Origin of the sequence: Providencia sp. 2023EL-00965 (assembly GCF_033550225.1) — a bacterium.
In the GTDB taxonomy this organism is placed as follows: domain Bacteria; phylum Pseudomonadota; class Gammaproteobacteria; order Enterobacterales; family Enterobacteriaceae; genus Providencia; species Providencia manganoxydans.
The window spans coordinates 57,672-115,342 of sequence record NZ_JAWUEH010000016.1 but is presented as its reverse complement, the minus strand read 5'-3'; the positions used below and the strand labels follow the sequence as shown (position 1 = coordinate 115,342).

The 57,671-nt window shown below is 40.5% G+C and carries 49 protein-coding genes, 1 other RNA gene and 1 pseudogene (2 of these 51 cut by a window edge); 28 read left to right on the top strand and 23 right to left on the bottom strand.

Annotation, left to right across the window (positions count from 1 at the left end; all coding sequences use genetic code 11):
• From SC428_RS18245 to SC428_RS18235, 3 genes are all read left to right on the top strand, one after another.
• Positions 1-1,047, top strand: the 3' portion of a protein-coding gene (locus SC428_RS18245; RefSeq protein WP_318709472.1) for a restriction endonuclease subunit S. 429 nt of this gene lie to the left of the window's left edge; only the last 1,047 of its 1,476 coding nucleotides appear in the window; the start codon falls outside the window, past its left edge; its stop codon occupies positions 1,045-1,047.
• Positions 1,048-1,166: 119 nt separating this feature from the next.
• The gene (locus SC428_RS18240; protein ID WP_318709470.1) at positions 1,167-4,445 is read left to right on the top strand and encodes a type I restriction endonuclease subunit R; all 3,279 of its coding nucleotides are present in this window, start codon (positions 1,167-1,169) and stop codon (positions 4,443-4,445) included.
• Positions 4,446-4,514: 69 nt separating this feature from the next.
• On the top strand, positions 4,515-5,954 hold the full coding sequence (locus SC428_RS18235; RefSeq protein WP_318709468.1) for a DNA translocase FtsK: 1,440 nt from the start codon (positions 4,515-4,517) through the stop codon (positions 5,952-5,954).
• A gap of 118 nt (positions 5,955-6,072) precedes the next feature.
• Here SC428_RS18235 and SC428_RS18230 read toward each other — a convergent pair.
• From SC428_RS18230 to smpB, 3 genes and pseudogenes are all read right to left on the bottom strand, one after another.
• A pseudogene (locus SC428_RS18230) lies at positions 6,073-6,201 on the bottom strand (integrase); the annotation flags it as partial.
• 183 nt (positions 6,202-6,384) lie between these two features.
• Positions 6,385-6,748, bottom strand: a transfer-messenger RNA (tmRNA) gene (gene ssrA / locus SC428_RS18225).
• Positions 6,749-6,796: 48 nt separating this feature from the next.
• Positions 6,797-7,279: an SsrA-binding protein SmpB gene (gene smpB, locus SC428_RS18220; RefSeq protein ID WP_070930020.1), complete on the bottom strand. Its 483-nt coding sequence runs from the start codon at positions 7,277-7,279 to the stop codon at positions 6,797-6,799.
• A gap of 154 nt (positions 7,280-7,433) precedes the next feature.
• Between smpB and SC428_RS18215 the strand changes: the two genes are divergently transcribed.
• Together SC428_RS18215 and SC428_RS18210 are read left to right on the top strand one after the other, a co-directional pair.
• Positions 7,434-7,868, top strand: coding sequence for a type II toxin-antitoxin system RatA family toxin (locus tag SC428_RS18215; protein WP_217495512.1), 435 nt, complete (start codon positions 7,434-7,436; stop codon positions 7,866-7,868).
• Positions 7,861-8,154 (top strand): RnfH family protein, encoded by a 294-nt coding sequence (locus SC428_RS18210; protein ID WP_070930021.1) that lies wholly within the window; start codon positions 7,861-7,863, stop codon positions 8,152-8,154. Before SC428_RS18215 ends, SC428_RS18210 begins: the two co-directional genes overlap by 8 nt.
• A gap of 195 nt (positions 8,155-8,349) precedes the next feature.
• Here the strand turns inward: SC428_RS18210 and bamE are convergent, their stop codons facing one another.
• The 3 genes from bamE to nadK form a co-directional block, all read right to left on the bottom strand.
• Entirely contained in the window at positions 8,350-8,823 is a 474-nt protein-coding gene (gene bamE, locus SC428_RS18205; RefSeq protein ID WP_070930022.1) for an outer membrane protein assembly factor BamE, read from the bottom strand.
• A gap of 112 nt (positions 8,824-8,935) precedes the next feature.
• On the bottom strand, positions 8,936-10,597 hold the full coding sequence (gene recN / locus SC428_RS18200; RefSeq protein WP_283125691.1) for a DNA repair protein RecN: 1,662 nt from the start codon (positions 10,595-10,597) through the stop codon (positions 8,936-8,938).
• Positions 10,598-10,682: 85 nt separating this feature from the next.
• On the bottom strand, positions 10,683-11,582 hold the full coding sequence (gene nadK, locus SC428_RS18195; protein ID WP_070930087.1) for an NAD(+) kinase: 900 nt from the start codon (positions 11,580-11,582) through the stop codon (positions 10,683-10,685).
• Between the two features lie 101 nt (positions 11,583-11,683).
• Between nadK and grpE the strand changes: the two genes are divergently transcribed.
• Positions 11,684-12,268 carry a nucleotide exchange factor GrpE gene (grpE, locus tag SC428_RS18190; protein ID WP_140180259.1) on the top strand — a complete coding sequence of 195 codons (585 nt, stop codon included), beginning with the start codon at positions 11,684-11,686 and terminating at the stop codon, positions 12,266-12,268.
• A gap of 49 nt (positions 12,269-12,317) precedes the next feature.
• Here the strand turns inward: grpE and ung are convergent, their stop codons facing one another.
• Positions 12,318-12,998 (bottom strand): uracil-DNA glycosylase, encoded by a 681-nt coding sequence (ung, locus tag SC428_RS18185; RefSeq protein ID WP_070930025.1) that lies wholly within the window; start codon positions 12,996-12,998, stop codon positions 12,318-12,320.
• Between the two features lie 444 nt (positions 12,999-13,442).
• On the opposite strand from ung, the gene grcA reads away from it, so the two are divergent.
• Both grcA and SC428_RS18175 read left to right on the top strand, forming a co-directional pair.
• Positions 13,443-13,826: an autonomous glycyl radical cofactor GrcA gene (gene grcA / locus SC428_RS18180; RefSeq protein ID WP_070930026.1), complete on the top strand. Its 384-nt coding sequence runs from the start codon at positions 13,443-13,445 to the stop codon at positions 13,824-13,826.
• Positions 13,827-13,986: 160 nt separating this feature from the next.
• Entirely contained in the window at positions 13,987-15,441 is a 1,455-nt protein-coding gene (locus SC428_RS18175) for an ankyrin repeat domain-containing protein (protein WP_070930027.1), read from the top strand.
• Positions 15,442-15,467: 26 nt separating this feature from the next.
• Here the strand turns inward: SC428_RS18175 and srmB are convergent, their stop codons facing one another.
• From srmB to SC428_RS18155, 4 genes are all read right to left on the bottom strand, one after another.
• Positions 15,468-16,808 carry an ATP-dependent RNA helicase SrmB gene (gene srmB, locus SC428_RS18170; RefSeq protein WP_283125692.1) on the bottom strand — a complete coding sequence of 447 codons (1,341 nt, stop codon included), beginning with the start codon at positions 16,806-16,808 and terminating at the stop codon, positions 15,468-15,470.
• Between the two features lie 272 nt (positions 16,809-17,080).
• Positions 17,081-18,292, bottom strand: a complete 1,212-nt coding sequence (gltS, locus tag SC428_RS18165; RefSeq protein ID WP_140180265.1) for a sodium/glutamate symporter — start codon at positions 18,290-18,292, stop codon at positions 17,081-17,083.
• A gap of 133 nt (positions 18,293-18,425) precedes the next feature.
• Positions 18,426-19,343 (bottom strand): formimidoylglutamase, encoded by a 918-nt coding sequence (hutG, locus tag SC428_RS18160; protein ID WP_070930028.1) that lies wholly within the window; start codon positions 19,341-19,343, stop codon positions 18,426-18,428.
• Between the two features lie 2 nt (positions 19,344-19,345).
• Positions 19,346-20,077: an IclR family transcriptional regulator gene (locus tag SC428_RS18155; protein ID WP_318709459.1), complete on the bottom strand. Its 732-nt coding sequence runs from the start codon at positions 20,075-20,077 to the stop codon at positions 19,346-19,348.
• 155 nt (positions 20,078-20,232) lie between these two features.
• Here SC428_RS18155 and trmN point away from each other — a divergent pair, with 155 nt between their 5' ends.
• Entirely contained in the window at positions 20,233-20,970 is a 738-nt protein-coding gene (gene trmN / locus SC428_RS18150; protein ID WP_283125693.1) for a tRNA(1)(Val) (adenine(37)-N(6))-methyltransferase TrmN, read from the top strand.
• Between the two features lie 29 nt (positions 20,971-20,999).
• Here trmN and nadB read toward each other — a convergent pair whose 3' ends face one another.
• Entirely contained in the window at positions 21,000-22,601 is a 1,602-nt protein-coding gene (nadB, locus tag SC428_RS18145; RefSeq protein WP_318709457.1) for an L-aspartate oxidase, read from the bottom strand.
• A gap of 470 nt (positions 22,602-23,071) precedes the next feature.
• On the opposite strand from nadB, the gene rpoE reads away from it, so the two are divergent.
• From rpoE to acpS, 11 genes are all read left to right on the top strand, one after another.
• On the top strand, positions 23,072-23,650 hold the full coding sequence (rpoE, locus tag SC428_RS18140; RefSeq protein WP_070930032.1) for an RNA polymerase sigma factor RpoE: 579 nt from the start codon (positions 23,072-23,074) through the stop codon (positions 23,648-23,650).
• A 107-nt stretch (positions 23,651-23,757) separates the two neighbouring features.
• The gene (gene rseA / locus SC428_RS18135; RefSeq protein WP_070930033.1) at positions 23,758-24,381 is read left to right on the top strand and encodes an anti-sigma-E factor RseA; all 624 of its coding nucleotides are present in this window, start codon (positions 23,758-23,760) and stop codon (positions 24,379-24,381) included.
• Positions 24,381-25,325: a sigma-E factor regulatory protein RseB gene (gene rseB, locus SC428_RS18130; protein ID WP_070930034.1), complete on the top strand. Its 945-nt coding sequence runs from the start codon at positions 24,381-24,383 to the stop codon at positions 25,323-25,325. The genes rseA and rseB overlap by 1 nt, the downstream gene beginning before the upstream one ends.
• A gap of 9 nt (positions 25,326-25,334) precedes the next feature.
• The gene (gene rseC / locus SC428_RS18125) at positions 25,335-25,799 is read left to right on the top strand and encodes a SoxR-reducing system protein RseC (RefSeq protein WP_070930035.1); all 465 of its coding nucleotides are present in this window, start codon (positions 25,335-25,337) and stop codon (positions 25,797-25,799) included.
• 230 nt (positions 25,800-26,029) lie between these two features.
• The gene (gene lepA / locus SC428_RS18120; RefSeq protein ID WP_070930088.1) at positions 26,030-27,826 is read left to right on the top strand and encodes a translation elongation factor 4; all 1,797 of its coding nucleotides are present in this window, start codon (positions 26,030-26,032) and stop codon (positions 27,824-27,826) included.
• 17 nt (positions 27,827-27,843) lie between these two features.
• The gene (lepB, locus tag SC428_RS18115) at positions 27,844-28,815 is read left to right on the top strand and encodes a signal peptidase I (protein WP_070930036.1); all 972 of its coding nucleotides are present in this window, start codon (positions 27,844-27,846) and stop codon (positions 28,813-28,815) included.
• 375 nt (positions 28,816-29,190) lie between these two features.
• On the top strand, positions 29,191-29,871 hold the full coding sequence (gene rnc, locus SC428_RS18110) for a ribonuclease III (RefSeq protein ID WP_070930089.1): 681 nt from the start codon (positions 29,191-29,193) through the stop codon (positions 29,869-29,871).
• Positions 29,868-30,776 (top strand): GTPase Era, encoded by a 909-nt coding sequence (gene era / locus SC428_RS18105; RefSeq protein WP_070930037.1) that lies wholly within the window; start codon positions 29,868-29,870, stop codon positions 30,774-30,776. The genes rnc and era overlap by 4 nt, the downstream gene beginning before the upstream one ends.
• 13 nt (positions 30,777-30,789) lie before the next feature.
• Positions 30,790-31,518, top strand: coding sequence for a DNA repair protein RecO (gene recO / locus SC428_RS18100; RefSeq protein WP_070930038.1), 729 nt, complete (start codon positions 30,790-30,792; stop codon positions 31,516-31,518).
• Positions 31,519-31,737: 219 nt separating this feature from the next.
• Entirely contained in the window at positions 31,738-32,469 is a 732-nt protein-coding gene (gene pdxJ, locus SC428_RS18095) for a pyridoxine 5'-phosphate synthase (protein WP_070930039.1), read from the top strand.
• A complete protein-coding gene (gene acpS, locus SC428_RS18090) occupies positions 32,469-32,852 on the top strand; it encodes a holo-ACP synthase (RefSeq protein ID WP_070930040.1) in 384 nt (127 codons plus the stop codon). Before pdxJ ends, acpS begins: the two co-directional genes overlap by 1 nt.
• A 219-nt stretch (positions 32,853-33,071) precedes the next feature.
• Here the strand turns inward: acpS and SC428_RS18085 are convergent, their stop codons facing one another.
• The 3 genes from SC428_RS18085 to SC428_RS18075 form a co-directional block, all read right to left on the bottom strand.
• On the bottom strand, positions 33,072-33,332 hold the full coding sequence (locus SC428_RS18085; protein WP_070930041.1) for a YfhL family 4Fe-4S dicluster ferredoxin: 261 nt from the start codon (positions 33,330-33,332) through the stop codon (positions 33,072-33,074).
• Positions 33,333-33,482: 150 nt separating this feature from the next.
• Entirely contained in the window at positions 33,483-33,926 is a 444-nt protein-coding gene (locus SC428_RS18080; protein WP_140186447.1) for a hypothetical protein, read from the bottom strand.
• 115 nt (positions 33,927-34,041) lie between these two features.
• The gene (locus tag SC428_RS18075) at positions 34,042-34,509 is read right to left on the bottom strand and encodes an XRE family transcriptional regulator (protein WP_140180279.1); all 468 of its coding nucleotides are present in this window, start codon (positions 34,507-34,509) and stop codon (positions 34,042-34,044) included.
• Between the two features lie 199 nt (positions 34,510-34,708).
• Here SC428_RS18075 and leuE point away from each other — a divergent pair, with 199 nt between their 5' ends.
• A complete protein-coding gene (gene leuE / locus SC428_RS18070; RefSeq protein ID WP_272581205.1) occupies positions 34,709-35,356 on the top strand; it encodes a leucine efflux protein LeuE in 648 nt (215 codons plus the stop codon).
• A 168-nt stretch (positions 35,357-35,524) separates the two neighbouring features.
• Positions 35,525-36,028 (top strand): tRNA adenosine(34) deaminase TadA, encoded by a 504-nt coding sequence (gene tadA / locus SC428_RS18065; protein ID WP_140180284.1) that lies wholly within the window; start codon positions 35,525-35,527, stop codon positions 36,026-36,028.
• 31 nt (positions 36,029-36,059) lie between these two features.
• Here the strand turns inward: tadA and mltF are convergent, their stop codons facing one another.
• The gene (gene mltF, locus SC428_RS18060; RefSeq protein WP_318709448.1) at positions 36,060-37,733 is read right to left on the bottom strand and encodes a membrane-bound lytic murein transglycosylase MltF; all 1,674 of its coding nucleotides are present in this window, start codon (positions 37,731-37,733) and stop codon (positions 36,060-36,062) included.
• 373 nt (positions 37,734-38,106) lie between these two features.
• On the opposite strand from mltF, the gene purL reads away from it, so the two are divergent.
• A complete protein-coding gene (purL, locus tag SC428_RS18055; protein ID WP_318709482.1) occupies positions 38,107-41,994 on the top strand; it encodes a phosphoribosylformylglycinamidine synthase in 3,888 nt (1,295 codons plus the stop codon).
• A gap of 78 nt (positions 41,995-42,072) precedes the next feature.
• On the opposite strand, the gene fbpC is transcribed toward purL, so the two are convergent.
• The 7 genes from fbpC to SC428_RS18020 form a co-directional block, all read right to left on the bottom strand.
• Positions 42,073-43,113, bottom strand: coding sequence for a ferric ABC transporter ATP-binding protein (gene fbpC, locus SC428_RS18050; RefSeq protein ID WP_070930043.1), 1,041 nt, complete (start codon positions 43,111-43,113; stop codon positions 42,073-42,075).
• 16 nt (positions 43,114-43,129) lie between these two features.
• A complete protein-coding gene (locus SC428_RS18045; protein ID WP_140180287.1) occupies positions 43,130-45,208 on the bottom strand; it encodes an ABC transporter permease in 2,079 nt (692 codons plus the stop codon).
• A gap of 77 nt (positions 45,209-45,285) precedes the next feature.
• Positions 45,286-46,317 (bottom strand): ABC transporter substrate-binding protein, encoded by a 1,032-nt coding sequence (locus tag SC428_RS18040; RefSeq protein ID WP_070930045.1) that lies wholly within the window; start codon positions 46,315-46,317, stop codon positions 45,286-45,288.
• Positions 46,318-46,332: 15 nt separating this feature from the next.
• Positions 46,333-47,691, bottom strand: a complete 1,359-nt coding sequence (gene uhpC, locus SC428_RS18035) for an MFS transporter family glucose-6-phosphate receptor UhpC (RefSeq protein ID WP_410003656.1) — start codon at positions 47,689-47,691, stop codon at positions 46,333-46,335.
• A 71-nt stretch (positions 47,692-47,762) separates the two neighbouring features.
• Entirely contained in the window at positions 47,763-49,289 is a 1,527-nt protein-coding gene (locus SC428_RS18030; RefSeq protein ID WP_318709444.1) for an MASE1 domain-containing protein, read from the bottom strand.
• 6 nt (positions 49,290-49,295) lie between these two features.
• On the bottom strand, positions 49,296-49,922 hold the full coding sequence (locus SC428_RS18025) for a response regulator transcription factor (RefSeq protein ID WP_318709442.1): 627 nt from the start codon (positions 49,920-49,922) through the stop codon (positions 49,296-49,298).
• Between the two features lie 126 nt (positions 49,923-50,048).
• On the bottom strand, positions 50,049-51,074 hold the full coding sequence (locus SC428_RS18020) for a methyltransferase (protein ID WP_070930047.1): 1,026 nt from the start codon (positions 51,072-51,074) through the stop codon (positions 50,049-50,051).
• A 1,053-nt stretch (positions 51,075-52,127) separates the two neighbouring features.
• On the opposite strand from SC428_RS18020, the gene SC428_RS18015 reads away from it, so the two are divergent.
• From SC428_RS18015 to glnB, 5 genes are all read left to right on the top strand, one after another.
• Positions 52,128-53,567 carry a sensor histidine kinase gene (locus SC428_RS18015; protein WP_140180295.1) on the top strand — a complete coding sequence of 480 codons (1,440 nt, stop codon included), beginning with the start codon at positions 52,128-52,130 and terminating at the stop codon, positions 53,565-53,567.
• A 2-nt stretch (positions 53,568-53,569) separates the two neighbouring features.
• Positions 53,570-54,412, top strand: a complete 843-nt coding sequence (qseG, locus tag SC428_RS18010; RefSeq protein WP_081336057.1) for a two-component system QseEF-associated lipoprotein QseG — start codon at positions 53,570-53,572, stop codon at positions 54,410-54,412.
• A complete protein-coding gene (gene glrR, locus SC428_RS18005) occupies positions 54,409-55,749 on the top strand; it encodes a two-component system response regulator GlrR (RefSeq protein WP_140186432.1) in 1,341 nt (446 codons plus the stop codon). The genes qseG and glrR overlap by 4 nt, the downstream gene beginning before the upstream one ends.
• Before the next feature lie 90 nt (positions 55,750-55,839).
• Positions 55,840-57,462, top strand: a complete 1,623-nt coding sequence (locus tag SC428_RS18000) for an NAD+ synthase (RefSeq protein WP_283125702.1) — start codon at positions 55,840-55,842, stop codon at positions 57,460-57,462.
• Positions 57,463-57,474: 12 nt separating this feature from the next.
• Positions 57,475-57,671 carry the 5' portion of a nitrogen regulatory protein P-II gene (gene glnB, locus SC428_RS17995; RefSeq protein ID WP_004921424.1) on the top strand. The gene runs 142 nt beyond the window's last position, so only the first 197 of its 339 coding nucleotides appear in the window; the start codon lies at positions 57,475-57,477; the stop codon falls past the right edge of the window.

Here is a 57,671-nt window from a genome sequence, read left to right as displayed (position 1 = left end):
TTAACAAAAAGTATGATTGAGAATTTTGAAGTTCCAAAACCACCTCTTAGTGTTCAGGTTTTCATTGCAAATATACTTCAAAGCTTAGATGACAAAATAATGAAGAATCGTCAAATCAACCAAACTCTAGAGCAAATGGCGCAAACGCTATTTAAATCGTGGTTTGTGGACTTTGACCCTGTTATCGATAATGCACTGGATGCTGGCTTTTTTGCTCAAAACTTAGCCTTTTCTGATGAATTACGGCATCGAGTTGAATTGCGTAAAGCTGTACGAGAAAGTGATAATTTTAAACCATTATCAGAGGATATTCGTCAGTTATTTCCTGATGCTTTTGAAGAATATGCAGAGCCTGTATTAGGGCTTGGGGGATGGTTACCGAAAGGGTGGCGTTATGATTGCTTTGGTGAATTACTTTCAAGCACAATTGGAGGAGATTGGGGGAAAGATGCACAAGATGAAAAACATACAGTGCAATCGCGTATTGTTCGTGGTACGGACATACCTGATTTGAGTAATGGTCAATTAAGTGATGCACCATTACGGTGGGTAGAGCCAAAGAAATTAAAATCTCGGCAAATTGAGGTTGGTGATATTATCATCGAAGTATCGGGTGGTAGTCCTACACAGTCAACTGGTCGTTCGCTCTTTATAACTCAGTTGATGCTAGAGCGTTTAGGTGGTGTCGTTGAACCAGCAAGTTTTTGTCGTCGATTTGAGCCTAAGTCATATACATTAGGAGTGTTAGCTTCAATACATTTGAAAAAAATCTATTCTGATGGAAAAATGTGGGAATATCAGAATCAAAGTACGGGGATAGCTAACTTTCAGACCAAATTTTTCTTAGATGCTGAACAAGTATTAATACCATCTAATGAAGTTCTTGATACATTTACTAAAATAGTTCGGCCATTTATAGAAAAAAGCCAAAATAATGAACAAATAGAGTTAACCAACCTCCGAGACACTCTCCTCCCCAAATTAATCTCCGGCGAGCTGTCTCTTAGTGATATAAATACAGACATTCCAGAAGAAACCTTAATCTAATTTATTCGACCGCTTCACATTTTTCTTATTGTGAGGCGGTTTTTGTTATCGAATCAATTAAACTATCTTAATTAAAAAATCGATAAAACAATTTATAAAACAAATAAGAAACCACTGACATGAGCCATATCTTCACTGAAGCCAAACTGGAACAGGCGATAATTGAACTGCTAGGACAACATGCAAACAATACAGGGAAAACCTGCTATCCGCATTATCTTGGCAATACAATCCCACGCAAAGACAATAGCGACGTGTTGATAGTGGATGACTTACGTCAGTACCTTGCAAGGCAATATCAGGCGGATGGTATCACTGACAGTGAGATCACTACGATTATTCAGCAACTGCAAGCCTTGCCTGCCAGTGACCTCTATCAAAGCAACAAAACCTTTTGCCATTGGCTCAGTAACGGTTTCTTACTCAAGCGTGAAGACCGAAACCAAAAAGACCTGTATATCGAACTGATCGATACCCAAACCTTGCCAAACCAATTAGCGAAATTATTTGCAGGGGAAGTCGAGCTATCTGAGGCCGATAATAACCGCTATCGGCTAGTGAACCAATTTGAAATAGAAGGCCAAGCCCGAGACGGCGGGGTACAGCTGCGCATTCCTGATGCCATTTTATACGTCAATGGGCTACCGCTGGTGGTCTTCGAATTCAAATCGGCGGTGCGTGGGGAAGAGGCCACGCTATTTGATGCATGGACACAGCTTTGCGTGCGTTACCGTCGCGATATTCCGAAGCTGTTTGTTTATAACGCCTTGTGTATTCTCAGCGATGGCGTGAATAACAAAATGGGTAATTTATTCGCTCCTTATGAATTCTACTATGCATGGCGCAAAATCAACGGCAACGAATCAACGGAAAAACAAGGCATTAACGGCTTGTACACCTTGATTGAAGGATTATTTCATCCCGTTCGGCTATTGGACGTACTGAAAAACTTTGTTTTTTTCCCGGATATCAGTAAGCACGAAGTGAAAGTGTGTTGCCGCTATCCGCAGTATTATGCGGCCCGTAAGCTGTATTTCAACATCGAGAAAGAACGTAAACAAATTAGCGCAGGTGGTGAAAATATCGGCGGCAGTGGTAAAGGGGGCACCTACTTTGGCGCGACAGGCTGTGGTAAAAGCTACACCATGCAGTTTTTAGCTCGCTTATTGATGAAAAGCGTCGATTTTGCCAGCCCGACCATTATTTTAATTACTGACCGTACCGACCTTGATGAACAACTCGCCAAACAGTTTTGCAATGCAAAAGCTTTTATTGGCGATGAAATTATTGTGCCCGTCACCAGTCGCCAAGACTTGCGTGACAAGTTAGCAGGGCGTGCTAGTGGTGGGGTATTCCTCACCACGATTCATAAATTTACCGAAGACATTCAACTGCTTTCTGAGCGCAGTAATATTATCTGTATCTCAGATGAAGCTCACCGTAGCCAAATAAATCTCGACCAAAAAATCACTATCAACCAAGAAGACGGCACGGTTAAAAAGGTCTACGGCTTTGCCAAATATCTGCATGATTCACTGCCTAATGCCACTTATGTCGGCTTTACGGGGACGCCTATCGACGCCACCTTAGATGTCTTCGGGGAAACTATTGATAGCTATACCATGACCGAATCGGTGAATGATGAAATTACTGTGCGCATTGTGTACGAAGGGCGTGCGGCTAAAATCGCCCTTGATAACAGCAAATTGGAAGAAATCGAACGCTATTATCAAGAATGTGAAGCCCAAGGTACTAGCGAATATCAGATAGAAGAAAGCAAAAAAGCCACAGCGAATATGAACTCCATTTTAGGAGATCCTGACCGTATTGATGCGCTAGCGAAGGATTTTGCTCAACATTATGAAAAACGTGTAGAAGAAGGCTCTACCATCAAAGGCAAGGCAATGGTGGTTTGCGCTAGCCGTGACATTGCTTATGCGTTTTATCAGAGCCTGAGATTACAACGGCCTGAGTGGTTTGAAGCGAAACAGGCAATTGACGGTATGGAACTCACTGAGCAAGAGAAAAGCGAGTTAATGCGTTTGCCAATGGTTAACATGGTGATGACCCGTGGGAAAGATGACCATGAGGCGATGTATAATCTGTTGGGAACGAAAGACTACCGCCGAGAGTTAGATAAACAGTTTAAGAACCCGAAATCCAACTTCAAAATCGCTATCGTGGTAGACATGTGGCTGACTGGTTTTGACGTACCAGAGTTGGATTCTATCTATATCGACAAGCCGCTGCAAAAGCATAACCTTATTCAAACTATTTCCCGAGTCAATCGCCGTTTTGAAGGGAAAGAAAAAGGACTAGTTGTTGATTATATTGGTATTAAAAGCCGTATGAACATGGCGCTAGCCATGTATTCGAAAGCGGATAAGTCTAACTTCGAAGATGTTCAGCAATCCATTGTTGAAGTCCGTAACCACCTAAATTTGCTTTCACAGGTATTTCATCAATTCGATAGTCGTGATTACTTTTCAGGTTCGCCAACACTGCAATTAGACTGTCTTAATAGAGCGGCTGAGTTTGTCCTGCAAACTAAGAAAGTTGAACTGCGCTTTATGGGCTTAGTGAAGCGATTGAAAGCCGCTTATGATGTGTGTGTGGGCAGTGAAGATATCACCCAAGATGAACGTGAACATATCCATTTTTATTTGGCCGTACGCTCTATTGTCTATAAATTAACCAAAGGTGATGCCCCAGATACGGCGCAAATGAACCAAAAAGTACGCGAAATGATAGCAGAAGCCCTCAAAGCCGAAGGGGTAGAAGAGATCTTTACTTTGGGAGATGATAAAGCCGAAACCATCGATATTTTTGATGATGAATACATGGCGCGTATCAATAAAATCAAGTTGCCGAACACCAAAATGCAACTGCTGCAAAAGATGCTGCAAAAAGCCATTAGTGATTTCCAAAAGATCAATCAACTCCAAGGGATCAACTTCTCAAAGCGTTTTCAAGCCTTAGTCGAGCAATATAACCAACGAAAAGAAAATGATGTGCTCAATGGCGAAGAGTTCGACGATTTCACCGAACAAATGGCAACGATGATTTGTGACATCAAAGCCGAAATGATGTCATTTAAAGACATTGGTATCGATATGGAAGAGAAAGCCTTCCTCGATATTTTGTTGCATATGTGCCAGAAATACGATTTCACCTACGATGACGACAAAATGCTGGCGCTTGCAAAGGATATGAAGCTGATTGTAGATGACAGTACACAATACCCTGACTGGAGCAACCGAGAGGATATCAAGGCCAAATTAAAAGTTGATCTTATTTTATTATTGCACCGTTATGGTTTCCCTCCAGTGGCGAATGACGAGGTCTATAAAAGTGTGCTGGAACAAGCTGAGAACTTTAAGAAATATCAGTTGGTGTGATTGGTAATCGCTGAAATATCGAAGGTTACTCTAATTTACTGAATTAACACGCCTTGATGGGAGGAATTAATGGCACAACCGTTTATTCATACCTCTGAGCTTTGCTGGTCACCTCAAGAGCTAGAAGCTATGGCCCGTGCTATTGAATCTTGCTTTGTGCAATACCAAATAAGAGGTGAGGTTGTCGGTTATGACGAAGGCGCAACATTTGCACTCTTTAAAATCGAACTGGGTAGAGGGATAAAAGCATCTCAAGTAACAGTATTAGTGCCAGAATTGTGTCGTTCCTTGAGTGTCGTTGATATAAAAGTTATTGATTTTATTGCGGGTACACCTTATATCGGATTACGAGTCACTAACACATATCGTCGAGTAGTACCTTTTGTTGACTGCTTTAATTTATGGAGCGGAAACAATGGATTATCTTCCCTCTCTGTCATGTTAGGAGAAGATATTATAGGGGAGCCAGTTGGTTGGGATCTCGCTCAAATGCCGCATTTACTTATTGCTGGCGTGACACGCTCAGGCAAGTCAATGTTAATGCATTCCTTGATAATGAGCATTTTATACAGAAACTCGCCGGATAAAGTTCGCTTTGTGATGTTTGATACAAGCCAGCTTGAACTCAGTTTATACAACGATATACCCCACTTATTATTTCCTTCCGCTTCTGATTCCGTTGAATCAATAAAGCCATTAACGTTTTTGGTTAATGAGTTAAAGCGTAGACAAAAATTATTTGGAGCATTAAATCAACGTAATTTGAATGGATACAATAAGGTAATATCAAGTGCGAAAGAGTTAAGTAGGCCTATACCTGATCCTTTCTGGCGGCCTAATGAAAATTATAGTAAGCATCCTTATTTAGATAGTGAGCCTGAACTTGTTGTTTGTGTTGATGATTACGTTCAACTCATTGGCGAGTATAAACAAATAGGGGAAATGTTAGTTCTATTGAGCCAGCAAGGTCATGCGGTTGGTATTCATCTAATTCTAACGACTCGCAGCCCTTTATCCACCAGTATCGGTTCACAGCTTCGAATTAATATCCCTACGCGTATTGCTCTTTCTGTATCATCTAGGGCTGACTCTAATTTAATTCTTGCTCAGTATGGTGCAGAATCACTATTTGGTTTGGGGGATATGCTATTCGCATCACCGAGTTTATCTGAACCGACTAGGATCCAAGGTACTTATGTGAGTGATTCAGATATCAGGGATACAGTCGATTATTGTAAACGATGGGGAAGCGCGAGTTATCTTAATTTTTATGGGGATGCCCAGAATGGAGATGTGGCAGAGGAAGAACTTGACCCATTATTTGCTCAAGCAACTGAGTATGTTGTAGAAAAACAGCGCGTTTCTATTTCAGGGATCCAGCGGCAGTTCCGGATCGGTTATAACAGAGCCGCAATGATTGTAGAGCAGCTAGAATTACAAGGAATAGTTAGTGAACAAGACCACAATGGTAACCGTGAGGTATTAGCTCCGAGGTTGAGTAGCGAGTGATGGTTATGTCTTATAATAGGTGATCCTCTAAGATCTCCATAAGCATTAATATCGACTACGGCCTTATACTACGACAGCTCAGGGCTGTGTTGTTTTGAATTTTTTTGTTAACTAAATTAAATAGTTTACTGCCATTGGATTTAACCAATAGTTCTAATCCATCGCCATCATAGAGGACATAATCACTCTGTTTCGGCTTTGCTGCGTCGATCTCTTTTGCTGATAAGGGTTTGGTTTGTCTTGCCATTTTTGATGTTTCATTGTTTTTAGGCACCTCAAAAACTATAAAGGTTTGCGAGGTGCCTATCAAGGTGCCTAAGATGATTGGATTTAATTAGGTGACATCAGACTGCGCAGGACATAAAAAAGCCCGCAACTCATTGAGTTAGCAGGCTTTTCAGTCTTCTTTGGACGTCCTTAGAAGATAATTTGGTGGAGCTGGCGGGAGTTGAACCCGCGTCCGAAATTTCTACATCCTCGGTACTACATGCTTAGTCTAGTCTTTAATTTCATTTGCCAGCTGCGGACAGACACGCCACCAACAAACTATCCTGATTAAATTTAATGCTTCAACCCCAGGCAAGGCATCCACACGAGTTCTTTTGGGTTTGACCTCTCTTGATCCCCGTCCTAAGAACGGAGGCTAGGGAGAGAGGGCTCTAAGCAGGTTATTAAGCTGCTAGTGCGTAGTTTTCGTCGTTTGCGACTATTTTTTTGCGGCTTTTAACGAGGCCAACCGCCCCTCGGCATGCACCTTGGGTTTCGCAAATCCCGTCGAATCCAGAATCAGCCCCAAGTTGTTGAACGCAGTATAACAGAAAAATACTCTAAAAAGCTAGAACTTAGCGATTAGAATGTTTCATTATACGTGCTTTATCTAATTGCCACTCGCGATCTTTTATATCTGAGCGTTTATCGTGCGCTTTTTTACCTTTTGCAACGCCAATTTTGACTTTGCACCACGCATTTTTCCAGTATAAGGATAATGCAATGACTGTGTAGCCTTCACGGTTTACTCGGCCATAAAGGGTGTCGAGTTCTCGTTGGTTTAGTAACAGCTTTCTGCTACGAGTCGGATCACAGACAACATGAGACGATGCAACGTTTAACGGAGTAAAGTTGGCACCGAATAAGTATGCTTCACCGTCTCTAAGTAAGACATAGCTATCACCAATGTTTGCTTTACCAGCACGTAGTGATTTTACTTCCCAACCCTGTAAGGAGAGGCCAGCCTCGAACTCTTCTTCGATAGAATATTCGTGGCGAGCACGTTTGTTCATGGCAATTGTTGCCGAACCGGGTTTATAAGCTTTTTTCTTTGTCATAGTTTGGTCATTATACTGTAAGCTGTAGTGAAATAAATCTCTCAACGTTTAAAAATATGCCGATTGTGCATTTATTGTGCTCAATCTGTTTTGTTTTTTGTTTAACCAATCAATAGTGGTAATATATAGGCAGTTTTTGGGGATAGGAATCGATATGCCACAGATTAGTCGCTCTGCGTTAGTACCATTTAGTGCAGAACAAATGTATAAGCTCGTTAATGATGTTATTGCATATCCCAGTTTTTTACCGGGGTGTGTAGGTAGTCGTGTGATTAGTCATAGTGATGATGAAATGACTGCATCGGTTGAGGTTTCAAAAGCAGGTATTAGTAAGACCTTTGTCACAAAAAATGTGCTAGAGGATAATGCACGTATTCATATGCAGCTAGTTGAAGGGCCTTTTAGTAAGTTAACTGGTGGCTGGCGCTTCATTCCTTTAAGTGCAGATGCTTGTAAAATTGAGTTTCATCTTGATTTTGAATTTACTAATAAGCTCATTGAACTTGCATTTGGAAAAATCTTCAAAGAACTTGCTAATAATATGGTTCAAGCATTTACGCTCCGAGCAAAGGATATATACAGTGTCTGAGTTAAATGTCGAAGTCACTTATGCTTTACCTGAAAAGCAGTATTTATTGGCTGTAAAAATTAATGAAGGTGCAACAGTTGAGGATGCAATCATTGCTTCTGGTATTCTTGCATTGAGAGCCGATATCGATCTTAAAAAAAATAAGGTTGGTATCTTCAGTCGTCCGGTTAAGTTAAGTGATACTTTGAAAGAAGGGGATAGAGTTGAAATCTATCGGCCTTTGATTGCAGATCCTAAAGAATTGCGCCGTAAGCGAGCTGAAAAATCTAAAGATAATAAAAAATAATTATCTTTTTACGTATTTTTGAACCGAGAGTTTCTCGGTTTTTTTATTTGTGCTATTCAAAAATCGGCTAGTTAGAGAAAAGATTGATAAGTAAGTCGAGAGCTTTCAATTCGGGGAATAGCAGTAACTACCTGTTTTAAACAGGTAGTTACTCAACATGGTTAACAAGCTATAAAACAAATAACCTAAGTTATCTTAGTTAGTTAACCATTTTTGACTTGGTGTGGTTGGTTGCTGTTCAGTTGCAGGCTCGACAGCTTTCGGCTGACTTTCTGGCTCTGCTTCTACAGCTGGCTGGGTGTTTTCAGCTTCTTTTGCTTCCATTGCTTCTTGTGCAGAAAGATTTTTCTCATTTTTGATGTCAGTTAGTATACCGTTACGATCAAATGTGAGAGTTAATGTTTCTTGTTTAACCGGATCATGACCAAGTTCTTGGCGGAAAACATAGTACCAAGTTTGAGTACCAAACGGGTCGGTTAACATTGGTGTGCCCAAAGTATAAGCGACCTGTTGCTGAGTCATTCCTTTTTGGATCTTAGCAACATCTTTCGCTGTCAGGTAATTACCTTGGTTAATGTCAGGGTGATAGACCAAACGTTCCATCATTGAACAGCCCGATGACATTAATGCGAGTGATAGTGCAGCAGCAGTTAACAGTTTATAACGCATGGATATCTCATTCCTTTTGGAGTCAGAACATCAATGATAATCGACATTGATACAATTTAAAACCTTCCGTATTGACTCTAAGACCATATGAGAGCAAAAAAGTTGTCAAAATTTACGCTGCAAGCAATTCTTTTGCATTTGCTAACGTATTTTTAGTCACTTCACTTCCCGCTAGCAGGCGAGCGAGTTCTTGTAAACGTGCTTTTTTATCAAGCAATTGCATATGTGTTTCGGTTTCAACGCCATTGGTTTCTTTGCAGACATAAAAATGGTGATGACCACAACCTGCAACTTGAGGTAAGTGTGTGACACACATCACTTGGGTTGACTCACCAAGCTCACGAAGTAAACGACCCACAATTGCGGCTGTTGGTCCGCTAATACCAACATCAACTTCATCAAAGATCAGCGCTGGAGTATCCATTTTCTTCGCGGTGATAACTTGAATTGCTAGTGCAATACGTGATAACTCACCACCAGAGGCGACTTTAGCGAGCGCTTGGTGAGGTTGCCCTGGGTTTGTTGTTACATTAAATTCAACTTTGCTTGCACCATCTGGCTGTAAATGTTCAGGTGTAAATTTGACATCAATAGTGAAACGACCATGAGGCATAGAGAGTTGATGCATGCTGCTTGTTATAAGCTGGCTTAGCTCTTGTGCAAATTCAATACGCACCTGATGAAGCTCCTGTGCGCAGAGAATGGCTTGTTGATGGTCGCGTTGAACTTGTTCACTAAGGGCTTCACAATCTTCATTTTGATTGGCTATTTTTTCTTGCTCATCAAGAAGCTGTTGATAAAGCTCTGGCAATGCCTCTGGCATGATATGGTGTTTGCGAGCAAGATTAATTTGTTTCGATATGCGCTGTTCAAGTTCAAACAGTCGATTAGGATCTAACTCGTACTGATCACAATAGTGTCTGAGTTCATCACTTGCTTCACTGACTTGGATTGATGCTTCTTCCAACATATCTAATAAGTTTGAAAATTTATTATCTAAAGAAGCTAACTCAGCTAATTCATGTTTAGCCATATTAAGTAGACTCAAAATATTGGCATCATCATTATCAGACATGATCTGTACAGCATTTTGCCCAAGCGATAGAAACTGACCATAATTTGCGAGTTGTTTATATTCTTGCTCAATGGTTTCAAATTCACCTTGAACAGGTGAGAATTCGCTTAATTCTTTTAAATGATATTCAAGCAGTTGCTGGCGTGATTCGCGTTCTTGCATTTGTTTTTGAAACAGAGCAAGTTGCTGACAAGAGTCATGCCATTGCTGCCAAGCCTTTTTCATTTGTGTGAGTAAAAATTGCTGATTGGCATAGGCATCAAGAAGTGATTTTTGATGCGTATTATCGAGTAATTGCTGATGAGCATGTTGCCCATGAATTTGAATAAGCAGAGCTCCGAGTTCACGTAGTTGGGAAAGAGGAACAGCGGTTCCATTGATAAAACCTCGTGAGCGACCATCAAGTGTAATGGTTCTGCGTAATAGGCACTCATTATGATTGTCTAATTCATGGTCTATGAGCCATTTTGCTGCGCTATCAGCATCGATTAAAGAAAAGCGCGCACAGAGGTCTGCACGTTGTGCACCAGGGCGTACCATATTGGCGTCACCACGGTTACCCAAGCATAGGCCTAGTGCATCAATAGCGATAGATTTACCTGCACCAGTTTCACCTGTAATAGTGGTCATACCGCTACGAAAATCAATTTCAAGATCACGAACGATAGCAAAATTATTAATGGTAAGTTGGGTAAGCATCTGCGCTCTCCTGTAAAAATACACACCTGTGTTTCTATACAGTTTATCCTGTTTTTTTATACAGTAAAGAGGCAGATGATAAAAATTAGAAAGTTTTTTTAGCCCATCCTAATTTTGAACTTAATGTATTGAAATAATTATAATCTTTTGGGTGGATGAGGTTCAGGTTTTTGTTACTACGCTGTACAATGACTTCCTCTCCATCTTGTATTGGTAACATGATCTGGCTATCACAACTCACTTCGTAATCAATATTAGTACGTAGAAATTTCAAACGAATGCTACTGTTGCTACTGATTACTAGCGGGCGTGACGAAAGTGTATGTGGAAACATAGGTACTAAAACGATAGCATCTAAATTAGGCGTAAGAATAGGGCCACCAGCAGAAAGAGAGTAAGCAGTAGAGCCTGTTGGGGTTGCAATAATTAACCCATCCGAGCGTTGTGAGAATGCAAAACGTTCATCAATGTAAACTTCAAATTCGATCATATGAGCGACTTTACCGGGGTGTAATACGACCTCATTGATTGCACTACTTTTGCGGGCCTTTTGATTAGGTTTTATGACTTGTGCTTCGAGTAAAAAACGTTGCTCTTCATGGTATTCGCCATCAAGTACCCGAGAAAGTTGCTGTAACGCGTTATCGGGGTCAAGATCGGTGAGAAAACCAAGGTTTCCACGGTTGATGCCAATGACTTTATTATTGTAGCGAGATAAGATCCTAGCTGCTCCAAGCATATTACCATCACCGCCAACAACAATAACTAAATCAGCCTGTTGACCGATTTCGGTGAGGTTCCCAGTATTAGCATTATGGAGTTTTAAGTCTTTGGCAACTTGTTTATCAATAATCGCGTGGTAGTTTTTGGATAACAGCCAATTATAGATTAATTCATGGGTCGCCAAAGCTTCGGGGTGGCGCGGATGGCCAACAATACCGATAGTTCGAAAAAGTGTCTTTTGCGAGCTTTTGTCCTTACGCATATTTTTTTGGCCTCTCATTACATGACTTCCCTTGAATCCCTGTTTTATATCCCCATAATACTCTAATAAATGGGATTAATGCTAAATACGCGGAGATATTCATGAGTAGTAAAGAACAAAACATGCATGATGAGCAAGCCCCTGAGCTAAATGAAGCACAAAAATCGGAGCTAGAGCAAGAAGCACAGCCGGCAGATCAACAAGCAGAAGTGCAAGCGTTGGCAGCGCGTATTGCTGAGCTTGAAGAGCAACTTGCAGCATCTCAAAAAGTAGAGCGTGAAGCAATGCTTCGTGCTCATGCTGAAATTGAAAATATTCGTCGTCGTACAGAACAAGACATTGAGAAGGCGCACAAGTTTGCACTTGAGAAATTTTCAAATGAGCTATTGCCTGTTATCGATAATTTAGAGCGTGCTATTGAAGCGGCTGATCATGAAAGTGAAACATCAAAAGCAATGGTAGAAGGATTGGATTTAACGCTGAAAACTTTCCTAAGCGCTGTTGGTAAGTTTGGTATTGAAGTGGTTGGAGAATCGAACGTCGCATTTAACCCTGAAGTGCACCAAGCAATGACGATGATTGAATCACCTGAGCATCAACCAAATCAAGTTATTGATGTTATGCAAAAAGGCTATGTGTTAAATGGTCGTTTATTGCGGCCTGCAATGGTTATCGTTTCTAAATAACATATCGAAGAAACCGGGTGTTATACCCGGTTTTTTGTATCTATAAAAATTAATTGTCAATTTTTGGCTGCCAATTGATAGGCGTAAGCCCTTGCTGCTCTAATAATTGATTGGTTTGTGAGAAATGCCCACAGCCTAAAAATCCACGGTGTGCTGAAAGTGGTGAAGGGTGTGGGGCTTTTAAAATATGATGGCGTTTGCTATCAATTATGCGGCCTTTCTTCTGAGCGTGTGAGCCCCACAGTAAAAAAACGACACCTTCTCTATTTTCATTAATAGCGGCGATAACTTTATCAGTAAATGTTTCCCAGCCTAGATGGGCATGTGAGTGGGCATTGCCTTGTTCGACAGTTAACACGGTATTGAGTAGCAGAACACCTTGTTGAGCCCAGCTGAGCAGATAACCATGATCGGGACGTTGGAAGTTAGGAATATCTTTTTCTAATTCTTTATACATATTAACCAGTGATGGTGGTGGTTTAATGCCAGGAAGAACTGAAAAAGATAGACCATGCGCTTGCCCTGGGCCATGGTACGGATCTTGGCCTAAGATAACCACTTTTACATCGGCAAGTTCGGTGTATCTAAATGCATTAAATACATCTGCTTGTGGTGGGTAAATGATTTTTCCTTTCTGACGTTCATTAGCAACATAGGCGAGCGTATCAGTAAAGTAGGCTTGTGTTTTTTCTGAGCCAATGACGTCATGCCAAGTTGGGATATTTGCCATGAAAATTCCTATAACAATCAAATTATAGCTATAAGCTTACTGGTTTGATTGTAAGAGATAAAGTCCCGTTTTCATTAATTGGTTTCAAATATTTTTGAATATTAGTAAAAAATATTGATTTAAGTGATTTGTTAAAATTGATTTAAAACAGGGTGTTGGCCTATTAACGGTTAATTGCCACTCGAAATTATTGATAAATATCAAGGAAGCTGTGGTGGCTAGCTGGTATATAGTGTGTAGAGATATTGGTTAGACCAATTTTACTCGTCATACTTCAAGAGGTAGGGTTGTTGACTGCGCTTAGCTAACCGAGTCACATAGTTATCTATGCTCCTTGGCTATCTTCGCTTGTTGCCTACCTGCATCTTGAACTATTTAGAGTATATATAATCGACAGTTAAATTATGGGATTGATCTTAATCCTACCTGAAAGTGGAGGTCGACATGATTACTGGTATTCAAATTACTAAAACTGATAATGCAGCGCTATTAAACTCGTTCTGGTTACTGGATGAAGAAAAAAATGAAGCACGCTGTGTGTGTGCAAAAGCTGATTATAATGAAGGGCAAATCGTTGCTAAAGATGAACTTGGTACGTTTGAGTATCGTGAAGTTCCTTTAGAAGTTAAGCCGACTGTACGTGTTGAAGGTGGCCAACATCTGAATGTTAACGTTTTAAGTCGTGAAACGTTAGAAGATGCAGTTAAAAATCCTGAAAAATACCCTCAGTTAACTATTCGTGTTTCTGGTTATGCAGTGCGTTTTAATTCACTGACACCAGAGCAGCAACGTGATGTTATTACTCGTACTTTTACTGAAAGTTTGTAGTCAGCGTATCATTCCAAATATAAGTATTAGTCTAAAACTAATTAAAAAAGCCATTGAATTTAATGGCTTTTTTATTCTTCACTAATAAAGTACATTGTTTTTTCCTCTTAAAATTTCCCCTTTAATGATCTCCCTTACTTCACTTTCATCGGGAGAATCTATGCCTCATATTAATAGTAGTATTCAAATTCAATCTGCTAATGAGATATCGTTAATTCGGGAAAGCATTAATATTTATCAAAAAAAGAATAATTCATTTGCTCTATGTTCTAAAGCTGCAAAATGGTCTGATGATTTATCGCCTGAGAAACTTTTTGGGCGCCAATCTCAATCTTATGATTATCTTATTGGGTTAATTGCGAGTGGCGTTTATTTCAAAGATTGGGAAACTATGCATGGTGTTGAACGACTTAATCATACGCAACTACATGAAATTGGTATTGATTCAATTTTATTACGTGATACATCAACAGGATTTGAAGCAAATATTTGTCGTTTTAATGAGTTGTATATTATTTGCTTCGCTGGTTCAGATGAGTTAGTTGATTTTTATGCGGATATCCGGCAAGGACTTGGCTACTATGAACCTCAATATTTTCAAGCGGTCAATTTAACCAATATTCTTTATAAAGTATCTAAGGGAAATATGATTTGTGTTGGCCACTCGTTAGGAGGAGGATTGGCAACATTTGCCGCTCTTGCGAGTAATACGCCTTGTATTGCTTTTAGTTCTGCGGGAGTTGCTAAAAATACGATCCAAAGAATTGGTATGGATTATGAAAAAGCAAAACAAATCGCAAATGACGGCCTCGTTCGTTTTTATGTTGTTCGATATGATTGGTTGGATTTACTTCAATCATTAAAGCCATTTCCTCCTGCACTAGGTAATAAGATCATATTAGATTACTACAATGAAGGTAAAACATGGCGAGATTGGCTTCCTCATCGTTTATTGACGCGGAATTTCATTGCGCATGGTATGCCTAAAATTCTCAAAATGATGTGTCATTTTACACCATGGGAGAATGACAGTAGGGTAGTTAACGATGATATTGAGGTTCAATTAGAGCAGTTTAGTTACGGATTATCATTTTTTCATGATGATCAAACCGATTGTTGGCAAGGTTGTTGCGAAAACAGTATTAAACAGGGCAATATTGCTGGATTCACCAATTTGATCTCAGTTGGTAATAAACCAGTTCATCTTGATAAGTTGGTTGGATACTCTGTGAGATCAACGGATCCTGAATTTATGAAGGTTCTTTTGGCTTCTTCATATGCGAGTGATATTAAAAAAGTACACTTAGGAAATGAACGAACCTTTTTACACCTTGCCGCGCAATCTGGGCGGTTAGAGCAAACTGCAATCTTATTAGCGGAAGGGTGTGAAATAAATGCGGTAGACAGTACGGGTAATACGCCACTCCATGATGCTTTAGGCTGTTATGCATTATTAGTCGCTGAGTTTTTACTGGCTCAAGGGGCGGATTGGCGAATTAAAAATCATCAAGGTTATGATTGTCTTGATGTATTGGAAAATCATATGATTAAAGCGGATTATTTATCACCACAGGGAAGGTTATTGCGTGAAAAATTGACGTTAATGATGCAATAAAAAACGGGCTAAGCCCGTTTTTAAATTTATTCAGTTTTATTAGTCGTTGGTGTCGCTGAAGTGGTTGCTGGTTTACGGCGTTTACCGATGTTCTTTTTATCACGAAGACGAACTTTTGCTTTCTTTTTAGACTCTTCTTCTTTTTTCTTTTCTTTACGTTTTGCTAGCACTTTCTTAGATGGTTTTGGTTTATTCATCATAGCTTCTGAAGGTGCTTTAGTGGTTGGACGTAAAGAATCAACAACACGCATTTTGATTGGATCTTCAATATAGCGAGTGACTTTACCAAATAAAGGATAGTCATGAGCCTCAATCAATGAGATTGCTGTTCCTTTTTTACCAGCCCTTCCTGTGCGGCCGATACGGTGTATATAGACATCCGCAGTGCGCGGCATATCAAAGTTAAACACATGGCTAACATCATCGATATCTAAGCCGCGAGAGGCTACGTCAGTCGCAACTAAAACTTTGACTTGCCCACTTACAAGGCGGCGTACCGCTTCATTTCTTTTTGCTTGAACCATCTCACCTTCAAGATAGCAAGGCTCAATACCTGCATCGCGCAGCCATTGTACGACTTCACGAATTCGTTCACGCTTACGTACAAAAACAATTGATTTAGTCACATCGTCTTGTTTTATGAGATGACATAGTAAAGCTGTTTTATGCTCTAGCGTATCTGCGCGGTAGTAAAATTGCTGTATTTTTTTACGTTCACGACGTGATGATTCAGCATCGATTTCAATCGGATCTTCTAACAAGCGTTCAGAAAAATCACGAATAGCTTCCCCTTCAAGGGTAGCTGAAAACAGCATGGTTTGTTTGCGCCAACGAGTTTCACCTGCGATAGTCTCAATATCATTGGCAAAGCCCATATCTAACATGCGGTCAGCTTCATCAAGGATCAAAATTTCTACTGCACGGCAGTCAAAATTTTCTTCTTTTATGTATTGCAGTAGGCGACCTGTGGTAGCGACAACAATATCTTGGTTTTCACTAAAAACTTCGGCGTGGTTCATATACGCAACGCCGCCAGTAATCGTGGCGATATCAAGGTGATTATGAGCACATAATTCTCTTGCTTGATCTGCAACCTGCATTGCCAATTCACGGGTTGGTGTTAAAACAAGCACCCGCGGAGGACCTGATTTTTTTCTTGGAAAATCGAGTAAATGTTGGATAGCTGGCAGTAAGAATGCGGCAGTTTTGCCGGTGCCAGTGGGAGCTGAACCTAAAACATCACGACCATCCATTGCAGCAGGGATGGCGGCTGCCTGAATCGCAGTTGGGCGTTCATAGCCTTTATCTGCCAGCGCGTTGATCAGGCTTTCATCTAGTTCAAGTTCAGAAAATGTGGTTGCAGTCATGATATACCTCTATTTGGGGCGCTGATTATAAACAGGTTAGCCAAATTGTTCATCTGAAAATATGCATCTTTTGGTAAAGTGTACCTGTTTTTGTATGCAGCGGGCAGTAATATTGCCAGAAAGCGTGCTTTCCGAGGTGAAAGCACGCGATAGTACTCGTTATATTCCAAGTTGTAGGAGTGTTAACTAGGCTCAGCTATCCAAATCACATTATTTACTCATACTTATCGGCTCGTCTATCTACAACTCGAATTATTTTGAGTTGAGAGAAGTTAACTCAGAATGTTAATTAACCATGTATGATATGGGATGCCGACTAGGTCAATCAGTACTGCACCACTTAATGGAACAATCATAAACGCTTTCATAGAAACTTGTTTATAACGTTCACAAACTGAAGACATATTAGCCATTGCATTAGGTGTTGCACCTAATCCATGCCCCATTAAACCAGAGCACATAACCGCTGCGTCATAATTTTTACCGAGTAATTTAAAGATAACGAATATGACGAGTAAAATAAGTATCACAACTTGGGCAAACAGGATAATAAACAGTGGTAAAGCCACTTCTTTTAGTTCCCAAATTTTTAGCGACATCATTGCCATCGTTAAAAAGAGTCCTAAAGAAACTTCAGAAATTAAATCAACAGATTTTTGGTTAATTTTAAATAAATTAACCTGATCGTTGATATTGCGGATCACGATAGCAATGATCATCGCTCCAACATAACTTGGTAATGAAAAACCCGTTGCTTTAGTGAATTGAGCTGAGGCGAATTGACCAATAACCATAATACCCAGCACTAATGCAAGCATTTTTAAAAATGCATGAGCGTCAATCGATTCAATTTTGCTGGCGATCGTCTCGGTCACTTTTGGGCTTTTAATGGTTTCATCAGCTTCAATAACGACGTTATGTTTTTTTATTAAATAAGACGCAATTGGTCCGCCTAATAAGCTACCAGTAATTAAGCCAAAGGTCGCCGCCGCAATAGCAGCTACGGTTGCGGACTGTACGCCAAGCCCTTCAGCCATTTGACCGAAAGCTGCGGCACCACCATGACCACCAGTGAGTGATACACCACCTGCCATAACGCCGATTACTGGGTTGATCCCCAATAAATGCGCTAAGCCTGCACCAAAAGTATCTTGGAATAAAACAATAAACCAACAGATAAATAGGTAGATGAATAATAAACGTCCACCACTTTTTAAAATGCGGAAGCTGCCATCAATACCGATAGTGGTAAAAAAGGCAACCATTAGGAAAGTTTGTAGGCTGGTGTCAAAATGAATTTCAGCTAAATTAAAGGATTTTAAACCCCAAATAATTAAGCTAACAAGAAAACCACCAATAACAGGTGATGGAATACAAAAGCGTTGTAACCATTCAATGCGTTTTTTAAGGTGGATACCCATAAGAAGGCAAAGTACGGTTAGTAAAAGTGTCGATAAGGTGTCTAATTGTAATGTAAAGTTCATATAGTTTCCCTGTAGCACCGTTATTTTGCCAGTACTTTCCTTAAAATCTGTTGTTATAGTTTCATTTAAGAAAAGTTGAAATATATTACTGCAAATTTACGGTGTTTTTATCAGTCGCATTGTTGTGTGTTTATTAGAATAAAAATTGGTAAATTAAATAAGCTGCTAATTTTGACGTATGGTTATCAATATCAAATTCTGGATTACATTCAGCAATATCAAAGACAGCAATTTTTTGACTGGCTTTAATTACGGCAAATAATTCATCAAATGTTTCGGTATTAATGCCTTTTGCTGCGGGAGCACTTACCCCAGGCGCAATTGAGGCAGAAAAAACATCTAAATCAACAGTGACATAAAGGTAATCGACTTGTTCGATAAATTGCTGAATTTGATTAATTGCTTTTGGTAGTTGGCTTTGGGATAGCTCTCTATCACGAATATATTGGCACCCTAATTTATCAGCAGTATCAAATAACACTTTAGTGTTGCCATGGTCAGCAATACCTAAACAGAGATAATTAAATGGGCGATTATGTTGTTCGCATAATTTTGCCGATTGTAAAAAAGGTGTTCCTGAAGTCGCTTCCATTGCCGTTCTGAGGTCAAAGTGAGCATCAAAATTAATGATACCTATTGTTTTAGTTGGCTCTGTTTGGGCAACAAAGTCAAATAAACCTTGGAAGCTAGCAAAAGCAACTTCATGTCCACCGCCTAAAACGATAGGGGTTTGATTTGATGATAAAATCGCGATCAATTGATCAGAAAGATTGCGCTGAGCGGTTTCGAGATCGTTATCATCACAACGGACGGTTCCTGCATCGCGGATCGCGAGAGGCTGATGTAATGGGAGTCCAGCCAATTGTTGACGAATAGCATCAGGCCCTGCTTTAGCACCTAGTCGTCCTTTATTACGCCTTACCCCTTCATCAGAGGCAAAACCGATTAAAGCAAACTGTGCAGGGGTGTTTTTATTCATGACTTGATGGATGCGTAAGTGCTCTTCAGTATCTCCATCAGTACGGCCTTGCCAAATAAAAGGTGCTGCCATAATTACTCCAGATTAATCAGTCTGGTCATATTGAGCGCTGCTTTGCAGGTCTCAACAATAAACTCATCAACACGATGAGTAGAGCGAAATTCAGGTGCCATGACAGAAACCACGGCAATGACATCATTACCCTTAAAAATGGGGGCGGAAACACCTAATACGCCTTCATCAATTTCACCATAAGATACACCATAGCCTTGTTGGCGAATTTGCGTCAGGTCTTGCTTTAACTGCGTTATACTCTCTGGTGATTGTAATTGTTCGCCATGAGTTTCAAATACCAGTGATTGATAGTCTGCATCGCGAAAAGCTAACAATGTTTTTGCACTAGCGCCTTTTATAAGTGTGTTGCCGCGGCCAATCACAAAGGAGCAACGTAGTGCCTGAGAGCTTTCGATCATGTCAACACAGATGGTTTCACATAGATTTGAGGTAATAATCGCAACCGTTTCTTGGGTTTTTTTACTCAATGACTGCAATTCAATTTTGGATGAATTCATCAGTAAGCTGTGTTGGTAGTATTTTTCCTGAGTTTTGATACTCTGCGCACCAACAGTATACGTACCATATTGCCTAGCGTATGTGATAAATTCCCAGTTTATGAGAATGGCTAGCAAGCGATAAACAGTGGAAACAGGAATATTTAATTCGTTAGAAATCATTTGCGGAGTGACGGGAACCGCACTGGCAGTGATATAGGATAAAATATTCAATGTTCGGTTAATACTGTTCATGGTATCCCCTTTTTTTCGAACTTAGCAGTAAACATTTTTGGGCTCAAATAATATTCTCACACTATGAGAATTATTTTGTGGAAAAAATGTAATATTTTCATTTTTAAATTGTCACATAATGAGAATTTGAATAATTAATATACTATTCAGAGTGGTTGAGTAACGTGAAGAAAAATTATCGCAAAGGTGGTTTTACCTTTAAGCAATTTTTTGTTGGACATGATCGTTGTGCAATGAAGGTGGGAACAGATGGTGTGTTATTGGGAGCATGGGCACCAGTTCAACAAGCCAAAAGAGCATTAGATATAGGTTGTGGTAGTGGGTTAATTGCTTTGATGTTGGCTCAACGAAACTCGCAATTACTGATTGATGCTGTTGAATTAGATAATGCAGCGGCAGAACAAGCGCAAGAGAACTTCATTGAATCAAAATGGGCTGGGCGGTTGCGCGTTTTTGCGCAAGATATTGTTGAATTTAGTGCGGTTAACCCACAACAATATGATCTTATTGTCAGTAATCCTCCTTATTTTGAGCCATCAGTGTCTTGTAGTACAGAGCAACGTGATCAGGCCCGTTATACTGCGACACTGACTCATGAAACATTACTTGATTGTGCTAAGCAATGCTTAGTCGCTGATGGGGTGTTATGCCTTGTTTTACCTTATGAAGTCGGTCAAAAAGTTGAAATAATGGCAAATAAGGAAGGGTGGTTCACCGCGTATCGAATCAATATCCAAGATAAATCAACCACGGCGTTTCATCGCATGCTACTAGGCCTGAAGTTGACCTTTGTAGAGCCTAATGTGTCAACATTGGCATTAAAGGAGGTTGATAGTCAGGTTTATACCGAAGATTTTCAGCAATTGATCCGCGAGTTTTATTTAAAATATTAGTAGCCAACAGTCGCTGGCTACTAATCGATTTAAGGTTTGAGAATAGTGGGGCCTGAGTGCTCAAGTTGCTCAGGGTAGTCTAGTGTATAGTGTAACCCTCTACTTTCTTTACGTTCTAGAGCACAGCGAACCATCAATTCAGCGACTTGAACAAGGTTTCTTAATTCCAGTAAGTTATTTGAAATACGGAAGTTTGCATAATATTCATGAATTTCTTGTTGTAACATATGGATCCGCCGTAAAGCCCTTTCCAGCCGTTTAGTCGTCCTGACGATCCCCATGTAATCCCACATAAATAATCGTAATTCATGCCAGTTATGTTGAATGATCACTTGCTCATCTGAATTATGAACTAAGCTATCGTCCCATTCTGGCAAGGTTGTAATATCTGCAACTTGCGAGATCACTTTTTTGATATGTTCGGATGCGGACCAACCATAAACAAGGCACTCTAATAATGAATTGGATGCCATGCGGTTCGCACCATGTAAACCGGTATAACTGACTTCCCCGATTGCATAAAGATTATGAATATCTGTCATGCCATTTTGATCAACTTGAACACCACCACAGGTATAGTGAGCGGCGGGCACGATAGGAATCGGTTCTTTAGTCAGATCTAACCCTAATGTCAGTAATTTTTCGTAAATAGTTGGGAAATGGTTTTGAATAAAGTCAGCAGGTTTGTGGCTAATATCAAGATACATGCAATCTGCACCTAAGCGCTTCATTTCATGATCTATCGCTCTAGCGACAATATCACGTGGGGCGAGTTCACCGCGTTGGTCATAGTCAGGCATAAAACGGCTACCATCAGGACGCTTTAAGTAAGCGCCTTCACCACGTAATGCTTCTGTCAGTAAAAAATTGCGTGCTTGTGGATGGAATAGGCATGTCGGGTGAAATTGGTTGAATTCAAGGTTGGCTACGCTACAGCCAATGCGCCATGCCATTGCTATCCCATCACCAGAAGATATATCAGGGTTGGTGGTATATTGATAAACTTTTGCTGCGCCACCAGTAGCCAACACGATGATCTTAGCGCGGATCGTTTCAACTTGTTCTTTTTGTCGATTCCACACATAAGCACCAACGATACGCGTATGACCTGACAAACCAACCTTATCCGATCGAATGAGATCGACGGCATTATAGCGTTCTTTTATATGAATATTGGGATGGGAAAAAGCAAGGTTGACCAGTGTTGTTTCAACTTCTTTGCCTGTTGCGTCTGCGTGGTGGAGTATTCGCCGGTGGCTGTGTCCACCTTCACGAGTGAGGTGGTATTGGGTTGTTCCAGAATCGGTGACTTCAGTATCAAAGAGAACACCTTGATCAATCAGCCATTGTACGCATTCTTTTGCATTGGAGGCGATAAATTCAACGGATTGCTTTTCACAAATGCCAGCCCCTGCAATGAGTGTGTCTTCAACATGAGATTCAACGCTGTCACTGTCGTCGAAAACAGCAGCAATTCCGCCTTGTGCGTAGTATGATGCGCCTTCATTTAGCTTACTTTTACTAAGAATAGTCACTTGATGAAACGGTGCGAGCCGCAATGCAGCAGAAAGCCCTGCGACACCGCTACCAATAATAAGAATATCAGTGTAATGCTGTGTAGAGTTTTTCATAAGTGGTTGTATGCTGTGTAGTATTAATTGGAGTTTTCATGTTAGCCTATCGCACTTGTCAATGCTATTTGTGAAAGCGTCTTTAATGTTATTGATTATGGTGGGTTGAGCTTGACGTTTATACACGTCATACTTCAAGTTGCAGTGGTGCTGGTCGCATATACTCGCGCTGCCATATAGCTATCTATGTGCCTAATGACTCGGTGACTTGTTGCTTAGCTGCACCTCGAATTATTTTGAGTATATATTGATAAAGCGGTATGCTACCTAAATGGTTTTAAAGTGATTTTCTTCGGATCGCAAGGATCCTTTATCAGTGAGAAACGACTTTTATTGTAAGTTTTTTATTAATTTTATGCATTAAATTGAACTTCATCTATTTTTATTACTCAAAGTTATGCTTGCTTTAGGAAGGGAGTGATGATCAATTTAACAAATTTACAGCCTGAGTTCGGGAGATTTTCCCAGGAATGAGCGAGCAACTGACAGACCAGATGTTGGTCGAAAAAGTCCAAAAGGGGGACCAAAAAGCTTTCAACTTGCTGGTGATTAAATATCAGCACAAAGTTGCAAGTTTAGTTTCCCGTTACGTACCTCAAGCTGATGTGCCTGATGTTGCTCAGGAGTCTTTCATCAAAGCTTATCGTGCGATTGGGTCGTTTCGTGGTGATAGTGCATTTTATACATGGTTGTATCGTATTGCTGTCAATACAGCTAAAAATTATTTAGTTGCTCAAGATCGCCGCCCACCAGCGTCAGATCTGGAGGCCAGCGATGCAGAAAACTTCGAAACCGCTAGTGCATTAAAAGAAATTTCGAACCCAGAGAACTTAATGTTGTCTGAAGAACTGAAAAGGGTAGTTTTTCGAACCATAGAGTCGTTACCTGAAGATTTAAGAATGGCAATAACACTCAGGGAGCTTGATGGTTTAAGTTATGAAGAGATCGCTGAAATTATGGATTGCCCTGTGGGTACTGTACGTTCGCGGATCTTTAGAGCTCGAGAAGCTATCGATAATAAAGTACAGCCACTGATCCAACGGCACTAACAATTGGTCATGTGATTGATTTTTGATCACAACGTATAATAGTGCAGATAAACATAATCAGGGCATTAAACTGTAATTGTGATGCAATTAACTGAAGGTATTCGGGCATGCAAAGAGAGAAACTTTCCGCAATGATGGATGGCGAAGTTCTTGATATAGAATTAGTAAACGCCATTACATGTGATTCAACGTTACAAAAACGTTGGGAGAGCTATCATCTTATTCGTGATACTCTGCGTAATGATACCCCTGACGTCATGAATTTTGACATAGCAGGTAAAGTTGCCGCAGCATTAGAGAATGAAGTTGTGCGTATTAATCCTCAGGTAGTTATGGAATCGCAACCTGAACCAACAACGTGGAGCGGAATGCCGTTCTGGCAAAAAGTACGCCCATGGGCAAGTCAAATTACACAGATTGGCGTTGCTGCTTGTGTATCACTGGCGGTAATTGTTGGGGTACAGCAATATAATCAAAGCAATTCATCCGATTCTGTGATTGATGAACCGGTATTTAATACGATCCCAGCTGGTGCTGGTGCTCCCGTTAGCTTAAACTTCTCTGATGGCCAGCTGTTTGGTAATGAACAGCAAATGCAACAAGTTGAACAGCAAAATCAACGTGTTAATGCAATGCTTCAGCAGTATGAAATCGAAAGACGTTCAATGTTGAATCAACAATATCATGAAAGTGACAAAGCTGTAGTACCCGCAGGAGTTAAACTGCAATAATGAATAAGTGGTTATCCGTCATCTGCCTGACGGGCAGCCTGATTATTTATAATCAAGCTTCGGCATCTCAACCAGATGCTGAAGTTCTCTTCAAAGAGATGGGAAGTGCTGCCCAAAATCTTTCCTATGAAATGTCGTTCATGTCTTTTAGCCCCAGAAGCATTATCCCAGTGCGTTATCGACATGGGATTATTAATAATGTTCCCATCTCTCAGATGATCCAAATGGATTCATCTCGACGTGAGATTGTGCAAAAAGGGCAACAAATCAGCTATTTTGAGCCAGGTTTTGATGCATTTAGTTTAAATGGTAATCACATTGTTGATAACTTACCGTCAGTGCTGTTCGCTGACTACGATAAAATCAAGCCGTATTATAATTTCATTGATGCGGGGAGAACTCACATCGGTGATAAGCCATCGTTAGTGATCCGAATTATCTCTAAAGATAATTCACGCTTTAATTATGTTTTATTGATTGATGAAGAAACTAAATTACCGCTACGCGTTGATCTTTTAGACAATAATAGTCAAACCATAGAGCAGTTCCGAGTGATATCGACTGTTTTAGACAGTAAAACGGTTAATGATTCACTGGCCAATCTAAGTAAAATTAATCTGCCGCCACTATTAGTCTCCCCGAAAAATAGTAGTCCGTCATTTAAATGGCGAGTTGGTTTTTTACCGCCAGGTTTTGAAGAGGTGTCACGTTCAGAGCGTAAACTGGCAGAGAATGATGAAGTTGAAAGCGCATTATTTAGCGATGGATTATTTACATTCTCAGTTAATATTACTAAGGCTGAGCAAGGGCTACCTTTAGATCAACCAATCCAAAATGGTCGCCGCACAATTTATACCATGACTCAGAAACAAAATGTGATTACCATAATAGGTGAGCTGCCGTTAGCTACGGCACAGCAAGTTGCTGCAAGCATTCGTTTCTAGGAGTAAATGATGATAAAAGAATGGGCAACAGTGATTCGTTGGCATCAAGGAAGAGCGTTATTGCGTTATGGCGCTTCTTCTGGATGTGGTAGCTGTAGTGCTCGTGGAGCTTGTGGCTCTTATGCACTAAGTAAAATAGGACCGAATACAGAACATCAGTTAGAAGTTGAAATTGAACAACCTTTAGTTGTTGGTCAAAAGGTTGAGGTAGGCATTCCTGAAGGGAGTTTACTACGTTCTGCGATGTTGGTTTATCTAACTCCTCTAATTGGCCTATTTTTAGTGGCTGTATTAGTACAACTTGCAGGTTTTGAACAAGTATGGGTTGCTACCTCTGGCATTGCTGGTGGTTTTTTAGGCTTTTTTTTAGCGCGTAAAATTGCCTCTTACTGGCGTGACGAGTCAGCATTTCAGCCAGTTATCTTACAGATAGGACTTCCTCCTGGGGAGCTTTCCGTTCAAGTTGATTGCTAAGTCAGTACCGCCTGTGATAACAGGCGGTTTTGTTTTATACCGCAATCGTTCATCAACAGGCTCTAAGTAGTTTACAGTTGTTTTACATTGAACCTTTGTGTTAGTGGGAGCTTCTATGTAAAATGCTGCTAATTAGCAATCTTGTGATAATCATAGCATTTTAGTTCTGCGGCAAGTATTTATGCAGGGCTGATTTTGTAGGCAATTTAAAAGAAGACATTACCTTGAAAATCAATAACATAAGAAACTTTTCTATCATTGCTCACATCGACCATGGTAAATCAACACTGTCTGATCGTATTATTCAGATCTGTGGTGGATTAACGGATAGGGAAATGGCAGCTCAGGTTCTTGACTCTATGGATTTAGAGCGTGAACGTGGGATTACAATCAAAGCGCAAAGTGTAACGCTAGATTATAAAGCCTCTGATGGTGAGACCTATCAATTAAACTTTATTGATACCCCTGGCCACGTTGACTTCTCTTATGAAGTTTCTCGTTCCTTAGCGGCGTGTGAAGGTGCTTTGTTGGTTGTTGATGCAGGGCAAGGCGTGGAAGCTCAAACGCTTGCAAACTGTTATACCGCCATCGAAATGGATCTAGAAGTCGTTCCTGTTCTGAACAAAATTGACTTACCAGCCGCTGATCCTGAGCGTGTTGCCGAAGAAATTGAAGATATTGTGGGCATTGATGCTCATGATGCAGTACGTTGTTCTGCGAAAACAGGTATTGGTGTACAAGATGTTATTGAGCGTTTAGTGCAAACAATTCCTGCACCGCAAGGTGATGTTGATGCGCCACTACAAGCACTAATTATTGACTCATGGTTTGATAATTATTTGGGCGTTGTCTCCTTAATCCGAATTAAAAACGGCGTGTTGCGTAAAGGCGATAAAGTTAAGGTGATGAGTACTGGGCAGGTATACAATGCTGACCGTCTTGGTATCTTTACACCAAAACAAATTGACCGTGATTCTTTAAGTTGTGGTGAAGTGGGCTGGCTAGTCTGTGCAATTAAAGACATCACTGGTGCGCCAGTAGGGGATACATTAACTGGTGCTCGTAATCCTGCTGATAAAGCACTTCCCGGGTTCAAAAAGGTTAAACCACAGGTCTATGCAGGTTTATTCCCTGTGAGTTCTGATGATTATGAAGCCTTCCGTGATGCATTAGGTAAATTAAGCCTCAATGATGCTTCATTATTTTATGAGCCAGAAACCTCGAGTGCGCTTGGCTTTGGTTTCCGTTGTGGCTTCCTTGGCTTACTCCACATGGAGATTATCCAAGAACGTTTAGAGCGTGAATATAATTTAGACCTGATTACTACGGCACCAACGGTTGTTTATGAAGTAGAACAAACTAATGGTGAAGTCGTTTATGTCGATAGCCCTGCTAAATTACCGCCTCTAAACAATATTGAAGAGTTACGAGAGCCTATAGCAGAGTGTCATATGTTGATGCCTAAAGAATATTTAGGCAACGTAATTACACTTTGTGTAGAAAAACGCGGTGTTCAGACGAATATGGTCTATCATGGTAATCAAGTCTCATTGACTTATGATATTCCAATGTCTGAAGTTGTTTTAGATTTCTTTGACCGTTTGAAATCGACCTCGCGTGGCTATGCATCATTAGATTATGCATTTAAACGCTTCCAAGCTTCCGACATGGTACGTGTCGATGTGATGATCAATGGTGAGCGTGTGGATGCGCTAGCGCTGATAACGCACCGCGCGAATTCGCAGTATCGTGGTCGTGAATTGGTTGAGAAGATGAAAGAGCTGATCCCACGTCAGCAGTTTGATATTGCTATTCAAGCGGCTATCGGTAACCATATTATTGCTCGATCGACAGTTAAGCAGCTACGTAAAAACGTACTTGCTAAGTGTTATGGCGGTGATGTTAGCCGTAAGAAAAAACTGTTACAGAAGCAAAAGGACGGTAAGAAGCGTATGAAACAGGTAGGTAATGTTGAACTACCTCAAGAAGCGTTCTTAGCTATTTTGCATGTCGGTAAAGACAACTAATAATACAAGGAGTCTCAATGGCTAACACCTTTGCCTTGATCCTAACATTAGCCACATTGGTTACTGGGATTATCTGGTGTTTAGATCGCTTTAAGTTTTCGCCTGCGCGGAAGAAAAAGCTGCAACAAATACAGGAAGCGAGCCAAGGCTCATTGACCCAAGATGAAATGGAAAAAGTGGTACGCCGTCCATCATGGGTTGAAACTGGATCTTCTATTTTTCCTGTTTTAGCGATTGTTTTGGTGGTGCGTTCATTTATTTATGAGCCATTTCAAATTCCATCAGGCTCAATGATGCCAACATTATTAGTTGGGGATTTTATGTTGGTTGAGAAGTTTGCGTATGGTCTGAAAGATCCCATTACGCAAACTACGCTAATTAAAACAGGTAAACCATCACGTGGTGATATTGCTGTCTTTAAATATCCTAAAGATCCAAGTGTGGATTTTGTAAAACGAGTGATAGGTTTACCGGGTGATAAAATCGTTTATAACCCAGATGCGAAAGAATTGACGATTTATCCAAATTGCGCAGATAACAACTGTACCCAACAATTACCCATCACTTATGGTCCTTTAGCACCAAGTGAATGGACAATGTTCTTTAATGTGGATTCTGTTGTTGAAAGCCAAAAAGGTAATTACCAGATCCCTGTTGACCAGCCTGTTCCCGGTAATGCGTTACGTCAATATCAAAGAACTGAGAAATTGGATACTGTTGAGCATCAAATTTTGATTATTCGTCAAGCGATTACAGAATCGCGTTATGTTCAACCTAACATGCCTTCAAATGAATGGATTGTGCCTGAAAAGCATTATTTTATGATGGGTGATAATAGGGATAATAGTTCTGATAGCCGTATGTGGGGCTTTGTTCCTGAAGAGAACCTTGTTGGACGTGCTGTATTTATCTGGCTAAGTTTAGATAAACAAGAGAATGAATGGCCGACAGGTATTCGTTTTAGCCGTATTGGACCAATCGGATCATAATTTGAAGTATAACGAGTTGATACTCTAAATAATTCGAGTTGTATAGTAAGCGACAAACGAAGCTAGGCGGTAAGCATAGATAAACTATGTGACCTGCCTAGCTGAGTATAGCTAGCCCCTAGCAACTTGAAATATGACAGGTAGATTTGGGTTTTATTATCAAAACCCACATAAACCGAAGCATTATTGTTTTTCTCAGTGTACAATATAATTTAATTAATATTTATTGGCTTTTTAATTAATTTCTATCGTTTTATTCACGTTGTGTATTAAACAATGGGAAAAGTATTAGAAGCCAGTGCAAACGCAACAGTTTTGTTTTTTACAGGTCTGTTGCGTGTGCTTTTTTGTCAATCAGAGAAATGGCTAGGCGCGATGAACCCCTCTTTACTTGAGCAATTACAACGAAAACTTGGTTATAAGTTTAATCAACATGATCTTTTGATTCAGGCGCTCACGCACCGTAGTGCGAGCAGTAAGCATAATGAGCGTTTAGAATTCCTTGGTGATTCTATTTTAAGTTTTGTGATAGCAAATGATTTATATCACCGCTTTCCTAAAGTGGATGAAGGTGATATGAGCCGAATGAGAGCAACGCTAGTGCGTGGAAATACGCTAGCAGAAATTGCTCGTGAGTTTGAACTAGGCGAGTGTTTACGTTTAGGGCCTGGTGAGCTAAAAAGTGGCGGTTTTCGCCGTGAATCAATACTAGCGGATACAGTGGAAGCACTTATCGGCGGTATCTTTCTCGATAGTGATATCCAAACAATTGAAAGAATTATTTTGGATTGGTATCAAACTAGGCTGAATGAAATTAGCCCGGGTGACAAACAAAAAGACCCGAAAACGAGATTACAAGAATATTTGCAAGGGCGTCATTTGCCATTACCTAATTATGTTGTTGTACAAGTAAAAGGTGAGGCACATGATCAGGAATTTACGATCCATTGCCAAGTTAGTGGCATTGAGCAGCCAATTAATGGAATTGGTTCAAGCCGTCGTAAAGCTGAGCAAGCTGCTGCCGAACAAGCATTGAAAATTTTGGAGATTGAATGAGTGAAAAACATCCCCACTGTGGCTTTGTAGCTATTGTTGGGCGACCAAATGTGGGTAAGTCAACACTGCTAAACCAGCTATTGGGGCAAAAAGTTTCGATTACATCGAGAAAGCCTCAGACAACCCGCCATCGCATTATGGGGATCCATACTGAAGATGAATATCAAATCATCTATGTGGATACTCCAGGTTTGCATATTGAAGAAAAACGAGCAATAAACCGTTTGATGAATCGCGCAGCATCCAGTTCTATTGGTGATGTTGAATTAGTTATTTTTGTGGTTGAAGGCACGAATTGGACTGATGATGATGAAATGGTTCTCAATAAGTTGAAAAGCCTTCGGTGCCCAGTCATATTAGCGATTAATAAAATCGATAATGTAACTGACAAAACGGTTTTGCTTCCGCATATTGGTTTTGTTAGCCAAAAAATGAATTTCCTTGATGTTGTGCCGATTAGTGCTGAAAAAGGTAAAGGGGTTGATACAATCGCCAAGATTGTAAAACAACATATTCCTGAAGCTGATCATCACTTCCCTGAAGATTATATCACTGATCGTTCACAGCGCTTTATGGCATCTGAAATCATTCGTGAAAAATTGATGCGCTTCTTAGGTGATGAACTTCCTTATTCCGTTACTGTTGAAATTGAACAATTTAAAGTAATGGAAAAGGGAGGCTTCCACATTAATGGCCTAATTTTAGTTGAACGTGAAGGCCAAAAGAAAATGGTCATAGGGAATAAAGGTAGCAAATTGAAAACCATCGGTACTGAAGCACGTATCGATATGGAAAGACTGTTTGATACCAAAGTTCACCTTGAACTGTGGGTTAAAGTAAAAGCTGGCTGGGCTGATGATGAACGTGCATTGCGCAGCTTAGGCTATGTTGATGATCTAAAATAATAGGTAGATCACTGTGAGTGGTTGGCAACGAGCGTTTGTACTCCATTCTAGACCCTTCAGTGAAACGAGCTTATTAATTGATTTTTTCACTGAAGGCGAAGGCAAGATCCGTCTACTCGCCAAAGGGGCTCGCCGAAATCGTTCACCACTTCGGGGTTGTTTACAACCCTTTACTCCTTTGCTGATCCGTTGGGGTGGCAAAGGAGAAATCAAAACACTGATCAATGCGGATCCAATCTCATTATCACTCCCATTAAGCGGTACAGTACTTTATAGTGGCCTATACCTCAATGAGCTAGTAACACGGGTTATTGAGTTTGGTACACCTTATTCAGCCTTATTTTTTGATTACCTTTCATGTATACAAGTGCTTGCTGCAAGTGAAAAAACCCCTGAGTTCGCACTAAGACAGTTTGAATTAGCATTGTTATCCTACCTTGGTTATGGTGTTGACTTTCTGCATTGTGCGGGAAGCGGTGAGCCTGTGTCGGATACCATGACTTATCGCTATCGCGAAGAAAAAGGTTTTATTGGTAGCCTCATTATTGACCAATTGAGTTTTACAGGTAAACAGCTTAAAGCATTAGCTGCGAGAGAATTTCCTGATAGTGATACTCTGAAAGCTGCTAAGCGATTTACTCGTATGGCTTTAAAACCGTATTTAGGTGGGAAGCCACTGAAAAGTAGAGAACTCTTTAGGCAATTTGCCATACCTACCAATTCTAATGCCACCAAATCATAAGTTGAGTCTGGCGTAACATATCGTTCATTGCGAGCGATATTGTTTGGTCCAATTGTATTCTTCGAGCCGCTTCCCAAAAAATTAACTATTTGCAGAAATCTAAAGATAAGTTTGGAAAGGTACTCGAATGAAGCAGAGATTTATTCCCATAAGTAGCGAAATTGCAGTAGGATAGGGGCATTGAAGAGTATTTGACTGTATTAATTTGGGGAGTAGAGAATGGCTGAGCTTTTGTTAGGTGTGAACATCGATCATATTGCAACCGTAAGAAATGCACGGGGTACCCAATACCCAGATCCAGTTCAAGCTGCCTTTGTTGCAGAACAAGCCGGAGCAGATGGTATCACTGTGCATTTACGTGAAGACCGCCGTCATATTACAGATAGAGATATAGAACTACTCAAAGAAACCATTCAAACACGCATGAATCTTGAAATGGCAGTGACTGAAGAAATGGTGGAAATCGCATGTCGTATTAAGCCTACTTTTTGCTGTTTAGTGCCTGAGAAACGAGAAGAAGTCACCACCGAAGGTGGGTTGGATGTAGCAGGTCAGTTTGACAAAGTATCAGATGCGGTGAAACGCCTTACAGAAGCGGGTATTCAAGTTTCACTGTTTATTGATGCAGACCATGCGCAAATTGATGCTGCACAGGCATCTGGCGCACCTTTTATTGAAATTCACACTGGTGCTTATGCAGATGCTAAAACCGAGCAGGAACAAGAAATTGAATTCCGTCGTATTCGTGATGGGGTTTCGTATGCGGCAGGCAAAGGTTTGAAAGTAAATGCAGGGCACGGTTTAACCTATCACAATGTTCAGCGCATTGCAGTGCTACCTGAAATTTATGAATTGAATATTGGCCATGCAATTATTGGTCGTGCATTATTTAGTGGCCTAGCAGGTGCGGTATCCGATATGAAAAAATTATTGAGAGAAGCTCGCAGCTAATGGCTATTGTTGGTCTTGGTACTGATATTGTTGAAATTGCGCGGATTGAAGCGGTAATAGAGCGTTCTGCTGATAGTTTAGCTAAGCGGATATTAACTGAAAGTGAATTCAAGCAGTTTCAACAGCAATCGCAGCCAGCCCGTTTTTTGGCAAAGCGATTTGCGGTTAAAGAGGCGGCGGCTAAAGCGCTAGGGACTGGTATTCGCAATGGTTTAGCATTTAATCAGTTTGAAGTGACTAATGATCCGCTAGGTAAACCTCTATTAACGCTAACGGGAGAGGCTGAGAAGCTTGCCGAGCGAATGGGAGTTACACATTTTCATGTATCAATAACTGATGAGCGACACTATGCTGCCGCAACAGTGATTATAGAAAGTGTATAAGTCTGCTTTGTGGGTATTGAACTCGTAGTGCAAAGTATCAGTTATGTGAACATCATTTAAGTTACGTGTTGATAGGTAAGCCTATTTATCAACACGTAAGCTGAACTTATATCGCTAGAGTTTGTTTTATAGGATAAAAAATACAGTGGTTAATAACGATTCTATTGTTGAATGAACGCTTGGTTCAGGCGTCATGGGCGAAGAGGCTGTTATTTTTTATCATATTTTATCAGCATGGTGGATCATCACAAATTTATCCCATAGCTGCTCTTGGCTTTCAATATGAGCAGGATCGGTGATAATGGTATTTGTGATTGGGCAAACGGATTGGCAGGTTGGCTTATCATAATGACCAACGCATTCGGTACAAAGGTTTGTATCGATCTCGTAGATTTCATCGCCCATGTAGATTGCATCATTAGGGCATTCGGGTTCGCACATATCGCAATTGATGCATTTTTTGGTGATTAGTAGTGCCATTTTAGCTAGTTAAATTTATTGCTTGTGATGCTAATGAATCGGGTATTGTACACCTAAATTGAAAAATTAAATACTAGTTATCAAGGAAATAGCAAAACTACTGTATTTATAGTAATTTTGCTATTACATAACTTAATGATATTAAATAATTTATTGGCTATTTATATTAAATTGATGAATTTCCCAAGCTTTGGTGGTGCTGCTTTGTCTATATTGAAATAGGTTATTATTTACTATATAAAACATCCCTGCCACCTTACGTACATTAGAACGTAGAGAATAGGATAACTCTAGGGTAAGGTTATCTGTTATCGTGTATAGAGATATAAGTGTTTGCTCTGAATTAATTATATATAAATATATATATCCATTATATGTATCTTTTATTACATTTAAGTCATAAATATTTGTTTCAACTTTTCCTTCGGATATTATTTTTTTTTCAAGGATAACCCCAGTTTTATCTATTGGGTAGATCCTATAGCTACCATCTTCACTAATGCCAATGAAATAGCTTTTTCCATTGATATGAAAAAACTCCGTAGCTGAAAAATATTTATCGAAGGTTCCATTTTGTACATGAATTATATCCATATTTTATACTCTCTACGTTATTATTTACTAATGTAAAAACTTTAATTTAATAATTTGAGAATAAGATAATCGGTGTAATTATCTTATTTTAAGTATGCCTTTTTAAGGTGAAATATTATTTATTATCAGTGAAGGCGACTTTACTTATCTCCCATCCTTTTGTTTTTTCATTTTGATAGTAGTAATATATCGTTCCATTGATAGCATAGTACAATGCTGTTCTAGCTGCTGAGTTTGGATTAGAGATGATTAATTCATAAAGTTGTTCAAGATTACCTGTATCTAGTACTTTGAAAAACTGGATTGATTTATCAACCAAATTAAAACCAAAGATATATTGTTTATTTGTGACGACATCAACCAGTGTTTGTAGATTACTAAGGTAGGATGAAAATTTTCCTTTAATAATAGGTGTTGAGCCCTCAATAGAACCTTTATCATTTACATTGTAAATGTAATAAGCGAAATCTTGATTAGTATGCCCTAAAAAATAGGTTTTTTTAGTTGAGGTTGTATAAACAACATTAGAAGGATAGAATTGATCGAAAACACCATCGATAAAAATATTTTGTGAAAATCCCATTTTAAACCTCTTAATATTTAAATTGAATGTAGTAATGTTTAAGCACATTTATATTATTCATTTAAAAATCATTTAGAAATAATGTTTATTGTTAGTCTATTTCACATATATAAATGCTTGTAAAATAATTAAACAATTTAATATTCACAACTGCTGAGGATTATGTTAATAATAAGCAAAAAACGATAGGATCATCATCATGTTTGAAAGTTTTGGTGTATTAAACTTCTGGACCTATTTAGCGGGTTTAGTTTTAATTATCATTGTACCGGGGCCAAATTCTTTATATGTATTAAAATCAAGTACTTCACACGGGACTCGAGCTGGCTATCGAGCTGCTTTAGGCGTTTTTACTGGTGATGCTGCCTTAATTTTTCTTTCGTTCATTGGCGTAGCGTCGGTGATTAAAGCATCTCCAACCTTGTTTATGATTGTACGTTATTTGGGCGCAGCCTACTTACTTTATTTAGGCTGTAAGATCCTTTATGCAACTTTTTGGCAGAAAAAGATCCCCAATGCTGATGATGAGCCAGTCGTTGTAAAATCGGAGAAAATTTTTACACGTGCTTTGATTTTGAGTTTAACGAATCCTAAAGCCATTTTATTTTACATTTCCTTTTTTATACAATTCATTGATTTTAGCTATAGTCATGCTTGGGTACCGTATTTAGTATTGGCATCAATCCTTGAATTAGTTAGTTTTATGTATCTTAGTTTGCTTATTTTTAGTGGCTATTTAATAGCGCGCTTTTTACGCGAAAAGCAAGTGTTAGCCAAATTAGGGAACTGTACAGTTGGAACCTTCTTTATGGGATTTGCTGCAAAATTGGCTATCTTTAGTCATTAAGGTAGACAACTGATATTGCTAAACAGATCATATCATTGATTAAGTTGCTATCATTTTGCTTGTTTAGGTAGCGACTTAAGTCAATTTCTCTTCAGTTATCATCGATACATTATTCAACTCTAATTATTTTCAGTATAATTGTATTAAAAATACAGTTAAGAGGTTCGTGTGACGCAAGCAGAAATCGATGAGTACTGGATGAAGCGCGCTTTAGAATTGGCTAAAAACGCTCAAGATGCGGGGGAGATCCCTGTAGGTGCTTTGTTAGTTAAAAATAACCAACTAGTTGCGTCAGGTTGGAATTGTTCAATTGAAAATCATGATCCTACCGCCCATGCAGAAATAATGGCACTTAAGCAAGGTGGACAAGCACTCAGTAATTATCGATTATTAGATACTACTCTCTATGTGACTTTAGAACCTTGTATTATGTGTGCAGGGGCAATGATCCATAGTCGTATAAGCCGTTTAGTTTATGGTGCTAAAGATTTCAAAACAGGTGCTTGTGGCTCGTTTATTAATATCATGGAGCGACCTGGTTTGAATCATTATCTTGAGGTGACAGGGGGAGTACTCGAGGAGAGCTGCTCCACAATGCTGAGTGCTTTTTTTAAAATGAGAAGGGCGCAGAAAAAGGAACAAAAACGCTTGCTTAATTATAGTGATGAGTAGAATTATAATTAAGCAAATTTATAATATGATATTAATTTATTGATTCGACTTCAGTTCTTATATCGTTATCAGGGGTCGCTGAAAGAAAATATTGCCCTAAAGATAGCTTGTCGCTAGGTGGTGAAATAGGCGGTAGTTTGTATTGCGACTGAGTTGGCTGAGCATATTTGAGACTCACTTTTTCTTGCATTGCCCCTTGCTCCGTCTCTGTTGTTTTCAGATTTATATCAGGTTTTTTCTCATTTTCTTGAGGGGTGTTTTCTTGTTTAGGTGTTAATAGTGGAGGAAATAAAATTAATGATTTCTCCGCTATAGCTAATGAGCGCTGTTTTTTATCTTGATTTTGTAAATAGCCCACTAAACTTTGATGGTAACGACGAATATTCTCTACATAGCGATAAGCTTCATGGCCTCGTGCGTAGCCATAATTCAATTGTGAATAATATTTTTTCTGTGTGAGTAATGGCAATCTAGATTTTACATCTAACCAGCGATCAGGATCACCACCTTGCATTTCGGTGAGTTTTCTCACATCCAACATATGGCCATATCCCATATTATAAGCGGCTAAAGCAAACCAAACCCTATCATCATCCGCAATAGATACAGGTAGCCGCTGCATTAAATATTCAAGGTAAGCAGCACCTCCCTTAATACTTTCTTCAGCGTCTAATCGATCGGCGATACCCATGGTTTCAGCTGTTGGTTTTGTGAGCATCATTAACCCTCGAACACCTGTTGGTGATGTTGCGAGTGGATCCCAGTGAGATTCTTGCCAAGCAACAGCAGCCAATAGCTTCCAATCAACGGCTCTAGCGTATTTTTCAAATAGAGGCTGGTAGTTAGGAAGCTTGTTGTTGATCGCATTAATAAATGAAATGGTATCAAAATAATCAAAGGTTCCAACATGACTAAAGAATTTTTCATCCAATCTAGCTAATAAATCCGCCTCATTACTGGCATTGAAAAAATCCAGTAATGCAGCATTGAGGCTGTCATCATTGAGCCTTTTCATATACCAAGTGACAGCATGATCATCGACTAAGTCGAACCCGACTGCAATCTCAGGGTGAACTCGTTGCTGTAAAGCCACTGAGATGGAATCTTCTAGGGTATAATCAATCAACCCTTCAGCGACCATTTCTAATAGTTGGTTAGTTGTAAGATCGGTTGTTTCTTCCCATACCAAATTGGGATATGTCTCTTTTAATGCTTTTAAGGTGCTGGCATGAGCTGAGCCCGCCATAACAACGAACCTGCCATTAAGGTCATTAAAATTTTTCGGTCGCGTAGAACCTTTTCGATAAACTAATTGCTGTGTGACATTGAGATAACTGGGGCCTGTTTTCATTTTTTGCAAGCGTTCTTGATTATAAAGTAGCCCTGCCACACCAATATCAGCTTGTTCGTTCTCCAGATCGTTAAAAATCAGTTCAACGGTTGGCCGCATGGTGATAACTAATTTCACTTCAAGATAATCGGCAAAACTTTGCACGAGTTCATAATCAAATCCATGTAGGTTTGCATCATCATCAAGATAAATGAGGGGGGAGCTAATAGCGCTCACACGCAACTCACCTCGAGAGATGATTTGATTTAGTTGATTGTTTGGCGTACTTGGCCAGCGAATACTCAGCCCAATAATTAGCGCAGCTAACAATGCCACAATCACAATGATTAAATAGTTGACCTTGATGTTATTCAAAAATATATCTCATATGTAAACCTTTGGACTGCATATTGTTGTTTTCGCTTAGTTAATGCAGTAGCTATCCGGATCATATCACGAGGACGGTTATTGATATTGTCATTTCCCGCCTGTCGTTCGGAGGAGCATGGGTTTGTAATAGTAAAATTATTATAAGTAATGGTTATATTCCCAGTATTTGGACATTTTGCTCAACAATTATGATCTGTGCAACCAATATCGTGTTATTTCACTCCTAATAATATTTAACGGTTTGCTTTATTTTTAGTCACGCAAACGGTTTCGTATTGATGAACATTGCTCTATAATGTGTTCCGGTTCCCCTGCTTTCATGATCAGGGCTGGCGTTTAAATGAGAGAAATTAAGACTATGGAAATTTTGCGTGGTTCACCTGCTCTATCAGCATTTCGTATTACTCGCCTTTTGGCGTTGTTCGCTGAAAAACAGCTTCCCGTTACGGATATCTATGCTGAATATATGCACTTTGCTGAACTATCAGCGCCTCTAAGTGATAGCGAGCAAGGCAAGCTGCGTAGTTTGCTAAAGTATGGTCCTTCTCTCGCAGAGCATGAGCCTTTTGGGCGGTTGATTTTAGTTACCCCACGCCCAGGCACCATTTCCCCTTGGTCATCTAAAGCGACAGACATTGCTCATAATTGTGGTTTATCTCAAGTTGAACGAATTGAACGTGGTACAGCTTATTACGTTCAGGCTGAAGGGCTATCGCAGCAGCAATGGCTGGAAGTTGCAGGGTTGCTGCATGACCGCATGATGGAAAGCATCTTCAGTGAGTTTGAACAAGCGCAAGCGCTTTTTGTTCATCATCAACCTACACCAATGAAGGTGGTGGATATCATTGCTCATGGTCGCTCAGCACTTGAAAAAGCAAATTTAGAAATGGGCTTAGCCCTTGCTGATGATGAAATCGATTATCTGTTAGCGGCCTTTAATCAATTAAAACGTAATCCAACCGATGTTGAATTGTATATGTTTGCGCAAGCAAACTCAGAACATTGCCGCCATAAAATCTTTAATGCAGATTGGATCATTGATGGTAAAGAACAGCCTAAGTCACTGTTTAAAATGATTAAAAATACCTTTGAAACCACGCCTGATTATGTATTGTCAGCTTACAAAGATAATGCGGCGGTTATGGAAGGTTCTTCGGTAGGGCGTTTCTTCCCTGAAGCGGATGGGCGCACTTATCGTTATCATCAAGAAGATGCACATATTTTAATGAAGGTAGAAACCCATAACCATCCAACGGCAATTTCTCCGTGGCCGGGCGCAGCTACGGGCTCTGGTGGTGAAATTCGCGATGAGGGTGCCACTGGTCGTGGGGCAAAACCGAAAGCAGGTTTAGTGGGTTTTTCCGTTTCTAACTTACGTATTCCTGGTTTTGAGCAACCGTGGGAAGAGGACTTTGGTAAGCCTGAACGTATTGTGACTGCACTTGATATTATGTTAGAGGGGCCACTGGGTGGTGCTGCCTTTAACAACGAATTTGGCCGTCCTGCTCTTTTAGGTTACTTCCGAACATACGAAGAAAAAGTGAATAGCCATAATGGCGAAGAGCTACGCGGTTACCATAAGCCAATCATGTTAGCGGGTGGTATTGGTAATATTCGTGCTGATCATGTGCAAAAAGGTGAGATCCCCGTTGGTGCAAAACTGATTGTTCTTGGTGGACCATCAATGAATATTGGTTTGGGTGGCGGTGCGGCATCATCAATGGCATCAGGACAATCAGATGCAGATTTAGACTTCGCTTCTGTACAGCGTGACAACCCTGAGATGGAGCGTCGTTGCCAAGAGGTGATCGATAATTGTTGGCAACTTGGTGATGCTAACCCAATTCTGTTTATTCATGATGTTGGGGCGGGTGGTTTATCGAATGCGATGCCTGAATTAGTCAGCGATGGTGGCCGTGGTGGTTGTTTTGAGCTGCGTAAAATATTAAATGACGAGCCAGGCATGAGCCCACTGGAAGTGTGGTGTAATGAATCACAAGAGCGTTATGTATTAGCGGTCGCTCCTGAGCAAATCCCACTATTTACTGCTATTTGTGAGCGTGAGCGTGCACCTTTCGCCATTATCGGTGAAGCGACTGAAAAGCGTGAGCTGGTATTGAACGATGAACATTTCAATAACCAACCTATCGACATGCCCCTTGATGTGCTATTAGGCAAAACACCAAAAATGTTGCGTGATGTCAGCACATTGAAAGCAAAATCAGATGCGTTGGATAGAACATCAATCAATTTAAATGAAGCAGTAAAACGTGTTTTACATCTTCCTGCCGTTGCAGAGAAAACATTTTTGATCACGATTGGTGACCGTACGGTCACAGGCATGGTCGCTCGTGACCAAATGGTTGGTCCATGGCAGATCCCTGTCGCTAACTGTGCCGTTACTACCGCCAGCCTTGATAGCTATTATGGTGAAGCGATGTCGATTGGTGAAAGAACACCGATTGCATTATTAGATTTTGCCGCTTCTGCTCGTATGGCCGTAGGGGAAGCGTTGACCAATATTGCTTGTTCTTATGTGCAAGATCTGAAACGAGTAAAATTGTCTGCAAACTGGATGTCTGCGGCAGGGCACCCTGGCGAAGACGCAGGCCTTTATCAGGCGGTTAAAGCGGTAGGTGAGGAACTCTGTCCTGCGCTGGGCTTGACGATCCCTGTTGGTAAAGATTCCATGTCAATGAAAACACGTTGGCAAGAAAATGGCGAAGAGCGTGAAATGACATCACCATTATCATTGGTGATCAGTGCATTTGGCCGTGTTGAAGATGTGCGTTTAACCGTGACACCTGAATTAAAAACGGATGTAGATTCTGCTTTAATGTTAGTTGATTTAGGGCAGGGTCATAATGCATTGGGTGGTTCAGCATTGGCACAGGTGTATCGCCAACTAGGCAATAAAGCCCCTGATGTTCGTGACCCTCGGTTGCTATCAGGTTTCTTTACTGTGATCCAAAACTTACTATCAGAACAAAAACTGTTAGCGTATCACGACCGCTCTGATGGTGGCCTATTTGTCACATTAGCTGAAATGGCATTTGCTGGTCATTGTGGTGTGAATGTTGATATCAGCGAATTTGATGAAGATATTTTAGCGGCTCTATTCAATGAAGAGTTAGGTGCGGTCATTCAAATTAAGCAACAAGATAGACAATATGTTGAAGCTTGTTTTGCTGACGTCGGGCTTGCTGAGTGTGTGCATTATTTAGGTACTGCGACACAAGACGATGCGATGGTGATCAATAGCCGTGATACTGTGGTTTACCGTGAATCACGTAGCACACTGCGTGAGTGGTGGGCAGAGACAACATGGCAGATGCAGCGTTTGCGTGATAATGAAGTGTGTGCTGATGAAGAGCATAATGCTAAGTTAGACAGCCAAGATCCGGGGCTGAACACTAAATTAACCTTTGATATTGCTGATGATATTGCAGCTCCTTATATTTCGTCAGGTGTACGCCCTAAAGTCGCAGTATTGCGTGAGCAAGGTGTTAACTCACATGTAGAAATGGCAGCTGCATTTGACCGCGCGGGTTTTGACGCAATTGATGTGCATATGAGTGATTTATTGTCAGGCAATCTATCATTAGCGGGTTTCCAAACACTGGTGGCTTGCGGTGGCTTCTCCTATGGTGACGTATTGGGGGCGGGTGAAGGTTGGGCTAAATCTATCCTCTTTAACTCACGTGTTCGCGATGAATTTGCTGCTTTCTTTGCACGTCAAGACACACTATCCCTTGGGGTATGTAATGGCTGCCAGATGATGTCTAACTTACATGAGCTGATCCCTGGTGCAGATTTATGGCCACGATTTGTTCGTAACCGCTCAGAGCGTTTTGAAGCGCGTTTTAGCTTAGTTGAAGTGGTGAAAAGTCCGTCATTATTACTACAAGATATGGCCGGATCACGTATGCCAATTGCTGTTTCACATGGTGAAGGTTTAGTTGAAGCACGTAACCCTGCCCATATTCAACAGTTGGAAAATAGTTCACTGGTCGCACTGCGTTTTGTGAATAACTATGGGCAAGTGACTGAACAGTATCCAGCAAACCCAAATGGTTCAGTTAATGGTATTACCTCCGTGACTTCTACTGATGGCCGTGCAACGATCATGATGCCACATCCTGAGCGTGTATTCCGTACAGTGAGCAACTCATGGCACCCTGAAAATTGGGGGGAAGATAGTCCATGGATGCGTATTTTCCGTAACGCACGTAAACAATTAGGCTAATTTTCGAGTTTAATGTATTGAGAAAGCGGTAGCGCATTGCGTTACCGCTTTTTTTATTGATATAAAATAGTTAGTTTTCTATTCGAGTATAAACATACCGTAAGGATGTATTTGTAGGTAAAGGCTTTCCCCTACCGTAGGTTGAAGCTGTGTTGCATTGATTTGTAATAGCATTGATTGGCCATGCCAATCGACTGTTACCTCATATTGCGGCCCCATATAGGCTACATGTGAAATGGTGCAGCGTTGGCTTTCTTCACCTTGTAGACTCAGGGTAATGGCTTCTGGTCTAACGCCAACAGTTACTTCTGTTTTATCAGACGTTAATTGACTTGGGCGTGGTAAATGATAGTTAAATATATTCACGCTATCACTGGTGAGTGTTGCAGGGAAAATATTGGCATCGCCCATAAAACTGGCCATAAACTTAGAAGCGGGTTGGCGGTACAGTTCTTGTGGTGAGCCAAGTTGCATGATTTTACCTTTGTTCATTACCAAAACCATGTCGGAAACGGCAAAAGCTTCGCTTTGATCGTGTGTCACATACAATGAGGTAATATTAAATTGCTGTTGTAACTCACGAATTTTCTCGCGCATGCTACGACGTAAGTTAGCATCTAAGTTACTGAGTGGCTCATCAAATAACAGTACTTTTGGTTTTAAAATCAGCGCTCGGGCGAGGGCGACACGTTGTTGTTGGCCCCCAGATATTTGATCAACAAAACGATCAGAGAAGCCAGCTAAATCAACCAACTCCAAAGCTTCTTCCACCCGTTGTTTAATTTCTGCTTTAGGTAAACCCAGCATCTTCAAACCATACCCGACGTTGTCCCCTAAAGACATATGAGGGAATAGGGCGTAGGACTGAAACACCATACAGATATCACGCTGTTGGATAGAACGGTCAGTAACATCTTCACCATCTATAAACATTCGGCCTTCGGTAGGTTTTTCAAGGCCGGCAACTAAGCGCAGAACCGTGGTTTTTCCGCAACCGGATGGACCTAATAACGTCACCATACTGCCTTGTGGAATAGAAAGACTTAAATCATCGATAACCGTATTGTTACCAAAGCGTTTAGTCACATTTTTAAGTTCAACAAAATTTTGTTGGGTCATGTTAGTTACTCCATGATTACTGTGCATTTTTGGCTTTGGAACGTGAAACACGGGCTTCGCCAATTAAATAGTCAAATAGGAAAATAATTGCGAGCATTACCACAATCAGGATCGAGCCATAAGCAATAGCAACGCCGTATTCACCATCTTCAACACGATTTAAGATGTAAGCGGTTGCAACGCGAGTATCAGGGGTAACTAAGAACACAATGGCACTGACGGTAGTTATGGCACGAACAAAGCTATAGATCAGCGCAGAGAGGATCGCAGGGCGTAACAAGGGTAATAAAATATGGAAAATGGTTCTCATTGAACCCGCTCGTAAGCTAAGTGATGCTTCATCAAGGGATTTATCAATTTGCCCTAAGCCTGCAATACCAGCACGGATCCCTACAGGAACGTTACGCATGGTCATTGAGATGATCACAATTGCAGCAGTGCCTGTTAAATAGAAAGGTGAATCATTAAAGGCCAAAATATAAGAAACACCTGCGACTGTTCCGGGTACGGCAAAGCATAACATCGTGGTGAACTCGATGGTTTTTTTTCCGCGGAATTCTTGGCGTACCACAATATAGGCAATTAATAGCCCTAAGATTGCGGTGATTGGGGCGGCAATACCCGCATACAATAAGGTATCCAACAATGATGGCCATGCACCATCACTCATTCCCTGTCCGAAGAGTTTTATAAAGTTGTCTAGGGTTAGGGTGTAATCAACGCCCCAGTTAACCGTGAAACTACCGTAGAAAATGCTGCCATATAATAACACATTGAATACCACCCAAATGGTGAGGAAAGTGGTAACTAATGTGACTAATGAAGTTGGGAGTGGCTGAACATCACCACGATAGGATTTACCTGACACCGTGACATAGGAACGTTTGCCTATCCACATATATTGCACGCAGAAAACGAGCAGTGAGAAAACCAATAATGAAGCACCTAGGGTACTTGCAGCTTGGTAATCGAGTTGTGATCCTGTGATGTAGAAATAAATTTGCGTCGCTAAGACGTCAAAGTTACCTCCTAATACTAGTGGGTTACTAAAATCGGCGAGAGATTGAACGATGACGATCAAAAATGCGTTGGCCAAAGCTGGTTTTAACAGAGGCATAAACACATTAAAGAAAGTTTGATAGCGATTAGCTCTCAGCGTATAAGAGGCTTCTTCGAGTGATGGATGGATCGTTTTGATTGCACCATCTAAAATCATAAATGACATTGGAGTAAAGGCGAGAACCTGTGCTAACCAGATACCTGTAAAACCATACAGCCAGTTGGTATTTTCTAACCCCATATAGGTTGCAAGGAACTCAGTAATATAACCTGAGCGCCCCATCATCAATGTGACACCTAGGCCAACGACAAAAGGTGGGGTAACAATCGGCAAAATAGAGAACACGCGGCCAATGATAGCAGAACGTTTGGCAATTCTTGAGGTATAAATCGCGAGGATCAAACCAAAGAAAGTACAGCCTGCACCCACCGCCAGCGATAGGAAAACCGAGTTAATAATCACTTGGACGATATGAGATTGAGTCAATATCGCGACAAATGCAAATGGCGCAAAGTCCCCATTGCTATCCGTAAACATAGGGATAAAAATGGCAACGCTAGGAAAGACAATAAATAAAGCGATAACGGCCACAATAGTGATCAGTGAGCCAATAACAAATTGGTCTCCACCTAGCCACTCTAATCGTGTTAAGGCGAGTGTCATGATCATGCCTAATGAGATAAATAGCATGATAGATGAATAGCCTAAGCCTTTACCTTCAAAAATGGCAGAAACGACAACGGCAATAGCCGTGATGGCAGCAATAGATATATCAAGGTAGTGTCGTGTTTTATGATATCTATCAGCAGCATAGATAGGGCGAATAAATAGGAGCGAAGGCAGTAAAAACCACATCCAACTGATATTTACGCTACTCCAACCATAAGCGGCAAGTATTTCATCTTGCGTTGAGTCGAGAACACCATAATCTAAGCTCCACGATGGCAGTAACGCAAATCCTAGCCATGCCAGTAGTAACCAAAAGAAAATGGTGTCTCTTCCCTGTTTTTTAGGCAAAGTAAGGGTGTGAGACATAAATCCCCCGAATGTTGACATCATTATTATTGTTTTGCAGAAATGAGAGCATCGTGATAGATGCTCCCTTCAAGCGATTACTTACTCATTTTGACTTCAGTAACCCATTTGTTGATCAGGTTTTTACGGACATCAGCGTCGCCGTATTTATCCATATCGTAGTTGATCAGGTTTAAATCATTCAGTTTTAATGAAACAGGCGAAGATTCAGCCGTTGTATTGGTTAAGATCTGATATGATTTACCTTCTTTCCAGCTTAGCTCTTGCGCTTCTTTTGATAATACAAAATCAACGAACAGCTTCGCATTATCAAGGTTACGCGCATTTTTCAAAATACTGATGCCGCCAATTTCATAGCCTGTACCTTCACAAGGTGCAATCAATTCTAATGGTGCGCCATTTTCAACTTCTAATGAATAGTCATGTAAGAAACCAATACCAATCGCCGATTCACCACGTGCAGCGTTACGTGCAGGTGCGATGCCTGATTTGGTATATTGAGAAATATTGCTATTTAGTTTCTTGAGGTAATCAAACGCTTGGTCGGTGCCCCACAGTTGGTCGAAAGTTGCCAGCGCGGTGTAAGCGGTTCCCGAACTTTGTGGATCGGCAATTTGAATTTCGCCTTTATATTCAGGTTTGGTGAGATCTTTCCAGCAGGTGGGAATTGGTAGACCTTTTTCTTTTAAACGATCTTTATTCACGCCAAAGCCTAAAATGCCAATATAAACCGCAGAGGAATAGTTACCTTTGCGTTTTGCCGGATCTTGAAATTGCGGCATGATTTGCTCTAGATTAGGTGATTTATACGGTTGTAGTAGATCCATTTCACCTGCTTGTGAGTGAGGATCTAACGTACCGCCATACCAGACATCGGCTTGAGGGTTGCGTTTTTCAGCTTCGATTTTTGCTAATGTACTGCCTGAGCCATTACGAATAAAGGTGGTTTTTACATCATATTTTTTAGCAAAAGCTTGGGTTTCAGTTTCACACATGGCGTTGGTGGCACTGCAATAGACAACTAATCGACCCGCGGCTGAAGTGGTTGTTGAAATTGCCGCTAAAGACAAGCCGGCTGCAATAAGGGTAGTAAGGGTTTTCAGTTTCATTTTCAGTCCTTTTTATCAGGTTTTATCATCGGATAGTGAAACAGTACCGGCTAAGTGCTCACGTTTGCTGACATTCGCAATCAAAAGTGGCATTAGCAGTAATCCCATCAGTGCCGCAGCACTGGCAAGTAAAGCAAACATGCCTGACCAACCATAATGTGCTATGACCTGAGAGAGTGGCCATCCCGCAATTGCCGCCCCTAAATAGGCATACAAGCCGAGATAACCAGTTACCGTTCCAGCTGCATTTTTATGACAATATTCTGTTGCAGCTAGACCGATTAACATTTGTGGCCCAAATACAAAAAAGCCAATACTAAAAAAACAGGCTGCCAGTAAGGCATAGTGATGAATCGGCGTGAGCCACAGTGCACTTACTGAAATCGCTAATCCTAACGAAAAAAGTAAAATCATTGGCGCACGTTGCCCGCGAAACAGCAGATCAGAACCCCAGCCAGAACAAAGTGCTCCGAGCAAACCACCTAGCTCAAACAGTGATAAGGTGGCATTGGCGCTGAGTAAATTGACCCCGTGGGTTTCTGATAACCAAAGGTTGCCCCAATCATTTATTGCAATGCGTATCAAATAAACCAGAATGTAAGAAAAACCGAGCAACCAAATCATTCTGTTAAATAAAATGGTTTCTTTTAATATGGTTAGCATAGGTTGTGGCGGTGATAACCTTTCTTGTCTTAACTCCAAAACATCATGCCGCCATCGCCCGATTGTGGGCAGACCACTTTGCTGTGGTGTCCCTTTGAGCTGCCGACACAGCCATAGACCAATCACAACACCAATAATACCGGGTACAATCAATGCCATCTGCCAGCTATAACTCGTTGCTAACCAAGCTGTTAATAAGGGGAGTGACATGCCACCTAAGTTAATGGATATGTTCCATAGCCCCCACCAAAAACCTCTTTCATTGCGTGAATACCAATGAGTTAAGATACGTGCGCATGGAGGCCATCCCCAGCCTTGAAAAAAACCATTTAGTGTCCATACAATCAGTAATGCAGGAAAAGACAAACAATAGGCAAACAGGATATTCAGGAGACCAGTCATCACTAGACCCACTCCCATAAACCAGCGATAACCTGTGATATCGTGAAAAATGCCAGAAATAAATTTTGAGATGCCATAAGTCAAATAAAAGGCAGTCGCAATCCAGCCGATATCACTTTTGTCTAAAAACAACTCCACCTGCATAACGGGCATCACAAAATTAAAGCTTTTTCTGGTTAGATAAAAAGCGGCGTAGCCAACAATCATTGATAGCATCAATTTACGACGCCAAAAGCGGTATGTGCTATCTAAAGTGAGGGTGCTTTTGCCAATCATGTCGATGTCTCCCGTTCGGCAAAATGTAATCAAATTTTTAACAAAAAGGATGAGATAAGGACTTAGAGAGCTAGGAATAAGTCTTAGTTTTGGCTTGTTTACTCTCAAAGTGTGGGCAGGTTAACAATTATTTGTGTTCCACCTTGCGTGGTTAATGTCCAGTCTCCGCCTAAAGCACTCACCCGTTCCTCAATGCCGCGCAATCCCAAGCCACTCGTTCGTTGGCTAAAGGGGATCCCCACACCATTATCGTTGACCCTGAGTTGGATTTTGTCTGGTTGTTGTTCTAGAGAGATAGAGATATGCGTGGCGCGAGCATGTTTACTGATATTATTTAACAGCTCTTGAACTAGGCGATAAAGGGTAAACAGAACTGTATCATTTTCAGGTGTATCTATTAGCTGATAATGGAACTCACATTCGATCCCATTTTTTTCAAAGGCAAATTCATCAATAAGATGAGCGAGCGCTTTTTCTAATGACATTTCATTGAGTACTGGTGGACGTAACTGACGTAATAACTGTCGGGTAGATTGGTGAATTTGCTGTGCTAGCTGGTTAATTTGCCCCGCAGCTTGATGGCTGAGTGGGTCAAGAGCCGTTTTTTTTACTAGCATTGATTGAATTTGGATCGCGGTAATATTTTGGCCAATTTCATCGTGCAGCTCACGTGCAATGGCTTTTTTCACATCTTCTTCGGTGTGCACCAATTGACGCATTAATTCTCTTCTGGCTTTGAGTTCCTGCTCTAATCGTTGTCGGTAGCGTTGTAGGTTACGTGCTAATTGCTGTTGTCGACTGATAGCTATCCCTAAGCCAATTCCAATCAGCGCTTGAGAGCTTAAGAACATTTCGAGTTCTTGTAGGTCAGCAAAAGCGCCATGAAATTGACGAGCAAAAGTCATAATTAAGCTGCCTAATAAGGCAGATAACACACCGCCTTGCCAACCATAGCGATAAGCCATAAATACATTAGGGATAAAAACAAGTAAAACAATGAGTTGTTCGATTTCAGGGGTGAAAAAGACCTGTGCGCTGAGACCAACTAAGCAAAATAAGAATGCCCAAATCAATAAAGAGGTTCTGAGCTGCTTATCAGGGGTACCATAGTCGAGTAGCATTTGATAATGCTGTTCATGTAAGTATTCATAGATGAGATAAATAAATGGTGTTAATAATATTCCGCCAGTAAAAGTGGCTAGAAACAGCTGACTGACTGAAAAAGAAGACAACCAGCTAAAAACAAGGACGTGTAGTAAGCTGTTTGCCGCAACACCTGCAAGTAACAATAATAATCGCTGCCAATAAAGCGTATATCGCCACCAAATGTCTTGGATCACATAGGCAACAGTTAAACTCAATAAAGGTGAAAGTAGTAATAGCGGTTGTGATAATAACTGTTCTTGGGCGAGCCAAATATTAAGTGTTACTTCGCTAACCAATAGTGTTGGCCAGTAACGTCGCCATAGGATAATCATTAAGGCTAGGCGTAGCCCTTGAGGTAAGAAAAGGGTAGCTTGAAACCCATTTTGACTGAGATAAAAGCCAATAATCCATAAGCCAACCCAAATCAATGAATAAGTAAAAAATAAAAAAATGGATTGTAGGAGTAGGCGTGTTCCTTTGCGCATCGTCTATCACCTTGAGTAAAGGTTGTGCTCTAAAGCATAATGAACAAGATCGATGGTATTTTCACATTGAAGCTTTCCAAGAACATTTGCGCGGTGAACATGAACTGTTTTATGGCTTAACTCTAATTGTTCGGCTATCACCTTTACGCTTAGGCCTGCCACCAATAAATCAAATATCTCTTTTTCTCTTGGGGTGAGTTCTTCTAAAGCTCGGCGTTGTTGTGGTGCTTGGCGTAGAACCTTCATCGCATCTGAACATAGGTAGCAACCCCCATTATGGACAGAACGAACCGCTTGAACGAGCTCTTCTGGGCCACATCGTTTAGTCAAGTAGGCACTGGCGCCTGCATCTAAGGCACTTTGTACAAATGCAGGGGTATCATAAATACTCAGTATAATAGTGCGAAAATCGGGTTTCTTTTGACGCAAACGAGTAAGCAGTTGTAAACCGTTTTCATCAGGCATGGAAATATCCATGATGGCAACATCAATATCAAGGCTAATTAAGTTAGGCCAAGCCTCTTGAGAACTAGCATACTGACCAACTATACAAATGTCAGGCTCAAGAGTTAATAGCTGTGCAAAACCTGAACGTACCACGATGTGATCGTCAATAAGGGCAATTTTTATCATTTTTATAGCTATACATTATTGAGGTAATTTTTAATGCTTATATCAACACCGAGAGAGATAAGCTAGTGTGATACATTAAATGTTCAAGCTGCATCAAATTTAAGATAGCTATCATGTTTTACTGATTTAAACCGGCACTGCCTCAATAATATATAGATGGCAACCAGTTGAAATAACATTATTCATTTTGAAGTTTGCATGGGATAAAAGCGTTGAAAATTCAGACTGAGTATGTTCGCTTGCACCTGAAAAACTTGTCATCATTATGAGATCCATCTCTTTACCGAAGTAAGGTTGATCCCCTTCAGGGATAATATTATCGATGATCAGCAATTTAGATGAAGGCTTCATAGCTTTGTGAATGGTATGCAATATTTGTTGTATTTTTTCATCACTCCAGTCATGGGTAATGTATTTAAGCAGGTAAATATCGGCTTCAGGGCATTGTTCAAAGAAAGATCCTGAACAGAGTTGCCAACGAGTGTCATCATTTAATTGTGATAGGATGTGTTTTTTTAAAACCGCTTCAGTATCAAAAAGTATACCTTTTAGTGAGGGCTCCCTTTTAAGCACAGATAATAGTAATGTCCCCGTACCCCCACCAATATCAGCAACTGTGATATTTTCAGGGAACTTAATGCTATTGAGAACAAACTCATTTTCAACCCTTGATAGTTCAGACATGCCATTATGAAAATTGTCAGGATGATTAATATGTAATTCCCAATAATCAAAGAATGGCATACCAAATATTTCTTCAAAACTATTATTTCCATATGCATATTGATAGAGGTTATTTGCAGGTAGCCAAAACGTCTTATCCGTGAGCATTAAAATAGCTTGTCGTACTGAAAATGGATGATTGCTACATAAAAAAGTGGCTTCTGGGTTCAACGCAAAATTTACATTGCCATCTGTAGTAAAAATATTGCGCGATACTAAAGTTCGTAAGATGCGCTTCAATATCTTTGCATCTGTATTTGTTTCTAGTGCTAATTCTTCAGCGGTTTTTGCTTTATCAACTAAGCAATCCGCAAGTTTGAGTTCAGCTGCGGCGCGTAGAGCACCTTGATAGGTAAAGCCAATTGCTTGCTGAAGGACATAGTGTGCACTTTTCAGACTCTGTTGTTTAACTGTGCTTTTTTGTTCCATATAACCCTTCAAATATAATTTAAATTTATGTTTTGTGGGTTTTAAGTATGTGGTTAATTTGGGGTATATAAATAATTATATGTATTAATTTGTTATTTATTTTTTGGTTAATTAAAAATATCAAATTTTTTTAATGTTAATTTGATGCAGTAACAGCTCAAAATGAGTGCATTTCTCTTCTTGTATAAAATTAGCGACAAACGCTATATCGCACTGTCGCCAATAGGAGACATTTAATTTATTGAAAAATAAAGTAAAAATAAATGAGGTAAAGAGGTGTCTTTAAATAGAGACAAATTTCTCGTGAGGGGGAAACAAAAAGTGTTATAGATAGGGCGTCATTTTGATGTTGAAAATATAAATCTTTAAATAACAATGAATTAAAAAATAACTTGGAAAGTTGGCATGATGTGTGCATAATAATATTCAGTTGCTCATTCAACATTATTATGTCGGTCCACAACTAGGGTGGGAACATACCACATAAAGCAAGAATGATGCCAAAGTAAGGTGCCTACCGTCCAATAGCACAGATACTCGCCTTCGGGCCTTATCAAACACAGGGCGACACGTTGAGTGAGGCACCACCTATATGACTATAGATAAATAGCCATATATACTTGTCATACTTCAAGTTGCAGAGGTTGTTGACTGCGCTCAGCTAGCCGAGTTACATAGTTTATCTATGCTCCCCGTCTATCTTCGTTTGTCGCCTACCTGCATCTCGAATTATTTAGAGTATAATGAAGTATCAATACCATCGCTGGCGGAATAGAGTTCAACACTTTATTCCGCCTTCCTATTTTTACTCCTTTCTATTCCTCTGATTATCTTAATCATTTTTAGTAAGTTGGCATGTGGCTTGCTGTAACTTATTGATCTTCATTTTTCGAATGCACTTTTCATATTTAGGCGACAGCGCTTTGTGTTGAAGTATGGTGATGACAGAGAGCCTGAATTATTTAGAAGTACAGATAAGAAATAAGCGTCGTAATCGTGCTCACGTAATACGTCGAGTTCTGCTACCATTGGTGTAACGTTAACAGGTGTGAGATGAATGCATTGAGTAAATGGCGTCTTTTTCCGCGCTCCTTGCGCCAATTAGTTGTTATGGCATTTTGGTTAGTGCTATTACCACTATTGGTTTTGGCCTATCAGGCTTATCAAAGTCTGGAGCAATTGAGCAACCAAGCGGCTCAAATTAATAAAACAACCCTTTTAGATACACGACGTAGTGAGGCGATGGGGGGACTGGCTTTAGAAATGGAAAGAAGCTATCGTCAGTATTGTGTTTTAAAAGATGAATCATTGCATACACTTTACTTAAAACAATTTTCTGAGTATCAGCAAATGTTCGAACGGCAAAAAACCATTTTGCCAAAAGAAACAGATTCATCCTCACTTGCCAAGGCACTCAATGAATTAAAAACGGTAAATTGTGATAATAACGAGTTGCCAAAAGAGGTTACAAATGCATTTAGCCAATTTTCAGAGCAAAATAATTTCTTGATCCAAGAAACGCGCAATGTCATTTTTAGCCGAGGTGATCAGCTACAAAAAGCGATTGCGAATAAAGGTCAACTATTTGGTTGGCAGAGCTTAATTCTGTTTTTGCTTAGCGTATTCTTAGTTGCGTTATTTACCCGTATGATCATTGGTCCTGTAAAAGGTATTGAGCGCATGATTAACCGCTTAGGGACTGGCAGGACATTAGCCAGTAACTTAGAGCGTTTCAAAGGACCTCGTGAGCTTCGTTCTCTTGCTCAACGTATTATTTGGCTAAGTGAGAGGCTAGCTTGGCTAGAATCTCAACGACATGAATTTTTACGTCATATTTCCCACGAATTAAAAACACCACTTGCAAGTATGCGTGAAGGCACAGAACTGCTTGCGGATGAAGTCGCTGGGCCATTAACTGAATCACAAAAAGAAGTGGTAGAAATTTTAGATCATAGCAGTAAGCATCTTCAGCAACTTATTGAACAGCTTCTCGATTATAATCGTAAACTGGCAGATAGCCCGCCAGAAGCACAGCATGTTGATTTGCAAAAATTGATTGAAGATATTGTGTTAGCGCACAACCTTCCCGCAAGAGCAAAGAATATTCAAACAGAGATTCGTTTACGTATTGACCACTGCCTTGCCGAACCCACACTTCTTGGGCGGGTTATTGATAATATCTACTCCAATGCGGTGCACTATGGCAGTGAATCAGGTAATATTTGGATCACAAGTCGTAGAATAGATAATAAGCTTGTTATTGAAGTTGCTAATACTGGTACGCCGATCCCTGAATCAGAACAGAGTATGATCTTTGAACCTTTCTACCAAGGATCACTCGTGAGAAAAGGGGCTGTCAAAGGCAGCGGATTAGGGCTCAGTATTGCACAAGATTGTATTAAACAAATGGGTGGGGAGCTTTCACTCGTTTCCAGTAAGTTAGCAGATGTCTGCTTTAGAATTGAACTGCCTTTAACTGCAGAGAATGAATAATAATGGCAAATCGGTCTACAGAGGTTTTATTCGCATCTAGTTTGGCGATGCGAGCGAAGCAATATATAGGGTTAACCAAAAGAACGACAGCATTGATCCGAAAACAAAAAGCGGTACATATTGGTACATTATTGTTGTCCCTCATTTTAACGGGATGTGCGGCAAAAAGTGGCCAATCGCCTTTAGAAACATTGGCTCAAGTTGTTGTGCCTGAAGTGAAAGTAACAGATTATCGTTACGCAGCTTGTGATGGCATTTGGGATAACAATCAACCCAATGCACGTGAGAATGCGCTATTTTGGCTGCGTATGATGGATTGTGCGGATCGCCTTGATCCCGCTATCGCACGAAAAGAGGCATCACAAGTCTCAGTTGATAATTGGTCACAAGCCTTCCAACAAAGCATTCTAATGGGCGCGGCAGAGCCTACGATCGCCGAGCGCCGTAAAATGGTTGATAGTATGAATACTTTCAGCCTTAATTTTCCAACAGCAATTCGTCCATTGCTACAGCTATGGCGTGAACAACAAGTTCAAATAATTAACCTTGCAGAAGCAAATTCACGTTTTAAACGGTTACAGCAAGATACTGATAATAAGCTTGACCGCATGAAAGAAGAGAATGCTAAGTTGGTTTTTGAATTGAATACGACATCACGCAAATTAGAAAACCTGACGGATATTGAAAGACAGCTTTCATCTCGTAAGCAAAGCAGCAATGAAACTGAAAAAGAAGTTGAAGCTGTTGAGAAGACGCAAGAAAAAGCAGTGCCTAAAGATGAAAAGCCAGTCGCTGAAAGTCGTGAACCAGCAACTAATAATCAAACGGAGGGTGCGCATCCATGACCAGCCGTAAATCAGCAAATCTATTATTAGTGGATGATGACCCGAGTCTACTGAAGTTACTTGGAATGCGTTTAAGCAGCGAAGGTTTTAAAGTGACAACGGCTGAAAGTGGGCCTGAAGCCTTAAAAATACTGCAAAAAGAAAAAACCGATTTGGTGATTAGTGATCTCAGAATGGACGAAATGGACGGTATGGCGCTGTTTGATGAAGTTCAGAAACAGCATCCTAATTTGCCTGTTATTATTTTAACCGCCCATGGCTCCATCCCTGATGCTGTTGCCGCCACTCAGCGGGGGGTGTTTAGCTTTTTGACTAAACCTGTTGATAAAGATGCGCTATATAAGGCTATTGATGAGGCTCTTGCTCTCTCTTCCACGCCGATTAGTGATGAGGAGTGGAGCGAAGGTATTGTCACACGTAGTCCATTGATGATTAGGCTGCTAGAACAAGCACATATGGTGGCACAGTCTGATGTTAGCGTACTGATTAATGGGCAAAGTGGTACGGGTAAAGAGGTGTTAGCGCAGGCTATCCATAAGGCCAGCCCACGAGCACGTAAACCTTTTATCGCGATTAACTGTGGTGCATTACCTGAGCAACTCTTGGAATCAGAACTATTTGGTCACGCTAAAGGTGCATTTACAGGCGCAGTGAGTAGCCGAGAAGGTTTATTCTTTGCGGCGAATGGTGGCACACTATTTCTTGATGAAATCGGTGATATGCCAATGCCTCTACAGGTTAAGCTGTTGCGAGTACTACAAGAGCGTAAGGTTCGACCTCTCGGTAGTAACCGTGACCTCGATATCGATGTACGTATTATTTCAGCGACACACCGTAACTTACCGAAGGCGATGGAGAAAAACGAATTCCGTGAAGACCTCTATTACCGCCTTAATGTAGTCAATTTACGCATTCCTGCACTGAATGAGAGAGCTGAAGATATTCCGATATTAGCTAATCATTTACTGCGTGAATCTGCATCACGACATAAACCATTTGTACGCAGTTTTTCAACAGAGGCAATGAAATGCCTGATGTCAGCAAGTTGGCCGGGTAACGTACGCCAATTAGTTAACGTGATTGAACAATGTGTTGCATTGACGACTACGCCTGTGATCAGTGAAACTCTCGTTAGCCAAGCTTTGCAGGGTGAAAATACCGCATTACCAACATTTGTTGAGGCACGTAGCCAGTTTGAGCTCAATTATCTACGTAAGTTGCTGCAAATGACCAAAGGTAACGTGACGCAAGCGGCACGTATGGCGGGGCGAAATAGAACCGAATTTTATAAATTATTAGCACGCCATGATTTAGAAGCTAATGATTTTAAAGAATAATAACTATTGTATTAAGTCGCTCAGTCGTTAATGTTCTGGTTATAAATAAATTAAAGTATTAATACACCTGCTCGGGAGAAGAAAGACCTTATGAGCCGTAAGCTTAATATTTCACTAGCTCAATTAAATTGGTTAGTTGGTGATATTGAAGGCAACTGCGAACGTATGTTGCAAGTTGTTGAACAACAAAAAAATATTGCTGACATTGTGATGTTCTCAGAGCTATCACTGACAGGGTATCCGCCAGAGGATCTATTGTTTCGCCCTGACTTAACGCAGCGTTGTTTAGTGCAATTAGAGCGCTTACAGAAGGCAAGCAGTGAAACCGCCATTGTTGTTGGTCACCCATGGTCTGAAGGTGGCAAAATGTACAATACGTTGTCTTTTTTCTACCAAGGTGAATTACTCACGCGTTACTTCAAACAAGAACTGCCAAATTACGGTGTTTTTGATGAATTACGCTATTTTAGTGCTGGCGATAAAACCTGTGTTGTAGATTTTAAAGGTTATCGTATTGGTTTATTGATTTGTGAAGATATCTGGTTTGATGCGCCTGTTGATGCGGTGAAACAGGCTGGTGCTGAAATTTTACTCACCATCAATGCTTCACCTTATGATCGTAATAAAGAGCATATCCGTAGTGATTTGTTAGTGGCTCACTGCCAGCGCACACAATTGCCAATTATCTATTTGAACCAAGTTGGTGGGCAAGATGAACTGATTTTTGATGGGGGTTCTAAAGTATTCGCCAGTAATGGTGAAATGACCCATCAGTTATTAGATTTCAATGAACAGGTGGTGAATTGCCAGTTTAATGATTTAGACATTATACCAATGGATAACCCCGCTCCAGCACTCTCACCAGTTGCACAGGTTTATCAAGGTTTGGTGATGGCAACTCGTGATTATATCAATAAAAATGGCTTTAATGGCGCAATTTTAGGCCTATCGGGAGGGATAGACTCAGGTCTAACCGTTGCGATAGCCGTTGATGCGATAGGTAAAGAGCGCGTACAAGCTGTTATGATGCCATTCCGCTATACCTCAGAAATGAGTATTCATGATGCCAAAGAGCAGGCTGAGTTACTTGGTGTTGAATTTGATATTGTTTCGATTGAACCAATGTTTGATGCCTTTATGGCACAGTTACAACCGATGTTTGAAGGTACGCAAGTCGATACCACAGAAGAGAATTTACAGGCGCGTTGCCGTGCTGTTATCCTAATGGCGATGTCAAATAAACGCCGCCGTTTAGTGTTAACCACCAGTAATAAGAGTGAATCTGCCGTTGGTTATTCCACTTTATATGGCGATATGGCCGGTGGTTTTGATGTTTTAAAAGATGTGCCAAAAACATTGGTGTTTGAATTAGCCAAATATCGTAATACTGTCTCGCCCGCTATCCCGCAGCGTGTGATTGATAGGCCGCCTTCAGCAGAATTAGCGCCAGGGCAGCTCGATCAAGACAGCTTACCACCCTATGATATTTTGGACGCACTGTTAGAAGCATACGTGGAAAAAGATTACTCAGTTGCTCAACTCATTGAACAAGGCTTCGATGAAGCAATCGTTCATCGCGTTGTGCGTCTTGTCGATATTAACGAATATAAACGCCGTCAAGCGCCAGTTGGACCACGTATTACGGTGCGTAATTTCGGAAAAGATCGTCGTTATCCGATCACATCGGGTTTTGGCCGTAAAAACTGGTCATAGCAGGAATTATTTATGAAAAAAATTGATGCAATTATCAAACCATTCAAACTTGATGACGTTCGAGAAGCGCTGGCGGAAGTCGGGATTACCGGTATGACCGTAACCGAAGTCAAAGGTTTTGGTCGCCAAAAAGGTCACACAGAACTCTATCGTGGTGCAGAGTATATGGTCGACTTCCTACCAAAAGTCAAAATTGAAATTGTCGTGCC

Excerpts from the sequence above, each read along its gene's own strand:
- purL (WP_318709482.1), top strand. The coding sequence starts at position 38,107 with ATGGAAATTTTGCGTGGTTCACCTGCTCTATCAGCATTTCGTATTACT.
- hutG (WP_070930028.1), bottom strand. The coding sequence starts at position 19,343 with ATGGCAGCACCTTTTATTTGGCAAGGCCGTACTGATGGAGATACTGAA.
- recN (WP_283125691.1), bottom strand. The coding sequence starts at position 10,597 with ATGCTTACCCAACTTACCATTAATAATTTTGCTATCGTTCGTGATCTT.
- SC428_RS18015 (WP_140180295.1), top strand. The coding sequence starts at position 52,128 with ATGAATGCATTGAGTAAATGGCGTCTTTTTCCGCGCTCCTTGCGCCAA.
- nadB (WP_318709457.1), bottom strand. The coding sequence starts at position 22,601 with ATGAAAAACTCTACACAGCATTACACTGATATTCTTATTATTGGTAGC.
- fbpC (WP_070930043.1), bottom strand. The coding sequence starts at position 43,113 with ATGACCCAACAAAATTTTGTTGAACTTAAAAATGTGACTAAACGCTTT.
- SC428_RS18030 (WP_318709444.1), bottom strand. The coding sequence starts at position 49,289 with ATGCGCAAAGGAACACGCCTACTCCTACAATCCATTTTTTTATTTTTT.
- SC428_RS18085 (WP_070930041.1), bottom strand. The coding sequence starts at position 33,332 with ATGGCACTACTAATCACCAAAAAATGCATCAATTGCGATATGTGCGAA.
- rseC (WP_070930035.1), top strand. The coding sequence starts at position 25,335 with ATGATAAAAGAATGGGCAACAGTGATTCGTTGGCATCAAGGAAGAGCG.
- nadK (WP_070930087.1), bottom strand. The coding sequence starts at position 11,582 with ATGCGTAAGGACAAAAGCTCGCAAAAGACACTTTTTCGAACTATCGGT.
- SC428_RS18215 (WP_217495512.1), top strand. The coding sequence starts at position 7,434 with ATGCCACAGATTAGTCGCTCTGCGTTAGTACCATTTAGTGCAGAACAA.
- smpB (WP_070930020.1), bottom strand. The coding sequence starts at position 7,279 with ATGACAAAGAAAAAAGCTTATAAACCCGGTTCGGCAACAATTGCCATG.
- rnc (WP_070930089.1), top strand. The coding sequence starts at position 29,191 with ATGAACCCCTCTTTACTTGAGCAATTACAACGAAAACTTGGTTATAAG.
- SC428_RS18075 (WP_140180279.1), bottom strand. The coding sequence starts at position 34,509 with ATGGGATTTTCACAAAATATTTTTATCGATGGTGTTTTCGATCAATTC.
- SC428_RS18040 (WP_070930045.1), bottom strand. The coding sequence starts at position 46,317 with ATGAAACTGAAAACCCTTACTACCCTTATTGCAGCCGGCTTGTCTTTA.
- era (WP_070930037.1), top strand. The coding sequence starts at position 29,868 with ATGAGTGAAAAACATCCCCACTGTGGCTTTGTAGCTATTGTTGGGCGA.
- SC428_RS18155 (WP_318709459.1), bottom strand. The coding sequence starts at position 20,077 with ATGAACAGTATTAACCGAACATTGAATATTTTATCCTATATCACTGCC.
- SC428_RS18025 (WP_318709442.1), bottom strand. The coding sequence starts at position 49,922 with ATGATAAAAATTGCCCTTATTGACGATCACATCGTGGTACGTTCAGGT.
- acpS (WP_070930040.1), top strand. The coding sequence starts at position 32,469 with ATGGCTATTGTTGGTCTTGGTACTGATATTGTTGAAATTGCGCGGATT.
- pdxJ (WP_070930039.1), top strand. The coding sequence starts at position 31,738 with ATGGCTGAGCTTTTGTTAGGTGTGAACATCGATCATATTGCAACCGTA.
- SC428_RS18175 (WP_070930027.1), top strand. The coding sequence starts at position 13,987 with ATGCCTCATATTAATAGTAGTATTCAAATTCAATCTGCTAATGAGATA.
- rseA (WP_070930033.1), top strand. The coding sequence starts at position 23,758 with ATGCAAAGAGAGAAACTTTCCGCAATGATGGATGGCGAAGTTCTTGAT.
- bamE (WP_070930022.1), bottom strand. The coding sequence starts at position 8,823 with ATGCGTTATAAACTGTTAACTGCTGCTGCACTATCACTCGCATTAATG.
- qseG (WP_081336057.1), top strand. The coding sequence starts at position 53,570 with ATGGCAAATCGGTCTACAGAGGTTTTATTCGCATCTAGTTTGGCGATG.
- SC428_RS18020 (WP_070930047.1), bottom strand. The coding sequence starts at position 51,074 with ATGGAACAAAAAAGCACAGTTAAACAACAGAGTCTGAAAAGTGCACAC.
- rseB (WP_070930034.1), top strand. The coding sequence starts at position 24,381 with ATGAATAAGTGGTTATCCGTCATCTGCCTGACGGGCAGCCTGATTATT.
- srmB (WP_283125692.1), bottom strand. The coding sequence starts at position 16,808 with ATGACTGCAACCACATTTTCTGAACTTGAACTAGATGAAAGCCTGATC.
- lepB (WP_070930036.1), top strand. The coding sequence starts at position 27,844 with ATGGCTAACACCTTTGCCTTGATCCTAACATTAGCCACATTGGTTACT.
- SC428_RS18000 (WP_283125702.1), top strand. The coding sequence starts at position 55,840 with ATGAGCCGTAAGCTTAATATTTCACTAGCTCAATTAAATTGGTTAGTT.
- SC428_RS18240 (WP_318709470.1), top strand. The coding sequence starts at position 1,167 with ATGAGCCATATCTTCACTGAAGCCAAACTGGAACAGGCGATAATTGAA.
- gltS (WP_140180265.1), bottom strand. The coding sequence starts at position 18,292 with ATGAACTTTACATTACAATTAGACACCTTATCGACACTTTTACTAACC.
- grpE (WP_140180259.1), top strand. The coding sequence starts at position 11,684 with ATGAGTAGTAAAGAACAAAACATGCATGATGAGCAAGCCCCTGAGCTA.
- SC428_RS18080 (WP_140186447.1), bottom strand. The coding sequence starts at position 33,926 with ATGGATATAATTCATGTACAAAATGGAACCTTCGATAAATATTTTTCA.
- SC428_RS18045 (WP_140180287.1), bottom strand. The coding sequence starts at position 45,208 with ATGTCTCACACCCTTACTTTGCCTAAAAAACAGGGAAGAGACACCATT.
- grcA (WP_070930026.1), top strand. The coding sequence starts at position 13,443 with ATGATTACTGGTATTCAAATTACTAAAACTGATAATGCAGCGCTATTA.
- SC428_RS18235 (WP_318709468.1), top strand. The coding sequence starts at position 4,515 with ATGGCACAACCGTTTATTCATACCTCTGAGCTTTGCTGGTCACCTCAA.
- rpoE (WP_070930032.1), top strand. The coding sequence starts at position 23,072 with ATGAGCGAGCAACTGACAGACCAGATGTTGGTCGAAAAAGTCCAAAAG.
- glrR (WP_140186432.1), top strand. The coding sequence starts at position 54,409 with ATGACCAGCCGTAAATCAGCAAATCTATTATTAGTGGATGATGACCCG.
- leuE (WP_272581205.1), top strand. The coding sequence starts at position 34,709 with ATGTTTGAAAGTTTTGGTGTATTAAACTTCTGGACCTATTTAGCGGGT.
- ung (WP_070930025.1), bottom strand. The coding sequence starts at position 12,998 with ATGGCAAATATCCCAACTTGGCATGACGTCATTGGCTCAGAAAAAACA.